This is a genomic window from Dyadobacter frigoris (assembly GCF_005280585.1).
Lineage (GTDB): Bacteria > Bacteroidota > Bacteroidia > Cytophagales > Spirosomataceae > Dyadobacter > Dyadobacter frigoris.
Map to the genome: position 1 here is coordinate 230,686 of NZ_SZVO01000006.1, position 57,671 is coordinate 288,356.

The 57,671-nt window shown below is 39.7% G+C and carries 34 protein-coding genes (2 of these 34 only partly in view); 10 read left to right on the forward strand and 24 right to left on the reverse strand.

Annotated elements, in window-relative coordinates; translation table 11 throughout:
- A protein-coding gene (gene dnaJ / locus FDK13_RS14535) for a molecular chaperone DnaJ (protein ID WP_137340729.1) crosses the window boundary here: on the reverse strand, nucleotides 1-34 show its start. It extends 1,139 nt beyond the left edge of the window; 34 of the gene's 1,173 nt are visible here — the first part of the coding sequence; the start codon lies at nucleotides 32-34; its stop codon lies beyond the left edge, outside the window.
- Nucleotides 35-138: 104 nt separating this feature from the next.
- Complete coding sequence (locus FDK13_RS14540; protein ID WP_170982803.1) at nucleotides 139-720, reverse strand: nucleotide exchange factor GrpE; 582 nt, start codon at nucleotides 718-720, stop codon at nucleotides 139-141.
- Between the two features lie 148 nt (nucleotides 721-868).
- On the opposite strand from FDK13_RS14540, the gene queG reads away from it, so the two are divergent.
- The 5 genes from queG (at nucleotide 869) to FDK13_RS14565 (ending at nucleotide 6,969) form a co-directional block, all read left to right on the forward strand.
- On the forward strand, nucleotides 869-1,816 hold the full coding sequence (gene queG / locus FDK13_RS14545) for a tRNA epoxyqueuosine(34) reductase QueG (protein ID WP_137340731.1): 948 nt from the start codon (nucleotides 869-871) through the stop codon (nucleotides 1,814-1,816).
- A 70-nt stretch (nucleotides 1,817-1,886) separates the two neighbouring features.
- Nucleotides 1,887-2,300, forward strand: coding sequence for a DUF1761 domain-containing protein (locus FDK13_RS14550; protein WP_137340732.1), 414 nt, complete (start codon nucleotides 1,887-1,889; stop codon nucleotides 2,298-2,300).
- 113 nt (nucleotides 2,301-2,413) lie between these two features.
- A complete protein-coding gene (locus tag FDK13_RS14555) occupies nucleotides 2,414-3,268 on the forward strand; it encodes a universal stress protein (protein WP_137340733.1) in 855 nt (284 codons plus the stop codon).
- Between the two features lie 57 nt (nucleotides 3,269-3,325).
- A complete protein-coding gene (gene corA / locus FDK13_RS14560; protein ID WP_137340734.1) occupies nucleotides 3,326-4,405 on the forward strand; it encodes a magnesium/cobalt transporter CorA in 1,080 nt (359 codons plus the stop codon).
- Between the two features lie 92 nt (nucleotides 4,406-4,497).
- A complete protein-coding gene (locus tag FDK13_RS14565) occupies nucleotides 4,498-6,969 on the forward strand; it encodes a bifunctional UDP-N-acetylmuramoyl-tripeptide:D-alanyl-D-alanine ligase/alanine racemase (protein WP_137340735.1) in 2,472 nt (823 codons plus the stop codon).
- Between the two features lie 53 nt (nucleotides 6,970-7,022).
- Here FDK13_RS14565 and ppk1 read toward each other — a convergent pair whose 3' ends face one another.
- The 16 genes from ppk1 to tsaE form a co-directional block, all read right to left on the reverse strand.
- On the reverse strand, nucleotides 7,023-9,323 hold the full coding sequence (gene ppk1, locus FDK13_RS14570) for a polyphosphate kinase 1 (RefSeq protein ID WP_137340736.1): 2,301 nt from the start codon (nucleotides 9,321-9,323) through the stop codon (nucleotides 7,023-7,025).
- A gap of 172 nt (nucleotides 9,324-9,495) precedes the next feature.
- Nucleotides 9,496-11,451 carry a DNA topoisomerase (ATP-hydrolyzing) subunit B gene (gene gyrB, locus FDK13_RS14575; protein ID WP_137340737.1) on the reverse strand — a complete coding sequence of 652 codons (1,956 nt, stop codon included), beginning with the start codon at nucleotides 11,449-11,451 and terminating at the stop codon, nucleotides 9,496-9,498.
- Between the two features lie 364 nt (nucleotides 11,452-11,815).
- Entirely contained in the window at nucleotides 11,816-13,519 is a 1,704-nt protein-coding gene (locus FDK13_RS14580; RefSeq protein WP_137340738.1) for a hypothetical protein, read from the reverse strand.
- Between the two features lie 265 nt (nucleotides 13,520-13,784).
- Entirely contained in the window at nucleotides 13,785-16,955 is a 3,171-nt protein-coding gene (locus tag FDK13_RS14585; RefSeq protein ID WP_137340739.1) for a PVC-type heme-binding CxxCH protein, read from the reverse strand.
- 78 nt (nucleotides 16,956-17,033) lie between these two features.
- Nucleotides 17,034-17,912, reverse strand: coding sequence for a ThuA domain-containing protein (locus FDK13_RS14590; protein ID WP_137340740.1), 879 nt, complete (start codon nucleotides 17,910-17,912; stop codon nucleotides 17,034-17,036).
- Between the two features lie 196 nt (nucleotides 17,913-18,108).
- Nucleotides 18,109-18,861 carry an outer membrane beta-barrel protein gene (locus FDK13_RS14595; RefSeq protein ID WP_137340741.1) on the reverse strand — a complete coding sequence of 251 codons (753 nt, stop codon included), beginning with the start codon at nucleotides 18,859-18,861 and terminating at the stop codon, nucleotides 18,109-18,111.
- A 138-nt stretch (nucleotides 18,862-18,999) separates the two neighbouring features.
- On the reverse strand, nucleotides 19,000-22,320 hold the full coding sequence (locus tag FDK13_RS14600) for a VCBS repeat-containing protein (protein WP_137340742.1): 3,321 nt from the start codon (nucleotides 22,318-22,320) through the stop codon (nucleotides 19,000-19,002).
- A 157-nt stretch (nucleotides 22,321-22,477) separates the two neighbouring features.
- Nucleotides 22,478-24,061, reverse strand: a complete 1,584-nt coding sequence (locus FDK13_RS14605) for a SusD/RagB family nutrient-binding outer membrane lipoprotein (protein WP_137340743.1) — start codon at nucleotides 24,059-24,061, stop codon at nucleotides 22,478-22,480.
- 54 nt (nucleotides 24,062-24,115) lie between these two features.
- A complete protein-coding gene (locus tag FDK13_RS14610) occupies nucleotides 24,116-27,184 on the reverse strand; it encodes a SusC/RagA family TonB-linked outer membrane protein (protein WP_137340744.1) in 3,069 nt (1,022 codons plus the stop codon).
- 179 nt (nucleotides 27,185-27,363) lie between these two features.
- Nucleotides 27,364-28,680 (reverse strand): vanadium-dependent haloperoxidase, encoded by a 1,317-nt coding sequence (locus tag FDK13_RS14615; protein ID WP_137340745.1) that lies wholly within the window; start codon nucleotides 28,678-28,680, stop codon nucleotides 27,364-27,366.
- Nucleotides 28,680-32,015, reverse strand: a complete 3,336-nt coding sequence (locus FDK13_RS14620) for a VCBS repeat-containing protein (RefSeq protein ID WP_137340746.1) — start codon at nucleotides 32,013-32,015, stop codon at nucleotides 28,680-28,682. The genes FDK13_RS14615 and FDK13_RS14620 overlap by 1 nt, the downstream gene beginning before the upstream one ends.
- A 101-nt stretch (nucleotides 32,016-32,116) precedes the next feature.
- Complete coding sequence (locus tag FDK13_RS14625; RefSeq protein ID WP_137340747.1) at nucleotides 32,117-33,703, reverse strand: SusD/RagB family nutrient-binding outer membrane lipoprotein; 1,587 nt, start codon at nucleotides 33,701-33,703, stop codon at nucleotides 32,117-32,119.
- 5 nt (nucleotides 33,704-33,708) lie between these two features.
- On the reverse strand, nucleotides 33,709-36,822 hold the full coding sequence (locus tag FDK13_RS14630) for a SusC/RagA family TonB-linked outer membrane protein (protein WP_137340748.1): 3,114 nt from the start codon (nucleotides 36,820-36,822) through the stop codon (nucleotides 33,709-33,711).
- A gap of 299 nt (nucleotides 36,823-37,121) precedes the next feature.
- On the reverse strand, nucleotides 37,122-37,529 hold the full coding sequence (locus FDK13_RS14635) for a hypothetical protein (RefSeq protein ID WP_137340749.1): 408 nt from the start codon (nucleotides 37,527-37,529) through the stop codon (nucleotides 37,122-37,124).
- Nucleotides 37,530-37,703: 174 nt separating this feature from the next.
- Complete coding sequence (locus tag FDK13_RS14640) at nucleotides 37,704-38,930, reverse strand: alanine dehydrogenase (protein WP_137340750.1); 1,227 nt, start codon at nucleotides 38,928-38,930, stop codon at nucleotides 37,704-37,706.
- A 59-nt stretch (nucleotides 38,931-38,989) separates the two neighbouring features.
- Nucleotides 38,990-39,430: a tRNA (adenosine(37)-N6)-threonylcarbamoyltransferase complex ATPase subunit type 1 TsaE gene (gene tsaE, locus FDK13_RS14645; RefSeq protein ID WP_137340751.1), complete on the reverse strand. Its 441-nt coding sequence runs from the start codon at nucleotides 39,428-39,430 to the stop codon at nucleotides 38,990-38,992.
- A gap of 274 nt (nucleotides 39,431-39,704) precedes the next feature.
- Here tsaE and FDK13_RS14650 point away from each other — a divergent pair, with 274 nt between their 5' ends.
- The 4 genes from FDK13_RS14650 to FDK13_RS14665 all read left to right on the forward strand — a co-directional run bounded on the left by FDK13_RS14650 (nucleotide 39,705) and on the right by FDK13_RS14665 (nucleotide 43,404).
- Nucleotides 39,705-40,658: a sugar phosphate isomerase/epimerase family protein gene (locus FDK13_RS14650; RefSeq protein WP_137340752.1), complete on the forward strand. Its 954-nt coding sequence runs from the start codon at nucleotides 39,705-39,707 to the stop codon at nucleotides 40,656-40,658.
- 136 nt (nucleotides 40,659-40,794) lie between these two features.
- Nucleotides 40,795-41,832 carry a Gfo/Idh/MocA family oxidoreductase gene (locus FDK13_RS14655; protein WP_137340753.1) on the forward strand — a complete coding sequence of 346 codons (1,038 nt, stop codon included), beginning with the start codon at nucleotides 40,795-40,797 and terminating at the stop codon, nucleotides 41,830-41,832.
- Nucleotides 41,833-42,164: 332 nt separating this feature from the next.
- A complete protein-coding gene (locus FDK13_RS14660) occupies nucleotides 42,165-42,995 on the forward strand; it encodes a hypothetical protein (RefSeq protein ID WP_220417369.1) in 831 nt (276 codons plus the stop codon).
- Between the two features lie 37 nt (nucleotides 42,996-43,032).
- Nucleotides 43,033-43,404: a hypothetical protein gene (locus FDK13_RS14665; protein WP_137340754.1), complete on the forward strand. Its 372-nt coding sequence runs from the start codon at nucleotides 43,033-43,035 to the stop codon at nucleotides 43,402-43,404.
- A gap of 599 nt (nucleotides 43,405-44,003) precedes the next feature.
- On the opposite strand, the gene FDK13_RS14670 is transcribed toward FDK13_RS14665, so the two are convergent.
- The 4 genes from FDK13_RS14670 to FDK13_RS14685 form a co-directional block, all read right to left on the reverse strand.
- On the reverse strand, nucleotides 44,004-44,366 hold the full coding sequence (locus tag FDK13_RS14670) for a T9SS type A sorting domain-containing protein (protein WP_137340755.1): 363 nt from the start codon (nucleotides 44,364-44,366) through the stop codon (nucleotides 44,004-44,006).
- A 512-nt stretch (nucleotides 44,367-44,878) separates the two neighbouring features.
- Complete coding sequence (locus FDK13_RS14675) at nucleotides 44,879-48,469, reverse strand: VCBS repeat-containing protein (RefSeq protein WP_310588071.1); 3,591 nt, start codon at nucleotides 48,467-48,469, stop codon at nucleotides 44,879-44,881.
- A gap of 103 nt (nucleotides 48,470-48,572) precedes the next feature.
- Entirely contained in the window at nucleotides 48,573-50,315 is a 1,743-nt protein-coding gene (locus tag FDK13_RS14680; RefSeq protein ID WP_137340756.1) for a RagB/SusD family nutrient uptake outer membrane protein, read from the reverse strand.
- Nucleotides 50,316-50,383: 68 nt separating this feature from the next.
- Nucleotides 50,384-53,635, reverse strand: coding sequence for a SusC/RagA family TonB-linked outer membrane protein (locus FDK13_RS14685; protein WP_137340757.1), 3,252 nt, complete (start codon nucleotides 53,633-53,635; stop codon nucleotides 50,384-50,386).
- 253 nt (nucleotides 53,636-53,888) lie between these two features.
- Here FDK13_RS14685 and FDK13_RS14690 point away from each other — a divergent pair, with 253 nt between their 5' ends.
- Nucleotides 53,889-55,421: an FG-GAP-like repeat-containing protein gene (locus tag FDK13_RS14690; RefSeq protein WP_170982804.1), complete on the forward strand. Its 1,533-nt coding sequence runs from the start codon at nucleotides 53,889-53,891 to the stop codon at nucleotides 55,419-55,421.
- Between the two features lie 130 nt (nucleotides 55,422-55,551).
- Here FDK13_RS14690 and FDK13_RS14695 read toward each other — a convergent pair whose 3' ends face one another.
- Nucleotides 55,552-56,688, reverse strand: a complete 1,137-nt coding sequence (locus FDK13_RS14695) for a carboxypeptidase-like regulatory domain-containing protein (protein WP_137340759.1) — start codon at nucleotides 56,686-56,688, stop codon at nucleotides 55,552-55,554.
- A 163-nt stretch (nucleotides 56,689-56,851) separates the two neighbouring features.
- Nucleotides 56,852-57,671, reverse strand: partial view of a phospho-sugar mutase gene (locus FDK13_RS14700; RefSeq protein WP_137340760.1) — the end only. The gene runs 944 nt beyond the window's last position; only the last 820 of its 1,764 coding nucleotides appear in the window; the start codon falls outside the window, past its right edge; the stop codon is at nucleotides 56,852-56,854.

Sequence of the window (57,671 nt, forward strand, 5' to 3'; positions counted from 1 at the left end):
CAAGAACTTCGTAATAATCTCTTTTCTTTGCCATTTTTTATTTTCAATGAGTAATGTATGGAGAGTCTTTCACCATTGCAAAAAATTCAATAATGGATGATTCAAATCATACATTACCATTATTTATTTATCATTATTTCACGCACCAACGATAACCTTGGCGTAGCGAATTACTTTTTCATTCAGAAGATATCCTTTTTCAATTTCGTCAATCACCTTCCCTTTCAGGTCATCCGAAGGAGCAGGGAATTGCGCAATTGATTCGTGAAGCTCTGCATCAAAAACTTCTCCTTTTGACAACATTGGCTTCAAACCTTTTGCTTCAAGTGCCTTGTAAAGTTTGGTATAAATAAGATCCACACCTTCTTTCAAAGCTTCAATTTCTGTTGAAGAATCGAAGGAAACTTTCGCACGTTCAAAATCATCTACAATTGGAAGTACAGCTTTGATCACATCAGCACTTGCAACAGAAAGCATTTCAAGTTTTTCTTTTGCAGTACGTCTGCGGAAGTTTTCAAAATCAGCATAAAGACGCAAGTACTTATCTTTCAATTCTGCAACTTCTGTTTTATGCGCTTCTGCCGGATCTGTTACTTCAACCTCACCGATAACTTCACCAGCATTGTCCATTGGCAAGCTGTTTTCAGCGAAATTTTGATCATCATTTACCACATTGTCAGTATTCATCTGTCCGGCTTCGTCGTTTATTTGGTTTTCCATGTCCTTATCTTTGTTGTATTCTGTATTTTTCGGCATAGTTTTCCCATGCTTTCCTGATAAAATCATTACCTGAAGTGTACTAAATTACTTTGCCAGTCATAAAAAACTGACAAGATGACATTCCCGGGGCATTTCGTAACTTTGTATCATGACTACAGAAGATCTCGTACGCAAAGAACGCAGCCAGTTTATTAAATCGAAAGCAGCCGAAATTGGTTTCGATTTCTGCGGTATTTCCAAAGCGGAGTTTTTGGAAGCAGAAGCACCGCGGCTTGAAAACTGGTTAAACCGTCAGCAAAACGGGGCGATGGGTTATATGGCCAATCATTTTGACAAGCGGCTTGATCCACGAAAACTCGTCGATGGCGCTGAATGTGTGATTTCTGTACTATTAAATTATTTTCCTTCCGAAACACTTCCTGAGGGCCCGGAAGATCTTAAAATTTCCAAATATGCTTACGGAGAAGATTATCATTTTGTTTTAAAAGATAAACTGAAATTGTTACTCGAAGCAATCCAGGAAGAAATCGGCGAAGTAAGCGGACGTATTTTTGTTGATTCAGCTCCCGTTATGGACAAAGCCTGGGCGGCAAAAAGCGGCTTGGGCTGGGTTGGCCGGCATTCCAATTTGCTCAACCGGGATATGGGGAGTTTCTTCTTTATCGGAGAAATAATCTGTGATTTGAAACTTGCTTATGATGGCGCGGTAAAAGATTATTGCGGAACCTGCACCCGCTGTGTTGACGCTTGTCCGACGGATGCGATCACGGAGCCTTATGTTGTTGATGGCAGCAAATGCATCAGCTATTATACCATTGAACTGAAAGATGCCATTCCTGATGATGTTAAAGGAAAATTTAATAACTGGATTTTCGGCTGTGATATTTGTCAGGATGTATGTCCATGGAACCGTTTTTCACAAACATCCAAAACGCCGGAGTTCTCTCTTTCTCAGGAGTTAAGCGGATTTTCTAAAAACGATTGGGAAGAAATTACAGAAGAAGTTTTCCGTGCGCTTTTCAGACGCTCGCCTTTAAAGCGCACAAAGTATGATGGTTTAAAAAGAAATATTGACTTTCTAAAACCGTTAACATAAGAAGATCGTAAATTCTCCCACCAATATTTTTAATAAGATTTCCTTTTGATGACCGAAAAATACTCTGCTTATGAGAAAACAATCCGTCAATCTTTGGGCCGTGCTTGTATGTGTGGTGATCGGACAAATTATTCCTGCTTTATGGTACTACCTTTTTGCAGAACAATGGGCAGCGCTGAACGGGTTTGAGAAATCCGCTATGGATTCCGCCAACAGTTCTGTCCCTTATCTCGCCAGCATCGTTTCCTCCGCTTTTATGGCTTATACCCTTGGTTGGGTTTTTACAAAAATTCCTGTAAAATCCGGTTACATCGGTTTCCTGATCGGACTCCTTTTTGGAATTGTTTTTGTGCTTTTTGAAATTATTGTTAAAGATATGTTTTCAAAAAGAGCATTGGAACTTTCGTTGATCGACGGAGGTGTGAGTGTGATCATTTATTGTATTACCGGTTTTATTCTTGGAATTTGGCGTAAATACGAATAATAATGAGCAAAGTCATAATCGTTTGGCACCATTCTTTACAGTTTGTTCATATGTTATAAGAACTATTGCGTTAACTTGGAGTCCAACTTAAAAGCCTGTAAACCGCGACGATTATGAACAAGATTTTGATCCCCATCGACTTTTCTGAAAATGCTGACCGTGCGTTGAGCGCAGCAAAACTCATGGCAGATAAAGAAAGTACTGAGTTGATTATTTTACATGCTTACCAACCTTATATTCCGGACGTAAGTGTAATGCCAGGTAGTGTTTTGCCAGGGATCGGTTCGCCGGATTATTCCTATGTTGGCGTGGATCTTGAAAACAATTTCCGTCATCAGCTTGATGAATATGTTGCCAAAATTTCGGCAGAAGGTTACAAAACTAAATCAATCTGGGCTGTCAGCAGTATCCAATCAGCTGTCGAAGACGCAGTTGCGGAAAACAAACCTGATCTGATCGTTACCGGCAGAACCGGAACAGGCGGCTTTATTGATAAATTGATTGGAAGTTCTGCTACGCATATCGCACTACATTCTCCTTGTCCGGTGATGATCATTCCGCCTCAGGCAGAACCTAAGAAATTTTCAAAGGTAGTTTACGCAACACAGCTGGAATATTCGGAAAACGATATTCTTAAAGAAGTTTATGTGCTGATGAATCATTTGGGAAGTAATTTGACTTTACTAAAAGTGAATGCTGAGCATCAGCCAAATATTCAGTCGGACAATCAATTTCTGGATGAAATTAAAGCAGAATTTCCTCAAAGTATTGATGCAATCATATACCGTGATGATAAAAGCGTTTTGGATGGAATTGAAGCTTATTGTGATGAAGTAAGCGCCGATTTACTGATCATGTCAACGCGTGAACGATCATTTATAGAAGAGTTTCTGATCAATCCGAGCGTAACAAGAAAATTGGTAGTGGACACCCATGTCCCTCTGCTTATTTACCATCTTGCAGAATAAAAACAGAATATATTATATTTACTATCCACTCAGGTAATATCGTCAGTTCATATTCGAATGTCTAAGAGAAAGCATCGGCAGAAGCGGGAAAATTTGTTAACATCTCCTGGTACACTTACGTACATCGGGCCCGATATTGAGCTAAAAACGAAAGTCAGGAAACTTCAGTATAATGCCGATTTCTATAAAGACGATGCCGTTACAAGCCTTGCAGAATGTGCTGTTAGTCAGAATCTGGAACCACATATTACCTGGCTGGATGTAGATGGAATTCATGAAACAGCTCTGGTCGGAAAAATTGGCAATTTGTATCATCTTCATCCGCTGATACTGGAAGATATTGTTAATACCGAACATAAGCCCAAATTGGAAGTTTATGATACTGGTTACATCTTTCTGACTTTGAAAATGCTTCATGTCGAGTCAGAAGAACCGTTGGAAATTTCTTCCGAACATGTAAGTTTTGTAGCCGGAACAGATTACCTGATCTCTTTTCAGGAGGAAAGAAAGGAGGATATCTTCAAGCCCGTTATCGACCGGCTTAAAGCATCCGTTGGAAAAACACGCAGAAACGGGACCGATTATCTGGTTTTTGCTTTGATGGATGTGATCGTTGATAATTACTTTTTTGTTCTGGAAAAGTTTGGTGAAAAACTTGATATGGTGGAGGAAAGCATCATCAGCGGATCAAAAAAACAATCATTAAATGATTTATATTCTTTGAAAAGAGAATTGACTTTTGTTCGCAGGGCAATCTGGCCGTTGAGAGATATGATCAACCAGTTGATACGGGAAGATAATCTATTGATAAGCAAAGATGTCGTCCCTTATTACCGCGATCTTTACGATCACATTATGCAGGCCGTCGACACGATAGATTCATATCGCGAATTACTCGCCAGTCTTGCAGATGTTCATTTATCAACCATCAGTAACCGAATGAATGCGGTTATGAAAACACTTACAATTTTCTCGGCTATCTTCATGCCGCTGACTTTTATTGTGGGTGTTTATGGTATGAATTTTGAAAATATGCCTGAACTGAAAAGCCCACACGGATATTATTATACCTGGGGCGTCATGGTTGTTGTGACCATTGGGATGCTGATCTATTTCAGAAAAAGGAAATGGATTTAGCCAGGTTCGTATAGATATTCAGTTCATCTTAATAAATAACCATACAAAAACATCATTCTTTAATACCTTTGCACTTTGCAAATACGATTGGAATGATTCTGACTGAAAATACAACTGCATCCATACAAACCCAGGCAAGTTATCTGCTGACAGATAGCCGCCAAGTATCTTTTCCCGGAAAAAGCATTTTTTTTGCGATCAAAGGCGAACGCCACGACGGGCATCAATTTCTTTCAGAGCTTTATGAAAAGGGAGTCCGTGAATTTGTTATTGAAGAAGCCTCACTAACCGATGCGCTTAAAACCGATATCAATTCATGGAAAGATGCAAAAGTCTGGACGGTCTTTTCCAGTATTCGTGCCTTACAAAAAATAGTTACTGAACATCGTAACCAATTCAATATTCCTGTTTTGGGTATTGCCGGAAGTAATGGAAAAACCATTGTTAAAGAATGGCTCTCCCAACTTACAGCACCGGGACAACGCGTTATTGCCAGTCCCAAAAGTTATAATTCCCAAATCGGCGTTCCGCTTTCCGTCTGGAATTTAAAGAAAGAACATACGTTGGCCATTTTTGAAGCCGGGGTTTCCCGCGCGCATGAAATGGAATATCTGCAACCGGTCATTAAGCCTACGATTGGAATTTTCACCAATATTGGTTCTGCACATGACGATGGTTTTCGGAGCAGAAAACAAAAGATAACGGAGAAACTCCGTCTTTTTACAAAAGTCAAAAAGTTGATCTATTGTAAAGATTATACCGAAGTTGATGAAGAAATCAAGCTGATTCTTAAACCTGTAAATCCGTTTTTGAAAACGATTAGCTGGGGAATCAGCCTTGGCGGTGATGTGACCGTTTCTTATGATTTGCAAAAAGATAAAACATTTATATCACTAAGTGGTCTGTTTGGAAATAACCGGTTCGAAACCGGTTTTCGTGACGATGCATCTCTTGAAAACCTAACGCATTGCATTTTATTTCTACTTGATTTTGGATTACCTGCTTCGGTAATTCAGGAAAGAATTTTAATTCTCCGCCCGGTTTCGATGCGTCTTGAATTAAAAGAAGGCATCAACAATTGTTATATTATTGACGACACCTATAACAATGATCTTCAAGGCCTTACAATGGCCTTAAATTTCATGTCACAGCAGGAACAGCGGAATCACAGGACGGTAATTTTGTCTGATGTTTTACAATCAGGACAAACCCCGGCCGAGCTCTACGGTATTATAGCGCAATTGTTAAGAGAAAAAAAGATAGACAAACTTATAGGAATCGGACCGGAAATGTGCCGCCAGATCATTCAGTTTGATACGGATGAAAAAGATTTCTATCCGGATACCGAGACATTTTTAAAGTCATTTCCTTTCAATTCATTAAGTAACAGTCTGGTATTGGTAAAAGGCGCAAGAACATTTTCATTTGAAAAAATTGTTCACCGCCTTCAGCAAAAAGTCCATGGTACTGTACTGGAAATAAATCTTGACGCCCTTACGCATAACCTTAATTTTTACAGAACAAAAGCTGGTTCTGAAACAAAAATCATGGTGATGGTCAAAGCCTTTGCTTATGGAAGCGGAAGTTCGGAGGTGGCGAGTTTGCTGCAATATCACCGTGTTGACTATCTCGGCGTTGCATATGCAGACGAAGGAGTTTCATTACGTCAAAGTGGAATTACGCTGCCGATTATGGTGATGAATCCGACTTCGCCAACATTTGATACACTTTGGCAATATCATCTGGAACCGGAAATTTACAGTCGCAGGATTTTAAGTGACTGGATTGCCTATGTGAAAAATAAAAATACGCCGTCCGACATGCCGTCTGTTCACTTAAAACTGGACACCGGTATGCATAGACTAGGTTTTGTAGAAGATGATTATGAGTGGCTTTCGCAGCAGTTGATAGAAAATTCTGATATCCATGTTTCAACAATTTTTAGTCATCTCGTCGGCGCTGACGAAGGCGTACATAATAATTTCTCTCATCAACAATATGAGCGTTTTGTCAAAGGCTCGTCATTGATCGAAGATACATTGGGATATAAAGTAACCAGACACATTTTAAATTCCGCCGGAATCGTCCGTTTTCCAGAGTTTAAACTGGATATGGTTCGTTTAGGAATTGGCTTGTATGGCGTAGAAGCAACAGGCCAGCAGCAGCATTTTCTGCAATCGGCCGGGACCTTGAAAACGGTTATTTCCCAAATCAAATATTTATCTGCCGGAGAAACGGTTGGTTACAGCAGACGTGGTTTAATTGATCACGATTCGGCTATTGCAACATTGGCTATTGGCTATGCGGATGGCTATGACCGTGGACTTGGAAATGGTATCGGCGAAGTTTGGGTAAACGGAACGTTTTGTCCAACCATCGGAAATGTTTGTATGGATATGACGATGATTGATGTAACCAATGCCCAAGCCGAAGAAGGTGATGAAGTAATGGTTTTCGGAAAAGAAATTCCAATTACGGATTTGGCCAAACGAATAAATACAATTCCTTATGAATTACTAACAGGAATTGGCGAAAGAGTTAAAAGAGTATTTTTTAAAGAATAAAACAAAAAACCGATTGGAGACTCCAATCGGTTTTTTTGTAGATTTTTAAATTTTTATTCCGCGGCCTTCTCTTCTTCTGGTTGTTGTTGTTTTGCCAGATCTTCTTCCACGGTATCCGCAGGTTTTTGATCCGGGACAAAAAGTTTAACTTTTAAAACATCTTCCAAAGTAACATCAAAAAATGCTTTGTGAATGTTTAGCGGCTCTTCATTCGGCTCCATACATTTGACGTAAGTTCCGTCTTCCTGCATTTCGTAAGCGTTCACATTATCCAGTAAGCTAAAATACAGAATATGAATCGCTTCCTGTTTTACACGGATATCAACCAGTTTGAATAACGATTCAATACGACGGTCAAAACTGCGAACCATCGCGTCAGCACTACCTCCATATACCAGCGGTTCTCCGTTTTGATGGAAATAAAATATTCTTGAATGTTCAAGGAAATCACCAACTAGAGAACGTACAGAAATGTTTTCACTCAGCCCTACCCTTCTTGGACGTAAACAACACATACCGCGAACGATCAATCGAATGGGTACACCAGCCTGTGAAGCAGCATATAATTCCTGAATTGTCTCCTTATCTTCCAACGAATTTATTTTGATACAAATCCCGCAAGGCAAACCGACTTTTGCATTTTCAGCCTCCTTCTGAATCAGCTCGATCAGCTTTTTACGCATGTATCGCGGCGCCGTGATCAGGTTTTGATATTCGGTTGGACTGGAATGGCCTGTGATTACATTGAAGAATTCGGAAATATCCTGCGTATATTCTTCATTTGTTGTCAACAAACCGGTATCCGTGTATAATCTGGAAGTATCTTCATTGTAATTGCCACTCGACAAATGCGCGTATCGAAGTACCCTGTTTCCTTCATTACGAACGATCAATAAAAGCTTTGTATGCGTTTTCAGCTGACCGATTCCATAAATCACAAAACAGCCCGCTTTTTGCAGACGCTGCGCTTCCTTGATATTATTTTCCTCGTCAAATCGGGCTTTTACTTCAAACAAAACAGCCACGTGTTTCCCGTTTTCCGCCGCATGAAGCAAAGCTTCGGTAACCCTGGAATTTTTTGCCAGACGATAAATCGTCAATTTGATCGAAAGTACTTTTGGATCTTCCGCGGCCTGTTCCAACAATTGGAGAACCGGTTCAAAGTTATTATAAGGATGGTGCAGGAGAATATCCTTTTCCCGCATCGCCTCAAAAACGTCCACAATTCTTTCTCTTTCAAGTCCTAATGGCGGAACCGGCGGATGTGTCGGCGGAATCTGATCCTTGAATTCGGGATGACGGATAATATTCCAAAGTGAAGTATAATCTATAATTCCGTTTACTTTGAAAACATTATAATCATCAATTTCCCAGCGCTTTTTGATCAGGTTCAACAAATCCGGATTAGCATCAGGCTCTATGGCGACACTAACAACACGCCCAAGACGACGGTTTTTAATTTTTTGCTTGATCTCATCAATAAAATCTGACTCCATATCATCACTTTCTTCCAGAGAAAAATCACCATTACGGATCAGTCTGAAAAGATTTGTAGATACGATATCGACGTTACGATACAATTTATAAATATGCGCTCTAACGATTTTCTCTATTGGCAAAAACAAAATTTCTTCGTCACGTTCAATGACGTAAAATCTTGGCAGATTGAGCGGAAGCTGCACAAAAGAAAGTTTCCTATCTTCCTCAGAGGTTGAACCTTTCACCTGAGTAATGACACCCAGTACCAAAACCTTCGCCAGCAAAACCGGAAAAGCGTGGGTATAATCAAATAGCATCGGCGTAAGCATCGGATAAACCGTGCGCTCAAAATATTGTTCAATATCCGAAGTTTCCTCTTTTGCCAGATCTTCCATACCAACGATGCGGAAACCATGTTTTGCAAAAAGTGGCTGGAGCTGATCTGTATAACATTCACTTTGCAGGCGGATAAATTCCTGAAGCTCTTTCATCAGCATTTTCCTGAATGGAATTTCCCGCAAACCGGAATAATCCACGCGTTCTTTTCCGAAGTCAAGATAATTGTATAAACTTCCGAGACGAATCGTAAAAAATTCATCCAGATTGGAAGAAGTAATCGCCAGAAATTTCATTCTGTCAAAAAGATTTCTTTCCTCATTTGTCGCCTGATCCAATACCCGGTCATTGAATTTCAGCCAGCTCAAATCTCTGCTGATGAAATCACTTTGCTGAACCAAAGTGTTCACCTTTTCCGCGGGACTTACCAATTTTGTGTCGTCCATGGCTGTTTCTTTTGGGTTTTTGAAGTAGGAAAATAAACTCGAAAGTCTCCCCTTTCTTTCCTGGTTGGTTATGGAATCGGTATGGTCAGGCATAATGTTTAAAAATTAAAACGATTCGTACGATCGTGAACCACAAAATGCAACGAATCTGATTATATATTGTTTTTGGCTGGATGAAGTTTTTGTTAATTTTTTGACCGAAAAAAAACGGACGACTGAACATAGTCAGCCATCCGTTTTAATAATTTGCGACGAGTGCTAACCGTTACACGTCTACACGGGCATATTTTGCATTTTTTTCAATGAAATCGCGGCGGGGGCCAACTTCATCTCCCATCAACATAGAAAATAAATGATCGGCTTCTGCTGCTGACTCTATTGAAACCTGTTTAAGGCTTCTGCCATCAGGATTCATTGTTGTGCTCCATAATTGTTCGGCGTTCATTTCTCCCAAACCTTTATAGCGCTGGATATTCACAAGGTCGTCACGACCATTTGAAATAGCTTTTACGGCTTCTTCGCGTTGTTGTTCTGTCCAGCAGTATCTTTCTTCTTTTCCTTTTTTAACAAGGTACAAAGGCGGCTGAGCGATGTAGATATAACCGCTGTCAATCAGAATCTTCATATAACGGAAGAAGAAAGTAAGGATCAGCGTACGAATGTGGCTACCGTCAATATCCGCATCCGTCATGATTACAATCTTATGATAACGCAGTTTGTCAATATTCAAAGCTCTTTCGTCACCATCTTTTCCGATCTGCACACCCATTGCGGTGAACATATTCTTGATCTCTTCATTTTCATAAATCCGGTATTCCTGTGCTTTTTCAACATTAAGAATCTTACCTCTCAAAGGTAAAATTGCCTGGAATGCGCGGTTACGGCCTTGTTTCGCAGTTCCACCAGCCGAATCCCCTTCAACAAGATACAATTCGCAAATTGCAGGATCTGTTTCCGAACAGTCAGAAAGTTTACCCGGCAATCCCGAACCAGTCAAAATATTCTTGCGCTGAACCATTTCACGTGCCTTTTTGGCAGCGATACGTGCTTTGGCGGCAAGGATAACTTTTTCAATGATCGTTCTGGCCTCCTTTGGATGTTCGGCAAGATAAGTATCAAGCATTTCTGCTACCACCTGACTTACCACACTTACAACCTCAGAGTTACCAAGTTTTGTTTTTGTCTGACCTTCAAACTGCGGTTCCTGAACTTTAACAGATATTACGGCCGTCAAACCTTCACGAAAATCATCTCCGCTAATCTCAATTTTCTCTTTCGCCAGCACACCCAACTTATCCGCATAGTTTTTCAGCGTTCTTGTCAGTGCCGCTCTGAAACCCTGAACGTGCGTACCGCCTTCAACCGTGTTGATGTTGTTCACATAAGAGAAAACATTTTCTCCATAAGAAGTATTATACATCATCGCAATTTCCACAGGCACCGTTCCTTTGGTGTTCTCCATGTAAATTGGCTCAGGAATTAATGCCTGGCGTGTACCTTCAAGGTAAAGTACAAATTCGTTCAGACCAATTTCCGAGTGAAATTCTTCGCCGCGATTAACACCATTTTCATCTTGCTCACGCTTATCTTCCAGCGTTATGCGAATCCCTTTGTTCAAAAAGGAAAGTTCACGAAGCCTTGTAGCAACAGTTTCGTATTTATATTCAGTAACAGTAAAAATCGTCGCATCCGGTTTGAAATGGATAAACGTTCCTGTCTTTGGTGAATCCCCGATAACCCGTACAGGGTACAGCGGTTTTCCTTCACTATATTCCTGTTCAAATATTTTTCCCTCGCGGTGAATTTCCACCCGCAAATGAATTGAAAGTGCATTTACGCAGGATACACCCACACCATGCAAACCTCCGGAAACTTTATAAGTATCTTTATCAAATTTACCACCCGCGTGAAGTACCGTTAAAACTACTTCAAGTGCTGATTTCTTTTCCTTGGCCATAAGCCCGGTTGGAATCCCGCGGCCATTATCCTGAACGGTAATGGAATTGTCTTCTTCAATCGTAACGTTGATGGTGTCACAGTAGCCGGCCATTGCTTCATCAATGGAGTTGTCAACTACTTCCCAAATCAAATGGTGAACTCCTTTAAAACCAGTATCACCAATGTACATGGCCGGACGTTTACGTACGGCCTCTAAACCTTCAAGAACCTGGATGTTATCGGCTGAATAATTATTTACTTCACTCGCTATTTCGTTTGCCATATAGTTTGTTTTACTCTACGAAAAAAAGAGCCTTATCAGAGGCTTTTTAAACATACAAAGATACGGAAATTCCGCACCTTTACCTAACCGATTTAAGATATAGATCAGACAACTTTTTATATTTTAAGTAAATCAAAAAATACACGATTATACAGCGCAAATAGCCGGAAACAGCTAATGATCGACGGAAAATTATATTGTGAGTTGAGCAGCGATCCGAAAATTCCTGATTTGTACCACCGTTTTTAGTGCAGGGAAAATATCAAGACAATATAAAAAAAGCTAAAAAATATAATCCAAAAATCATATCCCCGAATAAGCTGTTTCTCCTATCCGTACCAACTCTTTTTTTAGTCCGGAAAATTTACGGTTCTATCCTTAGCTTTTCATTTTGAACGATAAGAGATTCAGTAAACAGCGTAAATTTCTTTTTATCTTTTGAATCAATATCCAGCATCCCGATTTCATATTGACCGGTCGGAAAATTCTTGTTTTGAACAAAACACAGGAAACCGTCTTTGTGATACTGTGCTTGTGTAGCCCATGCCTTTCTGCCTTCTTTTTCAGGATTGGCACATAGCAGATAATTAAGATGTGTGGTTCGTGATCTTAACACGACGAATCTGTCATTGAAGAATGATGTTGGTTTTGGCATTTTTTCGTTGACCAGAAAATATGTCGTATCTGCAATCAGACCATTTTTATCAGGACGTATAACAGGTTGTTTTCTTAACGCAACCGACGCATTTATCCGGGAATTTTTGTTGGCAGAAATCAATGAATCCAGTTCATTTTTACTGATTGCAGATTCTGGCAATCTGAATATTCCTTTTTTATAAGCCGGAAAAACATAAAACGCGGCATTGTCCAGCAAACTTTTTTCTACTGTTAAAAAGGTTTTATCATATCGCCAATTGTAGATATCTGCCATATATTTTGTTCTCTTATCGGCAACGATGTCGTTATACTTGTAATATGAATGTGCCCAATACCCGATGCTTAAAAATGTGATAATAAGGAAAACATTTTTACTACGGAAAATCCGGGAATAGTTCAAAAGCAGAAGATAAAAAATACAGGAACTTAACGCAGCATAAAGCTGAAATCTACTCGTAAGCGTAACGCCCTGCCATGATCTAAAAACGGCAATAACGGTACTGGTAATAAAAATAAAGCCAAGCAACGTCAACAATTCAACATTCACCTGCGGTTTGTAATTTTCCTTTTTTTCAAAACCCGAACGGATCATTTTGAAAACCAAAAAAGCGGCAAAAAAGACGATCACCCCGCCCCAGATTACGGTATACAATAAAAAATTATCCCACTCCGCCATACTCGCCCCGATAAACCCAAGAAGAGAAAACACAAAAACGCTGATATTGGGCGGCAAACCGGCAGCCTGCCCTGTTTCATAACCAGCTAGATAAATCCCCAATGCTGCAAACATAAAGGCTGCAAAACCAGCCGCTTTTTTAAACTCCTTGTAACAAAGCAGATAAAAGATTATAGCCGGAAAAGAAAGTATTCCGTTGCCGTGCGTGAAGGTTGCCAGAAAACAAAAAACAACGGCTCCGTAAAACCCTGATCTTGTATTTTTTGAAATCAAATAAATAGCAGAAACGAGAAATGCAGTTAAAAAAGAATGCTGCATCCCGTTGATCGCCCACAAGGAAACTTCGTGATACTGTGGATGTAGAAATAAAAATGGAACCGGCAAAAAATAGAAAAGCGGAAGCTTGATCCTTTTGAACTGGTTGTAAAGAAAATATAGAATGTACATCAAGTTAATTGATATCAACCCAATGTAAATTTTGAAGTTAAGATAGCCGTTAACTTTATAATCAACCAGACTGATCAGCCTTGGAATTACAACTTTATGGTCGTTATATGTTTTGAATAATTCCTTAAAGAAAGTGATGAAACCCAAGTTTCCCGAGTCCACTTTTTCTACAAAATCTATAAGGAGAAGGTCATCCTGGAATGGAAAATCAACTGAAAAATAATATATATAGCTTAGGAAAATAAAGACAACCAGAAAAATCAATAAAGCGGAAAATTGTTTCACCATAATGTAAAAATATATTTTGATTCAGCAAAAGGAAAATTATCCCGGATTGGCATGGCTTAAAACCACGCTAATCATTAGTCTGCTGAACACTTTTTGCCGATGTTTATAACGTTGGTATGTTTATGGATTAAAACTATGCCAGGAAGACTTCCTCGTTTCTAAAAGTTTAGCTACTCCTGACTTAATTTCTATTTTCGGTCGCAAGGTATAAAAAAACGGGGCACCTAAAAAAATTCAGATGCCCCGTTTTCATAAAGTTTTACTACTATTTATCCATCGGATATTCTTTCAAGAGCTGATCAGGAGCATAAAAATCTATTTTCTTTTCTGATGCTGCTCTTACTTTCTTCACTTTATCGGGAAGAATTGCCGCCCCCTTGTTTCCAAAAGAATTTCTGACATAAGTTAAAACCGCAGCGACTTCATTATCATTCAATAAACCACCAAATGGGGTCATAGGGACCTGTCCGGGGTATTTTTTTCCATTTACATCAATCGGACCCAGAAGTCCTTTTAACACAATTTTGATCAATCGATCGTCATTTCCCATCACCCATTTATTGCCTGTAAGCGGTGGAAAACCGGAAGCTTCCAATCCTTTTCCGTCAGGCTGATGACAGGTAGTACAATAGCCATCTTTCGCGTAAATTATTTTACCCTGATTAAAAAGAGTAAGTTCGTTTCCTTTCAAACCGGAATTTGTGATTTCTTCTTTTTCCTTTTTGACATTTTCACCTTTCAAATGTGCAACCGCTGCATCATATGCATGAATTGTCCATTCATCCAAAGGTTTTTTCTTAGCTTCTGCCAAAATTGGCAAACCTTTTTCCTTACCAATCCATGAAGCGGCCACAATCGCAGCCAGACGAACCCGGCTATTTTCATCCTGAGCTGCCTGCATCAGCAAATTCGCCTGATCAGGAACCTGATGGCCGGTGTAGCGCACCACTGTAACAGCGGCGGCTCTTGCGTGATAATCTTTTGCTTTTAAAACCTGTTTCAAAAGTTTCTGATCCACTTTGTCCAAACCCCAGCTTACCCAAAGTCCTTCCAAAAGATGGTGTTCATATTTCGGATCGTTTTTATCCAATCCATTCACCCAAACCGTAAGTTTTGACAAAACCTGAGCAACGTCTCTTCCTCTTAATTCGCGGCGCGTTCTGTATCGGGTACGGTATTCAGGAAGTTTCAGGTTTTCGAAAAGTTCTTCAATACTGGCACCGTCAATTTTGGCAGGTTTAACGAGCGGTCGCGACGGATAAGTAATGCGATAAACGCGTCCGTGTGAATGATCACGCAAAGGATCTCTTGCATTATGCTGCATGTGGCCGATCAAAATATTGTGCCAGTCTATCACGTAAAGTGAACCATCGGGAGCAAATTCCATATCAACGGGACGGAAATTTTTATCCTCACTAACCAGCAGATCCATTCTGTGATGACTGGCATAACCTGTCCCGTCATCTGTTAAAGTATGTTCTTTTGTTCCCAAAAACCCTATCGTATTGTTGATCAGGAAATCGCCCTGAATATTGTCAGGAAAATGACGGCTTGAAACGAATTCCAGACCCGATGTCGGACGTACTTTATGTGCTTCTTCAATCAGTGTAGGACCTTTGTGAGTAAACTCGCCATATCTTGGTAAAACTGATCCTGGTGTCATCCAGCGAACATCGGGACCAGAAGTTTCTGCGAAAAATGGCTGCCCCCAATCATCAAAAGCAATTCCCCAGGGATTTGGAATTGAAAGCTGTGCTGTCCGTTCCAGTTTATGAAGTTGTGGCGCGTAACGGTAAAAACCACCATTTGTTGCACGGACCGGTCCGTAAGACGTTTCCACATTTGTATGCAAAAACACACCTTCACCTGAATAAATTGCACCTGACGGGTCAACTGTAAATGCGTGACTGTTATGGTGCGTATCGTGGTCATCAAAACCACTCAAAAGAATTTCGCTTTTATCAGCCTTCCCGTCACCATCGGTATCCATCAGTATTTTCAGGTTGGTTCCTTGCGAAACATAAACCCCTTCTTTGGCAATTTCAAATCCAAGCGGAAGATGAAGGCCATCGGCAAAAACTGTTTGTTTATCTGCCTTTCCATCATTATTGGTATCTTCCAGAATGATGATTTTATCATTCGGTTTTGAATCCCCAGGTTTGTAATGCGGGTAACTTGGCATGGTTGCAATCCAAAGTCTTCCTTTATTATCAAAAGACATCTGCATCGGTTTTGCCAGATCCGGGAATTCTTCTTCCGAAGCAAAAAGGTCAATTTTATAACCTTCCGGCACTTTTAATTTTGCCAACGCGTCTGCTCCGTATAAATAAGTTAAGCTTCCGTTTTTCTCAGGATTGAAATTCGTTTTAACCGGAGGCAACGGCGTAGTATTTTTATCTGCAACCGCCAGATCAAGCTTTTCACCTTTCGATGCAGCCAACCAGACAGCCTGGTCACGGATATCAGTCAGCTCACGGATTTTCTGGATTTCGGCCGGATAATTGTCCTGACCAAATGGATTATAGCGACGGCCATATACGTGAACACCATTTGGAATTTTGATATCATTATGCCACATCCAGTTTTTTTCCAAAACGGCAGCATCAACCAATTTCCGGTTTGCTTCCGCCTTTGATTTTACTTTTCCAAAAAGCTGATCAGATAATAACAATCCCAGTTTTTCATAACCTGCGGCAGTAAGTTGAGAACCATCAATGGTTAATGGCTCAGCAGTAGTATCATACCATTTTTGAGAAGGTGTAAAAGCATCAACGTACAGAACTTTATTTTGATCTGCCACTTCTTTCATTGCTTTTGCATAAAGCGCAATGTTGACATTTTCCTTCTTTCCATTTGGCAAATCCATTTTGGCGGACAAATCTTCGAAAGCGATTGGTGATACCAATGCTAACTGCGGTGCAGTAACGCCGTTGTATTTCTGGCTTAAACTATATTTTACAAAAGCATCCAGTTCAGCTTTGTAATTCGCAACACCCTGCGGTCCGTTGAAAGATTCGTTATAACCGAAAAAGGCAATAATAATATCCGTTTTTAAACGGGTAAGCCATTGATCTGGTGTTTCAAAATGACCTTCACTTTGGGAATTATTGGCAAGTTCTGTCTGAAATTTTTGCGCACCCGGAAAAGCCCAGGGCAAATTACGACTTGCGTGCGGACGAAAACCCGGGGTATCGCCGCCATCACACATGTTGCGGATGTAGAGCGAACTGTCCGGATACCGGACCTGCATTTCGGTTTCAAAAGAACCATAATTCATCATACGCGATCCCAGATTATTGCCAATCAGCATAATATGAGAGCCTTTTTTAATTTTCAGCGTGTTCGATTCACTAAATTGAAATGCGCTGAAAGCAATGATAGCCAACGAAAAAAGGATGACTGATACATTGAAGCTTATTTTCCGGGGTTTAGACATTTTGATTTTTGATAATGATTCAAAAATGTAAGAAAGGTTCTGCTCTGCCAATAAGTACGCGACATGCAGCAGATTGTACTATTTCGCTTCTCTGTAAGGAACATTGATATCGATTCTTCCTTTCCAGCTTTTTGGCACTTTCTGGCCTAATTCCCAGTGAATTGCATTGATTATCAGATGCTGAAATGGTTCAAGTTGGAAGTCGTCAGGATGGCCCATGGTTGTCATGAAAACCTTTCCGCCAAAAGAATTGGTACCCGTCCAGGCAACCGGATTTTCGATTGCTTCTTTATCAGGATTCACCGATTTCCCCATCAATAGCCAGGTTGAACCTTTTGTTGGATAATCAGGCAAAACGCGGTACAACCATGAACGAACGTGGAAATTGGGAGAAACACCCGTAAGGATCGGATTATTTGCTTGCGCAGCGATCACGGAAACATCCGTGCTGCTATTATGACCATAATGCGTATGAGCCGCTTTTCCACCCCAGCCCGGAGGTGCATTCAGCGCAAATTCTCCAAAAGCATTCCATTTTTCATTTTCATCCCCTTCTGGATAATTGAATGCGTGCGTAGTTGTGCGGAAACCCATCACCGGTTTTCCGGTTTTCAAATAAGCTTCAATGTGTGCGAGCTGTTCTTTTGGCAATTGTCTCCAGCGAAGATAAAAAACAACCAGATCCGCATCTTTCAGCACTTCCAGACCAGGGATATTTTTTTCTGCATTATGATCAGGATAGGCTTTTAAAACGATCGTCCTCATGCCATAATTTTTTTCAAGTTCGGCAGCGATCAAAGGCAAAGTTGCTTCACCGCTATACTCATGATCGCCTGTTACGAACACTACGAGCGGTTTTTTGTCTTTACCAGGCTTCGGCGGAGAAGCAAATGCAGTAATGGAAATGCAGCAAATGACTGCACAAAGGATTAGGAATAAACGGGGTTTTAACATCATACTTCGATTTGTATCCAGTGGTTTAGACCCTGGAAATCTTATGAAAGAAAAGATTGAAAATGCTTAACCTGTTAAGTCTAAAAACGTCATAATCTACCGTATGAAAAACGTATTTTAAACCGCTCGGTTAAGGTTTTGCAAGTAAGACTTTTTTGTCCAACTTTTCCCTTACTTAATCATAAAACAAACGAAAGTATTAGTGTAGAAATTTCAGGCCCAGTGTTATTTCAATACGAGACAAATCTTCAAAATCTTCTCTTGACAGCTTGATTGTCTCCGTTTGTCCTGCCATTTTTTTCCTGAATTTGTAGGACGTGCCCAGATAACATGCACCGGAAAGATTCAGGGCCAGGTGGTCACCTAATTTTTGTTCAAGTCCAAGGCTTACAGCCCAACCTGTGGCGCTGCCTTTTAGTGTAAAATCTTCACCGTAAGCTCTTGCATTGTTTTTGTAAGATTGATATCCCATGGCAAATCCTGCCAAAACAGAGGTTTTCCCATTTTCAAAAGGTGACTGATATACAAAAGACGGCCCGATAAATTGAATAGAAATATCATCACTGAAATTTGTATTATACTCTCCTTTACTTTTGTAGAAATTATATTTCAAACCTAAACCAATATGCGGCCAAAGAAATTTATGAGCCTCCGCTCCTATCGAAAAGCCGGTTTTTAATTCTCTAAGATATTTTGAATAAGGTGTATCCGAACGGGTTCCAGCGTTGGGCAAACGGTAACTGTAACCTCCATTCAATCCAAAACTCCAAACATTTTGTGGTTTGACCTTTTTCAATTCAGGCAAAGAATCCGTTTTAACTGGTACTACTTTTTCGGTAAAATCTGAGACCACTTTCAAAGAATCGCCTTCTTCCATTTTAATTTCCTGCGCGTTTGCAGCAATGGATATCAGACAAAACAATAAGAAGAAAGCGGCTAAATATTTATTCATTTATAATTTTCGGACAATCGTTTTTGAATTCACTAACCATAACCAGAGATCCCGGTTTAGCTGGAAGTGAAGTCAAAGATACAATTAATACTTTACGGCCGTAAATCCTCTGCAAGCAAAACACGTTACATAACCTGGTTATGGCTTAACTTTCGGGTTTAATCCGTTGAGTTTATAGGTCAGCACAGCGGAATTATTTACCGTTGCAATCAAAATATTTTCTTTACCAACGGGCAGTGCAAGCAAATCGCGGACTTCACCCTTAACAAATAATCCGGAAACTTTCTGAGGTACATATTCAAATTTCAGATCTCCTTTATTGACAAAAAGCTGGACATAATTTGCATCATTTTTACCAATTCTCACACGCGTATGGTTTAAATTCCCGCCTAATAAAATATCCGCCTGACCATCTTTATTTACATCTGTCAGAGAAATTGCATAAATCGGTGCGAATTGGGCTTCCAAAGGCAATGCATGAAAAACCATAGTACCGTTTTTATTTTCAAGAATTCCGCTTCTCCATTCATTGGCAAATAATTTCTGTGCCGCATCCAGTTTTTCCTGCGGCAGAATTTCTGATAAACTTGCTTTGGAATAACTTACATAACTTGGAAACTTCTTTTTAAGTGAAGGAATCTGATCCAGCAATTCATCACGACTTGCGTATGGAAACTGTTTTTCTCCTTCGGTAACGCTGATAACCGGAACAATCCGGCCCAGTTTGTCATAGTCATTTGCATATAGTGTCAGGCCTTTTGGCGAAGTAATATTCCATTGCCAGTTGCTTCCCATATTTCCTACAACAAAATCCATATCACCGTCTCCGTCAAGATCCGCAGACTGAATAGTATTCCAGCAGCCGCTCAATTTTGCAGTTCCCCAGGTACCGCTTGCGTCCGTTAGTTTTCCTTTTTGGTTTGAAAAAACCCTGATCGGCATCCAATCCGAAACGATGACTAATTCAGGAAATCCGTCTTTGTTCAAATCCTGCCAGGAAGCGTCGGTAACCATGCCAACTTTTGAAAGCTGCGACGCAAGTGCAGTAGTTTGATCTGTAAATTTCCCTTTTCCATCATTGACCAACAAAGAACCGCCCTCACTTTCCGGAAATCTTCCCGGCGTAACTCTGATACCCAGAAAAATATCCGGATCGCCATCTTTATCTACATCCGAAATTGCTGCTGTTGATGCGTTCAAAGCTACTGCCGGAAATTCTGCACGTGACCATTTTCCTTTATCATTAATGTACAATCTGGCCTGCAAAAGTTTATCACCTGCATTCAGTTCATATCCTGCGCTCGTTACCAGTAAATCCGCATCACCGTCATTATCGGCATCAAAAAATTCCATATCCGCATCTTCGTAAGCCGCGTCCTGCTTGAAAACTTCCTGCGGTGAAAGAATCCATTGACCAGATTTATTGCTCATAAAAATCCCTTTAGATTGTCCGCGAGCGCCGCCAATGTAAAGATCTTCAATTCCATCGCCGTTCAAATCTTTGTGTGCAATATGCGGTCCCTGATACGAAAGCATAGCTGGAAGCAAAGTTTGGACACGGAAATCATTTCTCGGATCTTCATTATGCTTAAAATCAAGCATAGCGACTTTTTCAAATATTCCAGATTTGGCAGGAATATTTGTTGAAACCTGTATTGAAGCTTTGCTGTAATTTAAAGTTAATGCATCACCGGAAACATTTTTCAAAGTCTGTACTTTTCCATCGGCCCAGGTAATTTGAAGCGAATCGATTTTAGTATCATGTCCCAAACCAAAATGAATTCCATCCCACTGTGCAGACTGAAATCCACGAACGGGCATAAAATTCTGTGTCTGCGGTAATGAGTCACTGTAAAGTGTTACGCGCGCTCCTGCCATAACAGCGTATTTGGGAGCTTCCAATTTCACTTTCAGGAATTTATTTTTAAGCTTTTGTTCTGCATTATTTTTGTAAACAAATGCTTTCTGGTTGACATTATTAGTGATCAGATCAAGATCGCCATCATTATCAAGATCCGCGTAAATGGCTCCGTTTGCCTGATTTTTTTCATCGAACCCCCAGTCTGTTGTTTTCTTGGCAAAAGTCAGGTTTTTCTGGTTTTGGAAGATATAACTTGGACCGTTAATGGGGGGCATTTGTGCGATGATTTCCATCTGGCTTGGTACTTTTCCACTTTGTCCGGCTTGCGTCTGTAAATCCGTGGAATATTTCAAAAACTCCATATTGGTATAATCCCGGGCGTAACCATTGGAAATGAAAATGTCTTTCCAACCGTCATTATCAAAATCGGCCATCAACCCCGACCAGCTCCAATCCGTGTTTGAAACACCCGCCAGCTGCCCTACTTCACTAAAAACCGGGATGCCATTTTCATTTACTCCGTTATTAATCTGCAACATATTACGCATGGTCTGGTCATGAAAACCGGCGCGTAATAGTTGCTGGTATTTGTCATAATTATCATCCCCCGCAGTCAGTTTGATTCGTTCATTTTTTTCTGGCAACATGTCCAGTGTCAAAATATCCATCCAGCCGTCGTTATTCAAATCCGCTGCGTCCGTCCCCATTGAATAGAGAGAAACGTGACCGGTTGCATCGCGGATCACTTCTTTAAACTTTCCGTTTTTATCGTTGAGATATAAATAATCATTTTCGTTATAATCATTGGAAATGTAAATATCCGGCCAGCCATCATTGTTGAAATCATTGACATTGATACCTAATCCAAAACTCAGAACATTGGAAACGATTCCGGAAGAATCCGTAACGTTGACAAATTTATTATTATCATTTCTCAGTAATTTGTTACCATAAATCGGGTTTTTCTGTTGGCGGTAATCTGCAATCAGATTTGTAAAACCGGCGTATTTCTGAATTGAATGATTCAACAAAAAACAATCTGTATCACCATCTTTATCATAATCAAAAAACACGGCCTGCGTTGTGTAAGAATCATCATCCAGCCCGTATTCTTTTGATTTTTCGGTAAAAACTGGTATTCCATCAGCAGTTTTCCCATTGTTGACATATAACTTATTACGTCTGAGATTGGCATCCTGCGCTCCTGCCAGACTTACGTAAATGTCAATCCAGCCATCATCATTAATATCAACCAGTGAAACTCCGGTTTTCCAACCAAGATTTAAAGCAGTTCCGGATTTTTCTGAAACATCTTCAAATTTAAAATCGCCTTTGTTGAGATAAAGTTTATTGGCCACCATATTCCCGGTGAAATAAACATCAACTAAACCGTCGTTATTAAAATCTGCCGCTGCCACGCCTCCGCCATTATAAAAATATCCGTATTCCAGGACATTGTTTTCGGCATCTTCATCAATGAAATTATTAAATTCTATTCCGGTTTCACCCGAATTCAGTAGTGTGAATAATGTGTCTTTTTTTTGACAGGACGAAAAAATGATGATCAGTAAGAGAATCGGGATGCGGTTATTTTTCATAATAAAAGAATATACTTAACCTCTCAGAAAGACTAACTCCGGCAAATAAATTTGCGGCTTATGATCCGGAATTCAACAAAAACTAAATTTACATATAATAACAAAAAGGCAGGCATAACGCCTGCCTTCTGCTAACTGGTACAATACCCGCCAGGTATTAATTTTTATCCCACCACAGCGGAGTGCTTGCTTTATCGGGACCACCCAATAAGGTTACGGCAGCGGTTACGGCTGCTGTGTTATTCGCTTTTTCCACTTCCAAGAATGGAATTCTACGAATAAATGTATTACTTGGTACATCAGCATTATCTGAGTTTACAACATTATACAACTTAGGAAAACGTGTTCTTCTGAACTCAGCCCAGGCTTCAATTCCATCAGGGTAGATTGCAAGCCATTTCTGTGTACCGATTTGCTCACGCTTAACAAGCTCAGTTGAGCCATCATCCCATTTAACAGGAATATTTGAAATTGCAGGAGAATTTTGCTGATCGGCTGGCGCTACCGGCATTTTTGTACTATTAACAAATGCTGTTGCAGCTGCTCCGGTAATGTTCCACTGAGATAAAGAAGTGGTGATACCCAATTCGTAATACGATTTGGCAGTACCACTACCCATATTCCAGCCATTCAAAGCACCTTCTGCACGTAAGAAATAAGCTTCCGATGCGTGCATAATATCTTGATGAACCGTCAACTGACTATCCCAGTTAGCACCTGAACCTGTAACCCAGTGCGCACCAACATTTGAATTATTGTCATTGCTGTTGGCATCGATACCAAGTTCGGCAGCCGTTAAACCATTCCTTACACCCTCAAAAGTATTGGTTTTGGATGCTGGTTGAAAGTACACACCTATACGAGGATCCTCAGTTCCTTTAAGAACCGATTCCATGGAAGCACTCATACGGAACTCATTCCAGATCGCGATTCTTGCCAAACCATTATGGTCATCGCCGGCAAGGGCTTTCACCATGTAAGTATCGTCAGCAATATCTGTAAATACTCCGCTGGCAACAGCGGCTTCTGCTTCTGTTTTTGCGCGTGCAGGATCTACTTTTGAAATACGAAGTGCAAGTCGAAGTCTTAATGTATTGGCAAATTTGATCCATTTTGTAACATCACCGCCGTACATAAGGTCAAAAGTACCATAAGGCGTTGCCGTCGTTTTTGATTTTAAAGATGTCGTAGCCGCATCGAGACGTTTAAAAAAATCGTCATAAATCAGATTTTGCGCATCATACTTCACCGTATTTTCTCCATTACCTGCATCAAAATAAGGTATTGGACCATAGTAATCTGTTACGCGGTGGAAGGAATAAACCCACATAATACTGGCAAGTGAATATTCCGCGGAAGCTGGATCTGTTAGTTCAAACACCTTTTTCAACTGCGGAACGACGTCTGTATAAATAGGATTCCAATGTCCAAGAAGCCAGTTATAATTCATCACATAGCGATCTGAGGGAAAATAGGTTGCTGTTGTAGCAAAATATTGTGCGTACAAATCGGCAAATAAATTTTGTGCAATCTGGTAGGTACCACCAGAGTAGGATGCCTGTTGTTGAGCCCTGGAAAATAAAAAAGTGATATCGTTTTCGCCAACCTCAGCAGCTGTTAATTTTGTTTTGCTGGTATTTAATGCATCAAAGTCCCCGGTACAGCCATTCCAAACCACCGCAGTGCTTGAAACAAAACCAACCATTAAAGATCTGCGAAGCCATTTATTAATATTTTTCATATTCGATTCCATGTTTTGATAAGATTTAAATCAATTTTGTTGCTGCTTAAACGATCAGAAACTTAATTTTAGATTTAAACCAATACTTCTGGTTGACGGTAATGTTCCATATTCAACACCCTGATAGTTCCCTGAACCTAATGTTACATCTGGATCAAATGGCAGCTTTCTTTTGGCTACGCCCGGAATATCAAGTGTTGCATATCCTCTATATATAAAGAAGAGATTTCTGGCTATAAAAGAAACGCGGGCATTTTTAAAGAAGAATTTTTCACCGAAAGGAATGTTATAACCTAGTGAAACTTCTCTCAGACGCACGTTCGTCGTTGAATAAGTAAAGAATTCGGCCCATGAATAGCGCCCACCGGAAACAGTTGTCCAGAAAGTTTCAGCATTAATTGGCGTTGTGTTAACCTCTCCGGTAGTAGTTACCGCAGGAATTACCCAGCCACCTTCACGGAAATTAGTTGTATAATTTGAGTTTCCGTCATTAGCCAAAATAGCCTGAGTCCCTGAAGTCATTTGCCCCCCGATACGCGCATCGATCAAGAAGCTCAAAGCAAAGTTTCCGTATGAGAAAGAGTTGCTTAAACCCGCTGTAAGTTTCGGATTAAAGTTACCAACCTTCTCAGTTTGAGTATCTGTACTTACTGGTTTCCCGCCATTTAGACCTTTCGAATCAGGCGCTGTTACAACAAATCTACCTTGTGCATCTCTTAACCACTTGAAACCAACCAAATCACCATAAGACCCGCCTTCCTGAACAACAGGAGTGGCAGTACGACCGAAACTTCCTGAACCTGTCAGATAAGCAGTTTTAACATTAGGGTCAAGCTTTATGATGGTATTAACGTTTCTTGCCATGTTAAGTGTTACATCCCAATTCAGTTTTCCGTTTTTAATGGGTTTCCCAGTCAAGGTAAGTTCAAAACCCTCATTTCTGATTTTACCTGCATTGATATATTGAGACAAGAAACCTGAGGCAGGTGCCTTACCCAAACTTAACAATTGATTTACTGTGTTTGAAACATAGTAAGTCGCGTCGATACCAAGTCTTCCGTTGAAGAATCTTACATCAGCTCCAAATTCAGTGGAAGAAGAAATTTCAGGTTTCAGGTTTGCTGCCGGCTGCGTGTTATCTCTTGAAATATAACCTCCGCCGTTTCCTCCCTGATAAAACGAGTAATTCTGATTCAAACGGTAAGGATCTGTGTCAGCTCCAACCTGCGCCCACGATCCACGTACTTTTGCGAAGCTGATCCACTGCGGCATTTTTAAAGCTTCTGACAAAATTACATTACCACTAAAAGATGAGTAGAAATACGAATATGGTTTTGGTAGCGTTGACGACCAATCATTACGAGCTGAAGCGTCAACGGTAATAAAATCTTTATACGAAAGAGATGCAGTTCCGAACACATACTGCAATTCTCTTTCTGAATAGTCCGCAAGTTTTGTTAAAGTTTTAGCAAAAGACAGATCAAATTTATCCGGAACGTTTAATCCACCGGCATTTGCTCCAACTTGAGAATATCTACGATGTGTTTGTCCTGCTCCAACGTTATAAGATAAAGCAAAGTCTTTTCCAAGTTTGTTATTACCCGAAAGAAGTACATCTAAATTGCGTTCAAGAACATCATTGGAATAATCAGCGTAAGATCCCCCCGGTAAACCTCCTAAACTTTTGTTTGCTGTTCTATCATTTACTCGATCATCGTAGCGGTCATAACTCATCCTACCCTGAACACTTAACCAGCTTGTAAGCTGATAACGAGCAGAACCAAGCGCTGTAACCCGGTTACGTTTCTCCGTATTTGTATTTTTATAAATATTCCAGAAAGGGTTGGTATAGATAGAAGAAGTTGTCCAGTAAGTTGGATATCCATCTGAACCTTCATAATTTCTATACGTATCTAAATCAACACTGCGCGGAATTTTGTAAAGCTGCATTACATTACTTGCTTCGCCTGTCAATTGTTTATTATCAATTTTCTGATTCACATAAGTAATCTTCCCGTCAACCGACAACTTGCTGGTAATCTGGCTGCTGATACGCAAGTTAAAAGTATGTCTCATCAGATTATTTGTTGGTACAATTCCCTGGTTGTAGTTATTTGTGTACGAAGTATAAGTCTGGATTTTATCCGAACCTCCTGAAATACCAATAGAATTATTTGTAGAAACACCGTGACGGAAGAAATCGCTTATGTTATTTGGGTACGTAGTCGTTTTAGGTCCCCAGCTACTTGCTCCCGTTCCTACTGTTCCACCAGCACCCTGTCCATATTCGTTCTGTAATTTTGGAAGCAAAAACGGAGATTCCATCGTAACACCAGAATTGATATTTGTACTTATTGCACCCGCTTTCCCTTTTTTAGTAGTGATCATGATAACACCATTTGCAGCACGACTACCATAAAGCGCAGAAGCTGCTGCACCTTTTAATACGTTCATAGATTCAATATCATCCGGGTTAATATTTGATGCCCCATCCGTTGGGTTACCACCACCAAAATCACTCGAAACCTGTCCCTGAACCGTATTATCAATAGGCACGCCGTCTACCACAAAAAGGGCGTTGTTATTTCCACTTATCGATCTATTTCCACGTAATGTTACACGCGCCGCAGATCCAGGTCCAGATGCACCCGTTGAAACCACCAAACCAGCAACTTTTCCGGAAAGTGTATTTACAAAGTTGGCATCACGGTTATCTGTTAACTGTTTTCCTGCAATTTGCTGCGTTGCATACGTAAGGGATTTTGCGCTGCGCTCAATACCAAGAGCCGTTACAACAACTTCATTTAAACTTCTTACATCAGGTTCCAAACCAACATTTACGTTAGAAGTGGAAGAACTTACATTCAATTCTTTTGGCAAATAACCAACCGAAGAAATTATAAATGTTCCGCCAGCAGATGGAACGGAAAGACTGAATTTCCCTTCACCATCTGAGTTTGTTCCGCGGGTTGTTCCTTTAAGAAGGATGTTTGCACCTGGTAATCCGGCTCCGTTTTCATCCAGAATTTTACCGGTTACAGTAACATCCTGTGCAAAGATCGGTACGGTAAATAGAGCTACTGCTAGTAAGGTCAGTAGCCATGGTCGTAGTTCTTTTAACATAGGTTAATCGGGTTAGAATTTAATTATCCATTAAATCTAAAAAAATAACCCTAACCAATTAACTTATTCGGCCATATTTAATTTGATTTTAACAATATTTCTAAAAATTAATAGAATCAGTTATAATAATTCAGGAATAATCAATATTGCAAAATATTATTCTTCAAATCTCTTCATTTTTACTTGATTGGCAGAACACCGGCCTTTCTGATTTTCGCAACAACAAATTCTCCTACTCTCCTTCCTTGATCCTGTCCGTTTTCAATCGCATCCCGGAAGTGGATACCGCCATACAATCTTGATATGGAAGCTTCCGCAGCCGCCTGACGAAAGGAAGTAAAATCTCGGGTTGGCAATTCAAAAATAACTTCGGTATTATCAGTAAAAGAGAAATTATCTCCTAGAAAATAAGTCAGTGTTTCAGCTACGGCTGAGGAAATCACACTATGTCCGCTGGTGTATTCCGGAAATGGCGGCGTTTGTAAAAGCGGCTGCCAACGAGGATCGATATAGCGGTTGATAACAGTTTCAGGCCGTACCCGGCTTCCTTTATATTTTTCGTCCCAACAGCTGATAAATGCATCCATCAAAGTTCCGGCAACGATGGCGTGAATCATGATGCCATGATCAAGATCCACTTTTGCTTTTGCAGTGACTATACTTGTAATATTCATCCAGTGCCCACCCGGACTGATTTTCTTAAACCCGATCATCATGTGCCCGGACGTATTAATCGCAAAAGGGTTACAATCCCAATACGACGCAATCGCATGACTTTTTTCATTCAGATTTTTCCCGGCGGAATAAACTTCATAAGCCAGTTTGTAAAAAACACTGGAAGTATCCTTACTGAACGGCACTTCGGGTTTTGGTTTAAACTGACCGCTGGAATCAATCATCACCGGACGGATTGTCCGCCAATGCGGTTCAACTCCTTCCATGTAGCCGGGCGGTGTCGGATACCAGTATCCTTCACCTTTGAGCGGACGATATCTTAGTCTTGTACTAAGTTTGGAATAATTGTCCTGCGTGGAAAAAACGATTATTTTCTTCGCAACTTCCTGCGCGACCAGAATGGACTGCTCAATAATAACCTCCGGATACCCTTGCTTTTTAAAAGCGTCTACAAGTTTTGCTTCGTCTTCTTCCAGCATATATCCGGAAGGAAGAATGATTTTTCCGGTTTCGAGAATACAATATAAAGCAGCAATTTTGTAATCGTAGGTGCCTTTTGTTTCTATTTCAATTTTATTTAAATTTTTAATATAAGCTGTTGGAGAAACAATTGATTTGTTGTTTTGAGAAATAATCTCCTGCGCTCCTAAAAGACAATAAGTATAAAATCGACTTGCTGCCGGCGGATTTGCAACATCATGGATCATTACCATCGTGATGGCAAAAATCGCAGGCTGCAAATGCGAATCGAGATTTTTTCCAGAATTTTGGGCTTGGGCAAATTGGCAAAAAAACAAACTTACTAACAAAAATTTCTTCATTACTTTTTCTCTGATTGATAAAATTGCAAGGGTTTATTAAAAGCACCGATTACCAGGAATGGCTGCTTTTTCACTTTAATTTCAAAAGCCGTTTTGACATCACCCGTCACAGAAAGTCCGGAGTTTGCCTGGCTCACATAAGCGAACTTTCCTTTTCCATCCCCTTTCAGGTAACATCCATAATTGGCATCCATACTTCCCAGCTTTAAACGGTTATCGGATTTATTTCCCAGCAATAGCAAATCTTTATTTCCGTCACGGTCAAAATCCTGGTATAAGATAGAAGTAACTGGCGCAAATTGGGCTTGAATGGGTAAAATCTGTTTTTCAAAACGTCCATTTTTGTTCATAAAACAAACTGAATGGGCTTCGTTAAAATCCAGCTTGCCTGCTTTTGCCAAAACTTCGGGAGCGAAAATATCGGTGATGCCGGCATTTGCATAATCTTTATAAAAGGCAAATTTCTTCCGCATCGGATATATCTGATCATTCAGCTCGTCGCGACTTACAAAGGGATAGGATTTTCCCTGAACATAAAAACTAAAAAAAGGATCGATAGAACCATTTTTATCAAAATCGGCAAAGTACAATTCTCCCGGCTCTTTGTGTGAAACCTTGATCTGCGAATTAATGCCAAAATTTCCGGCTACAATGTCCTTTTTCCCATCACCGTCCAGATCTTCAATGATCATGGAAGACCAGGAACCGGATTCTTCTTCGGTAAAATATTGAAGCGTTTTATCAACAAAACCATCTTTTGTATTAGCATAAACCTTAATCGGCATAAACTCTCCGCAAATAACCAGATCCTTTCTTCCATCGTCGTCAAGATCAGCCCATTGCGCATCTGTCACCATTCCTACCTTTGAAAAAGGAACTGCTGTAACGGCAAATTCTCCTTTTCCATTATTTGTCAAAAGAAAAGAAGTTGGTGCTTCCGGATAACGTCCGGGAATAATCCGGCCGCCTACAAATAAATCCTGATCGCCGTCACCATCATAATCACAGGCTCTTACACAGGATTTGCTGCTTGCCTTCATATTTGGCATCGACAATACGGCCAGATTCAATTTTCCTTTTCCATCGCTAAGATAAATTTCGTCCTGAAGAGAAAATGTATTGGGTTCAAAAAGAGAATAACCTCCTTTGGCAATATATAAATCATCAAAACCATCACCATTGGCATCGAAGAAAAGCGCGGCAGAATTACCTGATAAATTTTCATCCCCGATTGCAAAACCAGGCATTTCTTTGAATTCACCTTTGGAATCCTGTAAATAGATTTTTGCCTGTTTATTCTGGTCGCCGCTGATATAAATATCTTCCAGACCATCTTTATTCACATCTCCTTTGGCGACGATCGGACCGGTTTGAGAATACATCGACAACATCAAAGGCTGTCTTTTGAAATCATTTTCATTGAAACCCTCATGCTGATACGTTATCAGATTTTCCGCTTTGGTAAAAACAGTTCGCTCCTTTTTCTGATCGGTTTTTACTTTTTTCAGTTTTCCTGATTGTTTTTCAACGACCAGCAGTTGGTTCGCAGCAACGTTGGTCAAATATTGCTCTTTCTGATCCGGCCAGATTATTTTCACAGAATCAACCTGCATATCATTTCCGAGTCCAAAATGAAGCTTAACAGGCAGACAGGATAAATATCCACGATTCGGATTTACTTCCTGATATTGTTGTTTGCCTTTTGAAAATAAATAAACTTTTGCACCAATGGCGTTGATATTTCCCTCAGGTTGTTTCAGCTTTATTTGCAAATAAGAAGACTTCAATTGCTCACGTCCCATGTTCTGATATACAAAAGCGGGCTCGTTGATATTATTAACTACAAGATCGAGATCACCGTCATTATCCAGATCTGCGTACACAGCACCACTGGAAATCGAAGGATTGTTCAATCCCCAAACGTCCTGCATTTTAGTGAAAGTCAGGTCTTTATTATTTTTAAATATATAGTTGGCAAGTTTGGTGGATGGCATCGCTTTTATCAAATCCATAAGCAAAAATGGCTCCTTACTAACCGCCTTTTTGATTTTATATTCACCCCAGTATCTTAGAAAATCCTTGTTGGTATAATCCCGCAAATAACCGTTGCTGACAAACAAATCCTTATATCCGTCATTGTCAAAATCTGCCAACAGCGGGCACCAGCTCCAATCCGTATTGGAAACACCGGCAACCTGAGCGATTTCGCTAAAAGTACCGTCACCATTATTGAGTTGAAGCATATTCCGCATATACTGTTTGTACAGATTTTGCTTCATCATGAGCTCAAAGGCTTCATAATTTTCCTGAAGCTGCAAAAGTTTCTGACGCTGGTTATCTTCCGGAAGCATATCCAGAGACATAATATCCGGCAATCCGTCGTTATTAAAATCTGCTATATCAAGTCCCATTGAAAACTGGGCAAGGTGGCGAAAACAATTCTGAGAATCCTCCCGGAAAGTGCCGTCTCCGTTGTTGATATATAAATAATCAGGTTCGTTATAATCGTTGGTAACGTAGATATCCTGCCAGCCATCCTGATTAATATCGGCAATGGCAACACCCAAACCGAAGGTTAACGGATATTGATAAATACCTGCTTTTTTGGTTACTTCTACAAATTTATTATTCTTGTTTTCAAACAATTTATTACCCGCCAGTTCATCCGTTTCTTTACGAAAATTGGCTAATTCCATGTTATCAATTTTTTTGACACTGTGGTTCAACAGGAACATATCAAGATCGCCGTCGTTGTCAAAATCAAAAAAATTGGCTTGTGTACTGTAACTGATATTATCCAGTCCGTATTCTTTTGCCTGTTCTAAAAAACTTACCGAGCCATTTTTAACTCCCTGATTGATGAAGAGTTGATTTTTTCTTGTTTCGTCATCCACTTTTCCTGAATAACAAATATGGATATCCAGCCATCCGTCTCCGTTCACATCGGCCATTGTCACGCCTGTTTTCCAGCCTCCTTTTCTGCCTTCCAGGCCTTTTCCGGCTGAACCGGTTATGTCTTTAAATTTTATAGCTCCGCCATTCGATGCGCCCAAGTTCAGATATAACTTGTTTGACTTCATGTTTGATGTAAAAAATATGTCATCAAACCCGTCATTATTGACATCCCCCACTGCCACACCGCCGCCGTTATAAAAATATTCATAAGCCATTACATTCAGACTTTCGTCTTCATTAATGTCGTTACGAAATTCAATATTGGTCTGTTTTGGTGTCAGTAATTGAAAAAGCGGTTGTTGGGCTTTCACATTCGGAATGAGAAAGCTGAGTAAAAATATCTGTACTACGAAACGCGGCGACTTCTTATTCGTTAACATGAAAAAGATTATAAAAAATGTAACGAAAGATATTATATAAAAACTAAAAAAACTTCAACAATGCGTTGAAGTTTTTTTAGTTAAATTATTTAAGTGAAATACTATTTATCCCACCAAACTTTTCCTGTCAATTTATCCCCTCCTGAAAGACGGCCAACCGCATCAGTGTAGCTTGTACCATTTGTAATAATCTCAGTTGACAAATAAATCATTCGTCTTGGAATTGTTGCATTGGTTACATTACTTGGATAGTTCACCGGCGTTAAAACAGGATAACCTGATCTTCTCCAGTTACTCCAGTTCTCCATAAAGTCAAAAGTAGTTCCTGTAACAATCCAGTATTGCGTGTTGATCATTTTCAAAGAAGCATCCAAAGAGCTAACATCCAAAGGATGTGCATCAGCAAAGGCTGTTGCAGTTGCAGCAGAAATCGCAGCGGAAGCATCAAGTTGTGTCAACGTGGTCATACCACCTACAACACCATTTTTGTAGTGATCAGCAGCAGTTCCCGGAATATTCCATCCTCTTGCTTTGGCTTCCGCCAAAAGAAGTTCAGTGCCCGGGTACGTCAACACTTCAAGTGTACCACCTCTTTTCAGATAAACAGAAATACGTGGTCTTGAATATTTTCCAAGTGGCGCAACGTCATTTCCTGTTCCTGTTGCACCCGGATATCCAGCGCTTTTCGTAATATCAGTAGCACCACCGATCAAGTCAAAACCATTTGGCAAGCCCAGTTGTACTGCAGCAGAATTATCACCCACAAGTGTCTGGTTTGCATTAGCGGCAGCACCAGCAGCAGGAACCTCAGCCACTGCGCTTAAACGTGGATCACCAGCAGATTTCAGATTGTCAATAAGCGTTTTAGAAAAACGAAGCTCACGGAAATCATCTGTCACCTGGTACACGTTGTAAATTGCCGAGTTTGCATTGGATGCATCTGCAATAATTTTAGCATTGTCGTCAATAGAAGCAAATGTTCCGCCGGCAGCAGCTTTTTCAGCCCATGTCTTTGCTGTTGCAGGATCAATTTTCGTCAAACGCATCGCTACACGAAGCATCAACGAATAACCGAATTTTTTCCATTTAGCGATATCGCCAGCATAAAATAAATCACCGGTTGGTTTCAGTTTTGTCGCATCCAGAGCATTAATTGCAGATTCAAGCTCTGGAAGCATTGCCGCATAAATGGATTGTTGCGTGTCATACTTGGGTGTAGCCACTCCATCCTTCACTTTGAACGCTTCGGAATATGGAATATCACCGTACGTATCTGTTCCCTGCTGGAAATTCATCACCTGAAGTATTCTTCCAACATTGTACAAGTTGCTGTACTGATCTTTTCCTTTGCTCAAACGCATCATTTCTGCAAGAAGCCGCCCAACATTGTAAGTAGTATTGAAAATACTGCCCTGATAGCTGGTTGAATTCTGCGTGTTTACATATTTGTCTCCATTACCATAGTAAGAAAATGTAGATGCAAGCACTTGCATGAACAAACTTTGGTAAATGATATTTCCATAACCCAAATTGATATAACTAATCTGAGCATTCGGAAGAAAGAAATTAGGATCCCAGGTCGACTCACTTGACTGGGTCGGATCCGTATTGATTTCATCAAATTTATCTGTACAGCCCGCCATTACAAACAGGACCAGAAAAACACTATATATTGAAAATCTTTTCATAGTCATTATTTTTTGAATCTCGCATTGATTGTGAAACCATAAGACCTGGTTGAAGGATACTGTGAACCTTCTACACCTGCGTAGCCAACATTAGATGAGAACCCTGCTTCCGGATCGAAGTTATCTGTATGTTTTAGTAAAGTAGCAAGGTTTCTTCCAACAGCAGATATTGAAATTCCTTCAAACGGCAGCTTGTTGTTAAACCATTTTGATGGCATATTATAGCTAAAAACAACTTGTCTAAGCTTGATAAAATCGGAGCTGAAAACGTTGATCTTAGAAACGTTCGTTACCAGTTTTGAATAATACGTTTGCGCTGTAACATTCTTTGTATTGGTAGCACCATCTGCCGTAACACCGTCAGCAACAACACCGGTTTCCCTTCCTGGAAGTGTCATTTTATTAAGACCATCTACGATAGAATAATGGTTGGTTGCAGATAATACTTTACCACCAAATTTGTAATCAAACAAGAAAGAAAGTGAAAAAGCTTTGTAGTTTAATGTGTTGTTAAAACCACCATATACTTTTGGCAAAGTAGATCCCATAGGTTTCAGTTCACCACGAACAGGAATACCATCAGACCCAACAATTACTTTCCCGTTTGCATCGTAGGAATAATCGTAAGCCATTACCTGAGCAGCAGCCATTCCTCTTACATGTGCAATGTTAGCGTTCAAAGGACGGTAAGTTCCCAAGCCAAAGATTTTGGTTTTAGGTGTTCCGTCAGCATTCAAACCATCGATATCAACAATTGTGTTTTTCACTTTTGTGATATTGAAAGAAACATCCCATTTGAATTTGCCTGTTTGAACCGGTGTAGCAGTCAATAACAATTCAACACCCGTATTTTTTGTAGAACCAAGATTCAATACCTGAGAGGTATAGCCTGTCGTTGTGGACAAAGGTCCATTAACGATTTCATCTTTTGTTTTACGGTTGAAATACGCAACATCAAGTCCTAGACGGTTTTGAAGGAATTTCGTCTCAAATCCGATTTCAAATTCTTTCAGTCTGTAAGGTTTCAGGTTGATATTAGGAAGCTGAGAACCGAATCCACCTTGTGGCAAACCATTGATAGTATTACCTAAAGAATAATACTGGCTTGTCAAATATGCGTCAAATGCTTCACCACTTGTTTGTGCGTAAGAAGCTCTGATTTTACCAAAATCCAATGCAGGAATTTTAAATAACTCAGAAAAAATCAAACTTCCCGAAACCGAAGGTGCAAAAATACCTCTGTTTTTAGATGGAAGTGTAGAATAAACGTCATATCTACCTGTTGTAGAAAGAGTTAAGAAGCTCTTGAAATCAAAATCAGCAGTATAGTAACCAGACTGTACTTGTCTTTCGTTGTATCCATATCCCTGGCTTTTTGTCAATGTATTTGACAACGTGTAAAGGTATGGAATACTCAAACTACCACCACCAACAGATACGCTTTCAACTTTGTTCTTTCTGATGTTTGCTCCCAAGGCAACATTCACACCAAAATCTTCTCCGATTTTTTTGTTTACACCAAGAAGACCGTCGAAGTTTAACTCCGTAGTTTGTGATTTACCGTTACCAACAGAACCTTTGCTTGAAAATGCAGTTCCCCAGGGAGTGATACCGAAGTTGCTGTCGTTAATCAAATCATATCCCATACGTCCCTGAAGATAAATCCAGTCAGCAAAAGAATATTTCGCTGTAACAGCGGAGATAAGACGTTTTCTGGTTTGTGTGTTTTTGTACTGATTCACAACAAACCATGGATTGGTTTTGTACGTATCGTCACTGAAAGTAAGTTCACCGCCCGTAACAGGATCATAACCCGGTTTCAAAGCTTCCTGGTTAAAGCTGCTTGCCAAAAATGTAATACCGTAGTTGGCATTCATCGGTGCATCACTCAACTGAGCTCTGTTTTTATCATTCTGGTCAATATAATTCGCCATTACACTAACATCCAGTTTGTCTGTTACTTTTTGTGTAAGGTTCAAATTGACCGTTCTTCTGGTAACACCACTATTTCTCAAAACCGCATCTGCACTCATGTTGGAAAGCGATAAACGGAAACTATTTTTTTCACCACCACCTGAAACAGAAACTGTATTGGTATAAGTAGCTCCTGTTCTGTAAAACTTGTCGATGTTATTTTTAACAGGAGAATAGGCATACTGCTTGCCATCAAACTGCGTGTACTGAGCGCCGTCCATTTTTTCGCCCCAGCTGTAAATACCGGAATTTCTTGCGCTGTTTACATCCGTCGGACGTTTACCTTGCTGACCCTGACCGTATTCATACTGAAAATCAGTATAATTGATCACTTTGTCAAACTGAGTATTGCTATTGTATTCAACTGAAAGTGATGAATTTTTGCTACCCGATTTTGTAGTAATCAAAATTACACCATTCGCAGCACGAGTACCATATAGTGCAGCCGCACTGGCGCCTTTCAAAACAGTCATGCTTTCGATATCATCCGGGTTAATGTTACCGATACCGTCTCCGTTATCAGCACCACCCCATTCACCGGCAGTTCCCTTTGGCGTGTTATCCATTGGGACACCATTGATAACGAAAAGCGGGCTACCACCTTTGAAGTTACTTACACCTCTTAGGTTGATACGGGAAGAAGATGCAGGCCCACCGCTCGCAGGGCTGATATTCAAACCTGCCACACGTCCCTGAAGTGAATTCACAACATTGGTTTCACGAGCCTGATTGAAGGCAGTACCTTCTACGGACGTAACAGAATAACCCAATTTTCTGGTATCTTTTTTAATACCCAAGGCCGTTACTACAACTTCCTGAAGATTGGCAACATCTGGTTCAAGTTTTACATCGACGACCGTACGGCTACCGATTGTAAGTTCCTGTCTCATATAACCAATAGTACTAATTACCAAAACGTCTGTAGACTTTGCTCCGGTAATAGAATATTTCCCATTCGCATCTGCATTAGATCCTTTGGATGATCCCTTAATCGTTACAGTAGCACCAGGAAGTCCCTGGTCTCTTTCATCTGTTACTGTACCTGTAACCGTCCGTTCCTGAGCAGACGCGGTTAAGGCAAATAACAAAAATACCCCAAACGGCACAAAACCTTTCAGGAAAATTTTTAGTAGTTTTTCTTTCATAAACAATTGACTTTTTTAAAATAAAACATAGGTTGCATGACAAAATCACCAAATATTGGATTGGAGTTCTGGCAGTTGAACAAATATGCTAATATATTTCGTAATTAAATAATTTTAATTAATCACCCATGACATTCTTATTATTATTTAATAATTGTAATAGTTACATTTTAAATTGACTTTTTACAACTAAACCCTTTTAGTAAGGTATTTTTCGGCTAAAATGTGGCAAATAAAAAAGCTGCCACCCAAAACTTTGAGTAACAGCTCTTAAAAAAATTATTCGAAATAGATTTTTTTTAATTATCCTCCGGATACGGTACAAAAATAAAACCTGAAAAATCTCCGATTAACGCAAAAAGGCAGCAATATTCATCCGCATTTTTATAGTTCTCTTTAAACAGATCGACCGACTCTTCTCCTATTAATTTCCGGTCCAAAAATTCCTGCATAAACGACGCCCGGTAATTGTAACGGTTCGTCATTTCAGTGGATCCGATCAGCAAAACGCCAAGATCTACTTCTTCATTTGTTATAACAAAAATCGGGTTTTCAGAAAATCCTCTTTTACGAATCTGATAAGATGCATCTTTTAACTGATCCGAAACCCTGACAAAATCCTGTGACACATAGCCCATTAATTTCCGGTTCAACTCAGGTGAGTTGGCATCGTCCATCATGGAATTTTCATTGCTGTTGTTAATCATAATTTGGCTATCGGAAGTCGGCTATCAGCTTTCAGCATTGGCTCGCAACCGTTATTTGTTTATTATTAGCTTATTGTTATACCATTGTCAAAGGCATATTTTACTTCTTTTCAGGAAATTCTCTTATTAACAGCCGATTGCTGACAGCCGGGGCGGCCCCGCCGAAAGCTAAAATCACATTCTCGCCGCGAGCAACAACGTCAAATCCTTATAACGCATGTTGAAACTCCGGGCGATGTGAGAATTGGTTAATGTTCCTTTATGACAATACACTCCTTTCATAAACCAACGATTTGCATAAATCATTTCTTCTATGCCGCCAATTGTTCCGGTTTGTAGTAAAAAAGGTAAAAAAACATTACTTAAAGCGGTGCTCGCCGTGTTGGCTACACGCGAAGGAATGTTTGGGACACAATAATGAATGACGTCTTTATATTTAAAAGTCGGATGTTTATGGGTTGTCATTTTGGAAGTTTCAAATGATCCTCCCTGATCGATACTCACGTCAATAATCACAGAACCCTGCTTCATACCCGCAACCATTTCTTTTGTCACCACCATAGGGCTCACCCCATTTTCAGCACGCATGGTTCCAATAACGACATCGGCACGGCTGATTGCCTCTGCCAAAGTATCCGAATCAATAATTGAAGTGTAAAGATTTTGCCCGATAGAATATTTCAGTCTTTGTAAACGATAAATATGTTTGTCAAAAATTTTGATGTCTGCACCAAAACCGAGTGCAGCGCGCGTCGCATATTCCGCCACCGTACCTGCGCCAAGAATCACGATTTTTGTTGGAGGAACGCCTGTAATTCCACCCAGGATAATACCCCGGCCGCCATTAGGATTAGACAAATATTCTGCCGCGATCAGCAAAACCGTACTTCCTGCAATTTCTCCCATTGCACGTATGATTGGTTTTCCTCCTACCTGGTCTTCAATTAATTCATAACCGATGCCTGTAATTTTGGCTTCGTTCAGTCTTTCAAAATATTTCTTTTCCAGTGTCGGCAAATTCAGCGCAGAAATAAGCGTGGTTCCGGCTTTGATATACCCGAATTCTTCTTCTACCAGCGGCTCAACTTTTAAAATCAGATTAGCCTGATATACTTCTTTTGGTCCTGCAACAATACTTGCGCCCGCCTCGCTGTAATCGTGATCTGAGAAATTGGCACTTTTTCCTGCATTTTTCTCCACCCAAACCTCATGTCCGTTTCTCACCAGAATACTGACTGCATCCGGTGTTAATGCGATCCGGTTTTCCTGCAACGAAATTTCCCTTGGCAAACCAATAAGTAAGGAATTCTGATTTTTCCGGGTTGCCAGTAGTGACTCCTGCGGATAAAGTGCCGACTGTTTTGCCAATTCTTCAAAACCCTTTATTTGCGGTTGTGCCATGGAATAGGTAAAAAATTAAATTTATACTTGGTGAGTAATAATGAGGATTAATTAATTTATCAGCTTTTCACTTCATTAATTTCCAAAATACGTTCGCCGGTTTCCTCCGAACTTAGTTTTATTAATAAATGCGGATATGGCCAAAGTGATTCTATTTTCTCCGGCCACTCTACAAAACAAAATCCGCCGGAATCAAAATATTCTTCAATGCCAATGTCCAATGCTTCAACTTCACTCCTTATCCTGTAAAAATCAAAATGATAAATCACTTTCCTGTCTTTGGTAATATATTCATTGACAATGGAAAAAGTAGGGCTTTGCACAATAGACTGAACGCCCAGAAGTTCGCAAAGTTTTTTAATTAAGGTGGTTTTACCAACGCCCATGGGGCCGTCGAACAGCCAAACCGAAACATTTTCTCCCAACTTTAATAAAGAAGCCGCAACAGTATCCAACTCGGATAAATCTTGAAAACGGATTGTAACAGGCCATGTATTCATGATACAAAAATACCACATTTTAAATACAGAAATCACATTTTGTCGGCGACAATTCTTTCAAAACCTCTAATCCTTATCGAAAAGCTCCCAATACATTTTAACATAATACCATACGATGAGCATTTCAGAACTGCTTTTAAAATCGGCATAATTTTACCAATTCCTATAAAAGAAGCGATTTATTACGGGTAGTAAGATTCATTGTTCGTCTCCTTTATAGTATCAGTGAATACACATTTTTCATTCTTACAGCAGCATATCTAAAATCCAAATTATGCCAACCGCATTGTCCCGAAGAAACTTTCTGATCAATACCGCACTTGCCGGAAGCCTGGTTCCTCTGCTGACCCCGGAAGCATTTTCCAAAATTGCAACGCCCATGGCTAACGTTCCAAAAATTAATATTTTCTCAAAGCATTTGCAGTTTTTGAACTACAAAGACATGGCAGAAGCCGCAAAAGAAATTGGTTTTGACGGCATAGATCTGACAGTAAGGCCAAAAGGACATGTATTGCCCGAACGTGTTGAAAATGATTTACCACTAGCGGTTGAAGCAATGAAAAAGGTAGGATTTTCACCTTTGTTAATGGCAACAGCTATTGAAGATGTGAACAATCCTTTGGACAAAAAAGTACTGGAAGTTGCAGCGGTGCAGGGAATTAAATATTACCGGATGAACTGGTATAAATACAACGATCAGAAAACAATCCCTCAGTCGCTGGATGAATACCGGAATAAAGTGGCGGCTTTGAGCCAACTTAATACGAAACTTGGAATTACGGGTTGTTATCAAAATCATGCCGGAAGAATGGTTGGTGCCTCCTTGTTCGAAATCTGGGAATTGCTGCAAAAAGCGGATTTGAACCATATGGGTTCACAATACGATATCCGGCACGCAACGCTGGAAGGCGGACTTTCCTGGCAAACGGGCTATGAATTAATAAAACCAAACATAAAAACCATTGTTTTAAAGGATTTCATGTGGGAGAAAACCAATGGCAAATGGGCTCCGAAAAATGTGCCGCTTGGAGAAGGTATGGTTGATTTCAAAACGTATTTCAAACTATTAAAAGACAATAATATCCAGGCGCCTATTTGCCTTCATCTGGAATATCCTCTGGGCGGAGCCGATCAGGGAGCGGATAAAATTACAGTTGCACCAAAAGTAGTTTTTGATGCGATGAAAAGAGATTTACTGAAGGTAAAAGAATTGTGGGAGCAGGCGTAGTTTCAGCAAATATTAAATCTGAATTCCTATATGATTTTGCCCCTCTACCCGTAAAAGTTAACTTTGCAACAAGAATTATTAATAGGAATTTGCCGCGGCATATTCCTTCATTTATCATTCATCTATTCCATTTATTATGTCTTCCAAAATTCTTAACGTTGGTCTTATCGGTTTCGGGCTTTCCGGCCGGTATTTTCACGCACCTTTTCTTTCAGTCAATCCTCGTTTTAAATTAAAAACAGCTGTTGAAAGAAGCAAAAATGAAGCACAGGAATTTGATGCTTCCATAGAAAACGCACGTTCCATTGACGAGCTTTTGAGTGATACAGAAATTGATCTTGTCTTTATATGTACGCCCAATGATACGCATTTTCAATACGCGATGGATGCTCTTGAAAACGGCAAACATGTGGTAATTGAAAAACCGTTTGCGGCTACGGAAGAAGAAGCAAAACAGTTGGTAGCGCTTGCAAAAGAAAAAGGATTAATCCTGACAGCCTATCAAAATCGCCGTTGGGATTCTGATTTTTTAACGATCAAAAAGTTGCTTGCCGAAGGAAAACTTGGTGACGTTATCGAATATGAATGCCGTTATGATCGTTTTCGCCCTGTTGTCCCAACGGAATCATGGAAAGAGAAAAAGGTTGATGTTGGCGGAAACTTGTATAATCTGGGCCCGCATTTGCTTGATCAGGCTCTGGCATTATTTGGGACTCCGGAAACCGTAACTGCCGAGGTTCGAAGCGTTCGTCCCAATAGTGAAATTGACGATTATTTCGATGTTCGGTTAGGTTATGCTGACAAACTGGTGGTTTTAAAATCAAGCTTAATGGTTTACGAAAACTTCCTTCGCTATACGATTCATGGCACCAGCGGTTCCTTTATTAAAGGCGGACTCGATCCTCAGGAAGAAACGCTGCGTAAAAACATTTTACCTGATGAAAAACCCTGGGGTGTTGAACCCGGGAATCGTTGGGGAAAACTGTCTTCCGCCGAATTCACAGGTATTATTGAAAGCGAGGCGGGAGATTATATGCCTTTTTACGACAATGTATACGAAGCAATCGTGGAAGGTGCAGAACTTGCGGTTAAACCGGAAGAAATTTTAAGAACCTGCCGGGTAATTGACCTTGCATTCCAAAGCAGTGCGGATAAACAGGTGATGAAATATTAGAAATCACAAATACTCATTAAACAAAACCGCCGCAGAATTCATTTTCTGCGGCGGTTTTGTTTTTATTTAGGTTGTAAAATATAAAATCCGGATTAATCTGATACGGATTAGAAAAAAATTAAAAATGTTAATATTTCCGGTTTTTCACAATGAAGTAACACAGATCAGTAATTAAATAAATACAATCTTTCTAAATTTGCTTCACGGTTTATTTCATTGGTTTCAGTATGAACTTTATTTCATAAAAATCAATTAAATCACTAGTCAAATTACAGATACATAGAAATAAGTCAGTGTGTTTGTTTACTTAATATCTCTTCTATCAATATTATATGAAAAAAATATTCCTTGTCAGTATACTCGTTATGCAAGCTGTTTTCGCGTATTCACAAACATACGATTTTGCAAGAGCTCATAATCAAAAGGGTAAAATATTTGTTTCCTGGGGCTGGAATCAGAGTGCTTACACGAAATCAGACATTCACTTTAAGGGAAACGATTATAACTTTACATTGAAAGACGTTGTTGCAAAAGACCGTCAAACCGGATTTTCTTTGCGTTATTTCAATCCTTCAAAAATTACAATTCCGCAGTATAATTTTAGAATAGGATATTATTTCAATTCTAAGTACAGCATTTCCTTTGGCTTTGATCACATGAAATATGTGATGCAGCAGGATCAGACAGTCAAGATAAATGGTGCTATCGCCGGAACCGGAACGGATTATGACAAAACCTATAATAATGTCCCGATAAAACTTACACCAAACTTCCTGAGATTTGAACATACAAATGGATTGAATTACCTGAATCTGGAAGTAAGAAGAATGGATAATCTTTTTGATCAGAGATCATTGAAGATCAAAAACATTGACATCAATTTAATTGAAGGCGTCGGAGCCGGGATTCTTTATCCTAAGTCAGACGTTACTCTGCTAAATTATGCTGAGAATGATCAATGGCATGTTGCGGGTTATGGAATTGACTTGGTAACCGGGCTTAACATCACTTTTTTCAAACATTTCTTTATTCAGGGTGAAGCGAAAGGCGGATTTATCAACATGCCGAACATCTTAACTACCAATTTTACTGACGACAGAGCTGCTCAGCATTTCTTCTTTGTGCAGGGAAATGTCAATTTTGGTGTGATTTTTAAATTATAACGTATCCTTTTTTTTCAATAAATAAAAAGCCGTAGTCATGACCGTTGTGGTCTGGATTACGGCTTTTTATTTATTTATTTGTTTGTTTCCCGGTTTGATATATCCCGGATTCCCCGGGTTAAAACCCGGCGCTACAATGTCGGTCATGCCTACGGCATTAGGCGGTGGAATTATCAACCAAATCTATCCCGAAATAAATGCCAGAGGCATGACCGATATCGTAGCCGCGGAATTTATTCCATGGAAAATGATCGATCAATATCAACACAATCATTATCATCAACCAAATCTATACCGAAATAAATGCCAGAGGCATGACCGATATGGTAGCCGCGGAATTTATTCCGTGGGAAACGATCGATTGATAGCAACGCAATCATTACCATCAACCAAACCTATCCCGAAATAAATGCCAGAGACATGACCGATATCGTAGCCGCGGAATTTATTCCATGGAAAATGATCGATCAATATCAACACAATCATTACCATCAACCAAATCTATCCCGAAATAAATGCCAGAGCCATGTCCGATATCGTAGCCGCGGAATTTATTCCATGGAAAATGATCGATCAATATCAACACAATCATTACCATCAACCAAATCTATCCCGAAATAAATGCCAGAGGCATGACCGATATCGTAGCCGCGGAATTTATTCCGTGGGAAATGATCGATCAATATCAACACAATCATTATCATCAACCAAATCTATACCGAAATAAATGCCAGAGGCATGACCGATATGGTAGCCGCGGAATTTATTCCGTGGGAAATGATCGATCAATATCAACACAATCATTATCATCAACCAAATCTATCCCGGAATAAATGCCAGAGGCATGACCGATATGATAGCCGCGGAATTTATTCCGTGGGAAACGATCGTCCATGGGAAAATTTCCCGGAAAACAAGCGTCAAGGGAAAACCCCAATTTTTTAACAACAGGAAAGGAGAACAGCGCTATGCTATTCTCCTTTCCTGTTGTTAAAAAAACCGTATTCCTTATTTAACTGCAGTTACCAAACGTTTTGTTTCAGTAGCGATAACGAAAGGTTTTTCAGTTATTTCTGAACCGTTGTTCACGATGAAAGTATAGTTACCATCCAATAGGTTGGAAAGATCAAATACTTTTGAATAGTTTTCAGACTTAGGAATTGCAGAGCTATAAAGCACAGTTCCAAAATCATCTTTGATGATTACAGAAGATTTTTCTTTTACGCTGTCAAGTTTCAAACGGAAAGTGACATTGTCGCCAGAAACTAGTTCGATTGCTGCTGAACTGTTGTTGTTTTTTTCGTTTGCGTAAGAAAAACTTGCAGTTGATACTCCCACCAAAACTGCGATTGCCAAGATTGTTTTTTTCATGATGTCTTTAATTTTATGTTGTTTAATCTTTCTGTTAAGAATTGCACTTTACAGATATAGTTAAATTAATATTCAATTTCTATTCCAATAACCTAAAAGCGCCTCTTCGTTTGCTTTTGATATCTCAAAGGTAGGTAACAATCTTAATATAAGTCAATAAGAAAGTTTTCATATTGAAAAATTCCAATTTCGATCCTATGTTAATATTTAAATAATCCTATGTTTATACAAAAAGTGCAACAAGTAGTTTAAAATTTGACAATAGTATTTTTACCTAAAATATGACCTACGTTGTACTATTCCAATAAATAGTAATCTTATAGACTTTAACAGAAAATTTGGCAAAAACAGCACTTCACAACCCGATTTTGATTAATGCAAGTATATCTGGAGAATGGCCTATTTTTTGATGAAATTTAGTCGATGATATCACTATTTATAATATGATAAGTATATAAAAAAAGAGCAATCGTCTTTAGACGATCGCTCTTTTGCCTTTGAAATCTTTATTGTTATCTAACTTTCCTCTTAATTCCCTTTGAATCTATAACATCGGCACTCAATACATAGGCCGGTAAAAGAAGTCTGTGCGTAGATTGAGACAAAAAGGAAGAGCCGTAATTCAATTCTTCCCGTCTGGTTTTACCATTTTTCAATTTTAAAAGAGCAGTGCTTTCCATAGTCGAAACAGGATACGACTTTGTCACAAGCCGTATTTCATGAAATCTGAGAGAATCCTTGTTTTGCGAAGTGATTGAAAGAACCTTATCATTAATGCCGGATAACTTAACCATTGCTTTTGCATTTCCTGTCACTGAATAGCCACTATTTGCAAAGTTCAATGAATTAAATCCACCTTTTCCATTTCCTTTCAATATCAATCCATTAAGTGCATCATATCTTCCATTTGAAACATCCGAACCAAAATCATTTCCACATAGAATCACATCCAGATTTCCGTCACCGTCTACATCTTCTGTTACCATACCAAAAATGGGTGCAAATTGGGCCTCTACTGGCAACTCGTGCATTTTGAACTGGCCATTGCCGAGGTTTTCTATATAGCTGCTTTTTAGCCAGTTCGCCTTTAAGACAAGTGCATCTTTTAATTCTTCCGGTTTAAAAATATCTTTGATACCAACATCAGAAAACTTGCCGTATTCCTGAAAACGCTGCCTTACCTGAATAATCTGTTTACCCATTTCATCCCGGGTATTGTATGGGAATTCTTTATAAGTATTATCCTTACCTCTATAAAAAACCGTAGGAATTGCATCAAAAAATCCGTCCTTGTTAAAGTCCTTTGCATAGATACCAATTGGCTGAGCATCATTGGCTCTGTTTAAGGAGTTCAGTCCAAGATTTCCGGCCAGATAATCCATATCACCATCATTGTCAAAATCTCCGGTTGTTAAAGTGCTCCATAATCCCTTTTGATTTTCCAGTCCGGACGAATGCTTTTTAAATTTCCCTTTTTCATTTTTGAGAAAAGTTAGCGGCATCCATTCGCCGGCGGCCATCAAATCGACCCAGCCATCGTTATCAAAATCGGTCCATAGCACATCACATACAAGGCCAATATTCACTAATTCAGGTGCGATTTCGGAAGTAACATCCTTAAATTTCACTTGTCCATTTGAAGAATCATTTCTCAAAATATAGCTTGAAACCGATTTGGGATATGCACCAGGCTCTACTCTTCCTCCAATAAAAAGATCTAAATCTCCATCCCGGTCATAATCAGCAGCCTTAACACAAGAACCACTTTTTAGAAACTTTGGAAGTGCGGTGATATTTTGAGAGAATTTCCCTTTTCCGTCATTGATAAACAACCTATCCTGCAACGCCTCAGAATTAGCCTGCATCTCGTAACTTCCGCTTACTACATAAAGATCCAGATCACCATCCAGATCGGCGTCAAATAGCAGAACACCCATGTCTTCGGAATTTTTGGAAGGGCCATCCAAACCGGGAAGCAAATCGGCAGTTTTGAATTGCCCGTTTGCCTGCTGAACAAGAAACCTGCCTTTGTGAAACATTGCACCGCCAATAAAAACATCATCCAGTTTATCTCCATTGATATCGCCAACTGCTAACGCCGGGCCATATTGTGAAAGTTTATGAGGAAGTAGTTTCTGCACATTGAAATCGATATTATCCTGTTCTTCATGTTTATAATTTAAGTGAAGTGATGAGGTAATATCTTTCAAATATCCGTTTTCATAAGGTTTCGAATCAAACGGCGCTATATTTTCCTTAGCATCTTTTTCATAAACCGTAAGTACCTGATTGGCTTTGATATTTTTCAAAATCTGGGTTTTGCCACCAGGCCAGGTAATCATCATCTTGTCAACCATTTTGATCTTGCCAAGTCCGAAATGTGTAATCGGCTCTATCGTTGAAAGATAACCCCGATAAGGTGAATTTTCAGAATATTGCTTTTGGTTTTTCCCGTATGAAATTTCTGCAATCGCGCCAATTCCCTTCCCGTTATATCTTTCTCCTTTAAACTGAATCCGCAGATAATTACTTTCTTCTGATTTCAATTGAATGGAATTATTTCGATAAACAAAAGCAGAGTCATTTATATTGTTGATCACGTAATCCAGATCTCCGTCATTGTCCAGATCAGCATAAGCAGCTCCGTTTGAAAAACTGGGAAGCTCAATCCCCCATGCATCTGTAACATCCTCGAAACGAAGATTTCCTTTATTCTTATAAGCGAAATTTTTAATCTTTACCGAGGGAATGTAATCCAGCATCATCATTTTACTCATCACATTTCCGACTTCATTCCGGTAGGCGATAAAATCCATATCGGTTATATCCCTGGGAAAACCATTTGTAATGATCATATCTCTAAAACCATCATTATCAAAATCGGTAACCATCGGCGTCCAACTCCAGTCCGTTTCTGCGACGCCGCTCAACAAACCAATTTCGCTAAAAACAGGATACTTGTCTGTTTTCTTCATCTTTCCTAAATTCAACTGCAAAGTATTCCGCGCAACCTGATATTGGTAATGGTATAATTCGTAATTCTGGTACGTGATATAACTGCTGGCAGGTGTCATCATTTTCTTTCTGAAATTGGTTGCCGGCATCATATCCAGCGCCACAATATCCGGGAGCCCGTCGTTATTGATATCGGCGATGTCATTACCCATCGCTGAATGAGAAGTATGTTTAAAAGAAACATCGGCCATATCGGAAAATCCAAGATGTTTCCCATTGGCATCTTTACCATTGTTGATATACAAAAGGTCGTTCGTCAGATAATCATTTGTGACGTAAATATCCTTCCAGCCATCCTGATTAACATCAGTAACATTGACACCCAACCCGTAACCTTCTATCAAGATTCCTGATTCTTTTGAAACATTGGTAAAAAACGGATGCCCTTTTGTACTATCCCAATCATTACGGTAAAGCCTGTCAGTTCTTTTAGAAGATCCGTCCTTTATCTTTTCATGAAATTTATTCGGGAAATTATTGTCATCCATTTCATTAACCACCAGAAAAAGATCGAGATCACCGTCGTTGTCATAATCTAAAAATGCGGCATTGGTAGTATGCGTTGTATCTGCAATTCCATATTCCTTACCCATTTCTTTAAAAACAGGTATTTTATCTTTTCCAAAACCCTGATTTACATAAAGCAGGTTTTCCCGTTCCTTTGCAACTTTTCTTACCGTCGAGCAGACATAAATATCCAGCAATCCATCGTTGTTGATATCGATCAAAGCAACTCCGGACGACCACTTGTTTTCAGCACCAACACCAGCCTTTTTGGTAACGTCTTCGAAACGCAATCCTCCATCGTTTGTCCCTTTGTTTAAATAAAGTTTATTATCGACTGAGTTGCCCGTGAAATAAATATCCGGAAGACTATCATTATTGAAATCCCCCAAGGCTACTCCGCCTCCATTGTAGACGTACTCAAAGGATAGAATGTTCATCGTATCATTTTCAGCTATCCGGTTTGAAAACGTGATACCTGTTTCGTCACTGTTTAAAAGAGTAAATGTTTTAAGCTCTTTTTTACAGGAAGTTAATAGAAGAACAGTAAAAGCAAAGAGGAGTAAATATCTTGCAGACATCATTATTTAGCGGTAAAAACGACAAATTAGCGTTAGCTGAAATTAACAAAAGGAGACGGCATTTAAATGCCATCTCCTTTTTTTTATTTTAAAAATTCCTCAATAATTAATATCCGGGATTCTGAATCAGGATATCTTTACCGACAAGATCGATCTGATCTTGTGGCAGAGGTAGATACTCGTTTTTGTTAGGGGTAAATTTAGATCCTCCAAGAGCTCCACTTAATTTTTTGCTTTCATAAGTCAGGTATGCGTTCAACTCTGTCGCTGCTGTCCCCCATCTTACCAAGTCAAAGAATCTGTGGCCTTCTCCGGACAATTCCAGTTTTCTTTCAAAACGCACCGCTGTACGCGCCGCTTCTTTACTGGCAAAAGCTGTTTTATAAATGTCAATCACATAGTTCGCAGCAATTTCACCAGAAGTACGTTTCACAAAACTTGCCGGATTGGCAGCGCGTGCACGAACGAGATTCACGTATTCACGGGCTTTTTCAAGAGATCCTACTTCAACTTCTGCTTCTGCTGCCATTAAAAGTACATCAGAAAAGCGGATGATATTTACGTTGATAGCAGTATAACCAGGCGTCCATGAGCTGTTATCTTGCAATGAACCAATATCAGTTCTGTAATAAGCATATTTCTTGGTTGTATACGGACCAGCATTGGATTGATTACGAATCCAGTCATTTCCTGGATGTTCAATCCAGTCAAGATAAGGAATTCCTCTACGGCCGATTGAATGGTCAAGACGTGGGTCAACAGGACCTGCATCGGGAGTAAATGCATCCGATGATTTTAGGCCCATATCCGTTTTCAATTCCTTACCTGCGTTGTTGTAAGAACCGTCCAAAAGAGGAAGACCTGTTGCATCTGTACGGAAAGAGTTACCCAGTTCAAAACTTGGCGCAAAGAAACTACAACAGTTACCAGGACCATTTGGACCTGTATTGTAAGGCCAGTTAAGGTCAAATTCAGGGTTGGCGTTATTTACACTTCCCGTGTTTGCAGCTGCCTGAATAGCAAAAACTGATTCTGAATTATTATCATTACTAGCTTTGAAAGCATCCTGAAAACGTGGAACTAACGCATATTTCTTACCATTAGTAGTTTGTCCACCAGCAATGATCAAATCGTATAGTGCCTTTGCCTCAGTAAATTTTTTCTCATACATGTACACTTTTGCAAGATATGCACCTGCCGCCCATTTATTTACCCGGCCAGCAGCATCCTGTGTAGCAGGAAGATTATCGTATGCATATTTCAGATCTGCTTCGATCAGCGGCCAAAGGTCTTTTGTGTTGGAAACTTTTTCAATGCCAGTGCCATAATCAACTGTTTCATCGACGTAAGGCGTATTATTGAAACCTCTTTTCAACTCAAAATAATAATGACCTCTCAAAAATCTGGCCTCTCCTGAAATTCTCTTTTTATCAGCATCCGTTACATCTGCTTTTGCAACACCAATCAATTTCATAACGAGATTGGCTCGGGCAACTCCTTCGTATAAACCATTCCATTTATCAGAGATAACGCCCTGATTGGTAATGTACGCATAACGCTGGATTGGGTTGATATCACTAAAATCCCCGGGGTCTGTACCTTTATTTGCATCACCGCCGCGGATACTTCCCCAAACCCAGTTACTAGCACTGGCCATACGATTCGCGCGACCATTAAGCTGTCCGTAAACCGAAACGAGCACACCTTCCAGGCCTTTTTTATTGGAAAGCTGGTCTTCATCCAGCTGACCCGTTGCAGGTATTTCCAGGAAGCTTTCTTTACAGGAATAACCAATTAACATTAGTGCAAAAACAAATGCTAAAATTCCTCTTGATCTAATTTTTTTCATCTTATAAATATTTTTGAGTCCAATCTTTTATACCGGTTCTGTGCAGAAATTTTAAGGATTAACCAGCCTTAAAATCCAAGATTTACCCCGAACGTCCAGCTTCTTGTAATCGGGTAGTTCCCTACGTCTATACCGAAGTTTGTATCCGCATTTCCACCTACACCCGGGTCAAGACCTTTGTATTTCGTAGCTGTAAACAAGTTGTTTGTAGAAGCATAAAATCTCAACTTCTGCATTTTCAAACGACCCAGGATATGGCTTGGAAGCGTATACCCCAAAGTAATATTCTGCATACGGAAGAAAGAGCCATTTTCTATATAAAAGCTGTTGGATTGTGTATTCGTACTAAAATTAGAAGCTGATTCAAAAATTGGAGTTTGCGTATTCATATGGTTTGGCAACCATGAATCCTTAACTCTTGAACTTACAGCAGCACCCGTGAATGACGGATAGAAATCTGTAAACCATTTTGAAACGTTGAAAATCTTGTTACCAATCGATGCATACATGTAAGTTGCAACATCAAATCCTTTGTAAGTTAATTTGATATTGATACCACCTGTAAATTTTGGAACAGGGCTTCCAAGGAAAGTTCTGTCGTCCGCATCTATTTTTCCGTCATTGTTAAGATCAGCATAACGGAAACGGCCAGGAGCTGCTCCATCCTGAACAGGTGCCTTATCTACTTCCGCTTTATCAGCATAAAGGCCTACAACCTTATACCCAAAGAAAGAAGAGATAGAATGACCAATCTGGTTTCTGATCGGGTTAATTCCGCGGAAACCTGGATTTACAGATGAAAGATAACTAATGCCCGGTGCAAGTGATTCGATATTATTTTTAAGCACACCGGCCGTAAAATTCAATTCGTAGCCCAAGTCTCTCGTTACTTTACCACGATTAATGATTTGCAAATCAATACCTTTGTTTGACATTTTACCTACGTTAACCGAAGGTGCAGATGCCTTGTAACCAGCCGTTGCCGTAACTGGCACCTGGAACAACAAATCCTTGGTATCTTTTTGCCATAGATCAATAATCACATCAAGTTTACCTTTCAGGAATGTTCCGTCAATACCGATGTTTTTGGTAATACTTGTTTCCCATTTTGCGTTTTTATTTCCAATACGCGTCCGGTAATATCCCTCCATTGCACTGGTATTAGTTCCATTAAGGTCATACGCCGATTCTGCAATATTCGCTCCATACAAACTATACTGATTATTCGGGTCCACATTATTTGAATTACCCATCAAACCGTAACCTCCGCGAATTTTAAGTTCTGTAATAAAAGGAATACTTTTCATGAATTCCTCTGATGACAGGCGCCATGCTGCTGAGAATGCGGGGAAAACACCGTAACGGTTGTTAGAACCAAATCTTGAAGATCCATCCCGTCTCACAACGCCAGTTACGATATATTTATCATTGAAGGTATAATTGGCACGACCGAAAAGCGAATAAAAATTAACGCCTTTATAATAATCACTGTTAGTAATTTTAGAACTAACATTGGTCATGTTAATATAATTGATATCGGTTGAGAACGGATTCAAACCTGAAGAAGACTGGTTTTTACCAGCGCCTGTATTCAGGGCCTCCTGTCCAACAATTACATCAATTGTATGACGGCCAAATTGTTTTTTATAGTTTAATGTATTGGTTAATGTCCAGCTTAAACGGTTGCCCGAACCTTCATTGTAACCAAATGCAGAGTTATTCTCAGAGTTTTCGTATTGCAACCGGCTGTAACCTTTGTTGCTGTAAGTAGTATATTGAGCTCCAAGGCTTGAACGTAATGTCAAACCGTGGATGATGTCCAGCTCAGCATAAAAGTTACCAAAACCTTGTCCTGAAAATCCTTTATTGTTGGCAAGCCCGTCACGGGAAGCAACCGGGTTACGAGGATTGTTAAATCCTTTTGCCGCTGTACCTGCGTAGCCACCAAACTCGTCATAAACCGGTATGATTGAAGGCATACGGAAAGCAGAAAGAATATCATTTTCATCCGCCGATACACCTTGCCCACCGCTGCCGCCGCTTTGGCCTAAAACCTGTAGATAAGTAAACTGTGCATTCTGACCGATTCTCAGGTTTTTCAAGACGTCAAATTCTGTGTTAACACGGAAAGCATAACGTTTGAAACCGTTATTCGAAAGAATACCTTGCTGATCCTGAAGGCTAAATCCTGTATAATATCTGCTGGTTTCCGATCCTCCTGAAAATCCAAGAGAATGCCTCTGGATAGGCGCAACACGGGTAATGGCATCATACCAGTCCGTTCCTTGCTTGTTCGCTTTTACAACCTGATAGATAGAACCACGTGAAGGATCAACATTATATTTTAACTTTTCGGCAGCAAGGTCAAGAGAACCGATCACACCTGTTTTTCCTCCAACATTGATATAATCCGGCAAGACCGGTGTATTTCCATTTCCGTACTGACCGCTGGCAATATTCGAAAAATCAGGAGTACTACCTGATTGAAAAGCGTTGTTCCTGGCTGCCTGCCATGTCCAATCTGCCTGTCCCTGCGGATTCAACATACTCTGCCCTTTTCCAGGTGTTGTAAATCCCACAAGTCCATCATAGGTAACACTCAGTTTTTTTGCTTTTTTCGTGCCTTTTTTAGTTGTGTAAACAATTACACCATTCGCAGCACGAGCCCCATAAATTGATGCAGCTGCTGCATCTTTAAGAACAGTCGTAGATTCAATATCATCAGGATTTAAGAAATCCGTAGAACCAGTAGGCACACCATCAACAATGTAGAGAGGCTCATTACCACCAAAAGCACCAAAACCACGTACGCGGATCTGGCTGGTAGTACCTGGCTGACCGTTGGTAATTACTGTTACCCCGGCTACTCTACCCTGAAGCTGCTGTTCTACGTTTCCCGAAGGTGAAGCTGTTAAATCTTTGGATTTTACCGTTGCAACGGCACCGGTTGTCTCCCGGCGACTATCAACGGTGTAACCCGTAACAATGACTTCTTCCAAAGAAGAAATGTCATCTTCCATTTTAATATTGACAACACTTTGATTCCCAACATTAACTTCCTGAGTTTTATAACCGACGAAACTAATCACAAGGACGTCGGTATTGGATCTTACATTAATGGTAAAATCGCCTTCGCCATTTGTGTTAGTTCCTAATTGAGAACCTTTTAGTACAACAGTAGCACCTGGAATCCCCCCCCCTGCTATGTCAGTGATTTTCCCGCTTACCTTACGTTCCTGAGCCATCGCTATAATGGATGAAAAGCAAAGAAGTAAACAGCAAAGCATGCTCCGAATGGAACCTTTGTAGATTTTTTTCATACTTATTGTTAGGTTAATTAATATTTAACTTCCAAATTTATAATTATTAAATCATCTTTTTTACTTATTTCAATTTTTATTTTTATTTATTGAAAATATATAAATATATATATCAAAATAGGATCATTTCACTAATTTGATAAAATATTAATTACTTAAAGTTACATTTGATATTAAAATAATTACAGTGTCAATTATACACTATTCATTGTTTTATCTAACAAAGCATAATCCCTTCTAATAAACAATGATAATGCCCAATCAATATAAAAATAATTACATTTTACTGTTTCTTTTCTTAATAGTATCATCTGGCTGTGAACGTAACGTTGGGGATAATACGCGCGCACAAAGTGAAGCCCTCGCAAAACTCCGTTGTGGGAGCTGTCACATGTTCCCAAATCCTGCATTGCTCGATAAAAAAACCTGGCGGGAAGGAATTTTGCCCGCTATGGCAGAACATTTTGGAATTGAGGTATTGCAGGGTAATGTTTACCTGCCTCATAAAAATTCCACTTTATCAATCCGTGAATGGCAATCAATAATCAGGTATTATGAGACTCTGGCACCAGATTCGCTTAAATCAGTCGAATCCTTTGAGAAAATAACTGACTGGGCCACTTTCCGATTAAAAACACCTGATCCGGATTTATCTCAGGTATCTGCCACGATTATGACGGGTATCAATCCTGAAAACAAAAAAATCTTCACAAGCAGCTTAAATCATTCTGCCCTCTACGAATGGAATAGTAAGCTAAAACCTTCCCTGGTAACAGAGCTCTCCACAGCTGCGGTTGATATAACTTTTCCTAAGCAGGGTTCTTTCGAGAGTATTATTACTTGTATGGGAGGTATGCGGGCACTGGATAATACTAAAGGTGATGTTATCGGAATAAGTAAAAACGGGAGCGGCTCGAAAGGTAAAATTAACATTGCGGAAAATCTGATAAGACCAATACAAACCCGTCCCCTGGATTTCAATAAAGACGGCCTGACGGATTATCTGGTTTGCAGTTTCGGGCATAATTTCGGAGGCCTTTACTTACTACAACAACGCGCTGATAAATCATTTAAAAAGGTATCAGTCCGTGAAGTTCCCGGTGCAACGCAGTCGGTAATTGTAGATTTCAATAACGATGGCTGGCCAGATATTATGACATTATTTGCTCACGCAAATGAAGGAATCTGGTTATTCATTAATGATAAAAAAGGCGGATTCGTGGAGAGAAATATTCTTCGTTTCCCGCCGGTTTTTGGATCCAGCAGTTTTCAATTAATTGATATAAACAAAGACGGACGACTGGATATTATTTACACAGCCGGCGATAACAGTGATTATTCAAGAATTTTAAAGCCTTATCACGGACTTTATATTTTCCTTAACAAAAGTGATGGAAACAATGGAAGTTTCCATTTTGAGAAATCTTACTTTTTCCCTCTTAATGGTGCTACAAAAGCGATGGCTGCGGATTTCGACAACGATGGCGATATCGACATTGCCACGATTGCTTTTTTTGCCAATTTTAAATCTAAACCATATGATACTTTCACTTATTTCGAAAACGAAACGAAAACCGGTCTAAAATTCAAAGCGCACAATATCCCCATTTATGAAAAAGGAAGATGGATTTGTATGGATGTAAATGACTACGATGGTGACGGGGATATGGATATTGTTTTGGGAAATTATTCCAAAGGATTTATGAACCAGGAAAATTTCAAACCGGATTGGGATGTACATCTTCCATTTGTAGTGCTGGAAAACCTTATAATTGTTAAGGATTAATTGTTAAGGGTTAATGATTTGAAATTTGAAAGATCAGGTTGCTTAACAATTTCTTATTGTTAAAATCCAAGAACCAACTCACCAGCCCCATTAACAATTAACCCTTAATCATTAATCATTAATAATTAAACTATTCCTCTCTTTTCCAATCAGCTGGCAGCAACGTAGAATATCTATCGTTTCCTAAAAAACCTGCAATTTCAAATCCCATGGGCATTACAACCCAGCCTTGGGGCGTTATCACACTATATCCTTGTGGAAATTTAATTTGGGTGTAGGCATAAGGCATATCGGAATATGGAGAACTGCCATGTTTTTTGGTATAAAAAACTTCCAGCATCGTCCTTGATACTACGAGCCTTTCGGTACTTAATTCACCCGGTTTGATAAGAATCTCTCCCCGCACCTGCTCTATCCGGTTGTGAACATTGTTCGTAATGTAATTGTACCCATTCATGCTTCTCACAGAACGAAACATTCTCATCGAGTCGGGAATTTCCTGAAAAACTTTAAAACCATTTTCCTGTAAACTGTCCGAAACCATGCTCGCCAAAAGATGTTTTAAAGAACCCTGATATGCAATCTTCTGATTGCTTCTCCACAGGTTTTTCTGGACGGTATCCTTTGGTGTGAGTAACTGAAAACGCGTACTTCCACCGTAATACACTTTTCCTTCGTAATAATCGAAATCATCCAGATCCTGAAAGATTTTATAGCCCAGTGCATTGTTTTCAATAATAAGAGCCGAAGTTGTCTGTGCGCTTAAATGACCGTTATCATCCAAAGAGATCCGAAGAACTTCCGGATTTAGTATTTTGCACTGCTTGGCAAAAGGTGATTTACCTAATAATTCTCTTGTAATAATTGCCAGATGTTTTTCACGCTTTTTATTTTTCCTTGCATAAATCGTCACACCACCCAACTGCATACCTTCAATCAGCTTAAACTGAATGGTTTTAATACCGGGCTGTTCAAATCTTAAAGTCTGTTTTACAGTTTCGTAACCCAAAAACGACACCGCCATTTCAATATTACCAATCGTCAGACCGGACAAACGGTAATTACCATTTTCATCAGCATTAGTACCAATAGTAGAATTGTTGACAAACACATTGGCAAAAGGCAGCGGTTTGCCTGTTTTGCCGTCCGTAACTTTTCCGATAAGTATAACCGCATTATTTTGTTGAGCAAAAGAGATTGAAATGACAAGATTAAAAACGCAGGTCAATAAAAGAAATCTCCGGAAAAAAGATGGATAACGAAACATTATATGACGGATAACTAACGGGTTAAGTATTTTTCAACTCAAAGATAAATCAGGAGTTTGGAATCTTCATCCTGATACCAATAATGTTGGCAGTCTGTTGCAAAAAGAAAATTCCAACCGGAAAATATTTCCGGTTGGAATTCCTGTATATCAGCAATAAAATTTACTTCAATCCCAACTCCTCGCCTATCGCTTTCACTTTTTCTTTCAATCCGGCATAAACGCTATCGAATTCGTCCTTGCCTTCAAGTTCAGCACGAACACCAACATAGAATTTAATTTTTGGCTCCGTTCCGGAAGGACGACAGGTAAATTTGGTACCGTCAACAGTAAAGAATTGAAGCACGTTTGATGATTCAATACCCATTTCTCCTGATGGAATCGATGTTGTCGTTCCGGCCGTAAAGTCAGTTGTTGTCAACGCTTTGTAATCATCCATACGGATCACGTCAGAACCTGCCAAAGTTTTAGGAGGATTAGCCCGGAAGTCAGCCATCATTTGCTGGATTTCCTCTGCACCTGTTTTTCCTTTTTTAGTTAATGAAATCAATCCTTCGTAATAGAATCCGAATTTCTTGTAGATTTCAATCAGCATATCAAAAAGACTTAATCCTTTGTCTTTTGCATAAGCTGTCAACTCAGCGATCATAGCGCAGGAAGCAATCGCATCTTTATCACGAACAGCATCACCGATCAGATAACCATAACTTTCTTCGCCACCGCCGATAAATTGTTCAATGCCTTCTTTCTCACGGATTACCTGAGCAATGTATTTGAAACCGGTTAAGGTATTGTAGCATTTCACGTCATAAGACGCAGCCATTTTATCGATCAGGTCTGTCGTTACAATCGTTTTACAAACAAACTGTGTTCCGGTTAATTTTCCTGCATCTTTCCATGCGTTCAAAAGATAATAGATCAGCACGCTGGCAGTTTGATTACCATTCAAAAGCTGAATTTCACCGTGATGATTTTTTGCGGCG

Bases quoted from the DNA above. Each gene is read 5' to 3' on its own strand.
- FDK13_RS14620 (WP_137340746.1), bottom strand. From the start codon at position 32,015: ATGTTAACGAATAAGAAGTCGCCGCGTTTCGTAGTACAGATATTTTTA.
- FDK13_RS14565 (WP_137340735.1), top strand. From the start codon at position 4,498: ATGATTCTGACTGAAAATACAACTGCATCCATACAAACCCAGGCAAGT.
- queG (WP_137340731.1), top strand. From the start codon at position 869: ATGACTACAGAAGATCTCGTACGCAAAGAACGCAGCCAGTTTATTAAA.
- FDK13_RS14610 (WP_137340744.1), bottom strand. From the start codon at position 27,184: ATGTTAAAAGAACTACGACCATGGCTACTGACCTTACTAGCAGTAGCT.
- FDK13_RS14650 (WP_137340752.1), top strand. From the start codon at position 39,705: ATGCCAACCGCATTGTCCCGAAGAAACTTTCTGATCAATACCGCACTT.
- gyrB (WP_137340737.1), bottom strand. From the start codon at position 11,451: ATGGCAAACGAAATAGCGAGTGAAGTAAATAATTATTCAGCCGATAAC.
- FDK13_RS14655 (WP_137340753.1), top strand. From the start codon at position 40,795: ATGTCTTCCAAAATTCTTAACGTTGGTCTTATCGGTTTCGGGCTTTCC.
- FDK13_RS14670 (WP_137340755.1), bottom strand. From the start codon at position 44,366: ATGAAAAAAACAATCTTGGCAATCGCAGTTTTGGTGGGAGTATCAACT.
- FDK13_RS14555 (WP_137340733.1), top strand. From the start codon at position 2,414: ATGAACAAGATTTTGATCCCCATCGACTTTTCTGAAAATGCTGACCGT.
- FDK13_RS14680 (WP_137340756.1), bottom strand. From the start codon at position 50,315: ATGAAAAAAATTAGATCAAGAGGAATTTTAGCATTTGTTTTTGCACTA.
- FDK13_RS14590 (WP_137340740.1), bottom strand. From the start codon at position 17,912: ATGATGTTAAAACCCCGTTTATTCCTAATCCTTTGTGCAGTCATTTGC.
- FDK13_RS14580 (WP_137340738.1), bottom strand. From the start codon at position 13,519: ATGGTGAAACAATTTTCCGCTTTATTGATTTTTCTGGTTGTCTTTATT.
- ppk1 (WP_137340736.1), bottom strand. From the start codon at position 9,323: ATGCCTGACCATACCGATTCCATAACCAACCAGGAAAGAAAGGGGAGA.
- FDK13_RS14695 (WP_137340759.1), bottom strand. From the start codon at position 56,688: ATGTTTCGTTATCCATCTTTTTTCCGGAGATTTCTTTTATTGACCTGC.
- FDK13_RS14685 (WP_137340757.1), bottom strand. From the start codon at position 53,635: ATGAAAAAAATCTACAAAGGTTCCATTCGGAGCATGCTTTGCTGTTTA.
- FDK13_RS14675 (WP_310588071.1), bottom strand. From the start codon at position 48,469: ATGATGTCTGCAAGATATTTACTCCTCTTTGCTTTTACTGTTCTTCTA.
- FDK13_RS14665 (WP_137340754.1), top strand. From the start codon at position 43,033: ATGACCGTTGTGGTCTGGATTACGGCTTTTTATTTATTTATTTGTTTG.
- FDK13_RS14635 (WP_137340749.1), bottom strand. From the start codon at position 37,529: ATGATTAACAACAGCAATGAAAATTCCATGATGGACGATGCCAACTCA.
- FDK13_RS14595 (WP_137340741.1), bottom strand. From the start codon at position 18,861: ATGAATAAATATTTAGCCGCTTTCTTCTTATTGTTTTGTCTGATATCC.
- FDK13_RS14640 (WP_137340750.1), bottom strand. From the start codon at position 38,930: ATGGCACAACCGCAAATAAAGGGTTTTGAAGAATTGGCAAAACAGTCG.
- corA (WP_137340734.1), top strand. From the start codon at position 3,326: ATGTCTAAGAGAAAGCATCGGCAGAAGCGGGAAAATTTGTTAACATCT.
- FDK13_RS14605 (WP_137340743.1), bottom strand. From the start codon at position 24,061: ATGAAAAATATTAATAAATGGCTTCGCAGATCTTTAATGGTTGGTTTT.
- FDK13_RS14550 (WP_137340732.1), top strand. From the start codon at position 1,887: ATGAGAAAACAATCCGTCAATCTTTGGGCCGTGCTTGTATGTGTGGTG.
- tsaE (WP_137340751.1), bottom strand. From the start codon at position 39,430: ATGAATACATGGCCTGTTACAATCCGTTTTCAAGATTTATCCGAGTTG.
- FDK13_RS14625 (WP_137340747.1), bottom strand. From the start codon at position 33,703: ATGAAAAGATTTTCAATATATAGTGTTTTTCTGGTCCTGTTTGTAATG.
- FDK13_RS14600 (WP_137340742.1), bottom strand. From the start codon at position 22,320: ATGAAAAATAACCGCATCCCGATTCTCTTACTGATCATCATTTTTTCG.
- FDK13_RS14690 (WP_170982804.1), top strand. From the start codon at position 53,889: ATGCCCAATCAATATAAAAATAATTACATTTTACTGTTTCTTTTCTTA.
- FDK13_RS14540 (WP_170982803.1), bottom strand. From the start codon at position 720: ATGGAAAACCAAATAAACGACGAAGCCGGACAGATGAATACTGACAAT.
- FDK13_RS14585 (WP_137340739.1), bottom strand. From the start codon at position 16,955: ATGTCTAAACCCCGGAAAATAAGCTTCAATGTATCAGTCATCCTTTTT.
- FDK13_RS14615 (WP_137340745.1), bottom strand. From the start codon at position 28,680: ATGAAGAAATTTTTGTTAGTAAGTTTGTTTTTTTGCCAATTTGCCCAA.
- FDK13_RS14660 (WP_220417369.1), top strand. From the start codon at position 42,165: ATGAAAAAAATATTCCTTGTCAGTATACTCGTTATGCAAGCTGTTTTC.
- FDK13_RS14630 (WP_137340748.1), bottom strand. From the start codon at position 36,822: ATGAAAGAAAAACTACTAAAAATTTTCCTGAAAGGTTTTGTGCCGTTT.